The organism is Pseudomonas sp. GD03858 (assembly GCF_029840925.1).
Taxonomy (GTDB): Bacteria; Pseudomonadota; Gammaproteobacteria; order Pseudomonadales; family Pseudomonadaceae; genus Aquipseudomonas.
This window is the reverse complement of the sequence record NZ_JAOCDM010000025.1, coordinates 1-54,960: the sequence shown is the minus strand read 5'-3', so window position 1 is coordinate 54,960 and position 54,960 is coordinate 1. Positions and strand designations below refer to the sequence as shown.

The window sequence follows — 54,960 nt, the reverse complement described above, 5'->3', positions numbered from 1 at the left end:
AGGCAGCTTCGACACCAGGCGCAGCGACACGGTCAGCCCTTCGAGCTGGTAGTGCGGGCGCAGGTAGAAGCGCGAGTTGTAGTAACCCGGGTTGCCTTCGACTTCCTCGACCACCACTTCGGCGGCCGCCAGCGGGTGCTGGGCCTTGGTGGTCTCGGTGGAGTGCGCCGGGTCGCCGTCGACGTAGTTGAGGATCCAGTCCTGCAGCCAGCGCTGCATCTCGTCCTTTTCCTTGAACGAGCCGATCTTGTCGCGAACGATGCACTTGAGGTAATGGGCGAAGCGGCAGGTGGCGAACAGGTACGGCAGACGCGCGGCCAGGTTGGCGTTGGCGGTGGCGTCCGGGTCGTCGTACTCGGCCGGCTTCTGCAGCGACTGGGCGCCGATGAACGCGGCGAAGTCGGTGTTCTTCTTGTGCAGCAGCGGCATGAAACCGTTCTTGGCCAGCTCCGCCTCGCGGCGGTCGGAGATGGCGATCTCGGTCGGGCACTTCATGTCCACGCCACCGTCGTCGGTGGGGAAGGTGTGCGCCGGCAGGCCCTGCACTTCGCCGCCCGACTCCACGCCACGGATGCGCGAGCACCAGCCGTAGTGCTTGAACGAGCGGTTGATGTTCACCGCCATGGCGTAGGCGGCGTTGGCCCAGGTGTACTTGCTGCTGTCGGCGCCGTCGGTGTCTTCCTCGAAGGCGAAGGCTTCCACCGGGTCGGTCTTGGCGCCGTAGGGCAGGCGCGCCAGGAAGCGCGGCATGGTCAGGCCGATGTAGCGCGCGTCTTCCGATTCACGCAGCGAGCGCCAGCCGGCGTATTCCGGGGTGGTGAAGATCTTGGTCAGGTCGCGCGGGTTGGACAGCTCCTGCCACGAGCCCATGCCCATCACCGTCGGCGAGGCCGCCGAGATGAACGGCGCGTGCATCGAGGCGCAGACCTTCGAAACCTCGCCCAGCAGCTCGACGTCCGGTGGCGACTGGTCGAAGTAGTAGTCGCCCACCAGGCAGCCGTACGGCTCGCCGCCGAACTGGCCGTATTCCTCTTCGTAGAGCTTCTTGAAGATCGGGCTCTGGTCCCAGGCAGTGCCCTTGAACTTCTTCAGGGTCTTGTGCAAGTCGTTCTTCGAGATGTTGAGCACGCGAATCTTCAGCTGCTCGTCGCTCTCGGTGTTGTTGACCAGGTAGTGCAGGCCACGCCAGGCGCTTTCCAGCTGCTGGAAGTCATCGTGGTGGATGATCTGGTTGACCTGGGCGGTGAGCTTGGCGTCGATGGCGGCGATGATCTGCTCGATCGAGCCGATGGCATCGTTGGAGACCAGGTTGGTCTGCGCCAGGGCCTGTTCGGCGAGGGTGCGCACGGCACTTTCGACGGCTTCCTTGGCACGCTCGGTCTTGGGCTTGAACTCCTGCAGCAGGAGGCTGGCGAACTCGCTCGGGTCCTGGGTGGCCGCCTGTGGGGCCTGGCTGTCGCGCAACGGATCGTTCATGGGCTGTCTCCTCAGGCCTTCGGCTCGGTGTCGGCGGGTTTCGGCGCGCTGGCCAGGGCCTGGAGCAGGGCGGGATCCTTGATGGCCTTGAGGATGATGTCCTCGGCGCCGGTCTTGCCGTCCATGTAGGTCAGCAGGTTGGCCAGCTGGGTGCGGGCCTCGAGCAGTTGGTTCAGTGCATCGACCTTGCGTGCCACGGCGGCGGGGCTGAAGTCGTCCATGCTCTCGAAGGTGATGTCCAGGCTCAGGTTGCCTTCACCGGTCAGTTCGTTGGGCACGTTGAACGCCACACGGGGCTTCATGGCCTTCAGGCGCGAGTCGAAGTTGTCGACGTCGACCTCCAGGAACTTGCGCTCGGCTACCGCCGGCAGCGGTTCGGCGGGCTTGCCGGCGAGGTCGGAGAGCACGCCCATGACGAAGGGCAGCTGGACCTTCTTCTCGGCGCCGTACAGCTCGACGTCGTACTCGATCTGCACCCGTGGCGCACGGTTGCGCGCGATGAATTTCTGGGAGCTGTCTTTCGCCACGTTGTTCCTCCTGGTCGCCGATACGGCGGCTCTGCATGTTGCGGGCGTCGGTGGTTGAGCGGCGTCGAGGCGTCAGTCGCCTTCGGGGCCGCGCAGGTTCTCGAATTGCGACAGACCGTCGGGGATCAGGTCGCGGACGATGGTCGCGAAATCGGCGTCGACCAGGTTCTTTGCCCGGCGCAGCAGCACCGGCAGCGGACTGGAGGGCTCGTGGCGGGCGTAGTACTGCAGCAGGCGGTCGAGGCTCTGGCGCACGTCGTCGCGGCTGTTCACCTCGCCGGGTCGTGCCGTGGGGCGTGGCCCGGCGACGGGAGCGGGCTGTTGCTCCTCATGGGCGTCGTGCGCCACCGTTTCGTCCGTGGCGGTGCCGGCGGGCGCCGCGCCGTCCGGGCTGTAGTCGGCCAGCACTTGCTGAACCTGGCGCAGCGGCTGGCGCAAGGCGGACAAGTCGACGCCACTGGCCGAACCGACCTGGTCGTTGACCCGGCTTTCGATGCTGTCCAGAGCGTCACGAGCCAGCTGCAGGGCCTGGTGGCACTGCGCGAGCTGCTCGGGGTCGGCGTCGCGCAGCGCGGCGGCCAGTTCCTCGGCGCTCAGCTGTTCGCTGGCGAAGTGCTGCACGCCCGCGGCATGCAGGGCGGCGCGCAGGGTCACCGGGCCGAAGGCCCGCGAGCGAACCAGCACGGCGTCACGCAGCAGGGCGATGTTGGTGTCGCAGGTGAGGCCGGCCAGGGCGTTGACGCGCACGGTGGGGTCGTTGTCGTCGGCGGCGTCCAGCTGCGGGTGCAGATGCAGCCAGTATTCACTCAGCAGATCGCGGATCAGCTCGAGGCTGGCGGCCAGGCCCGGCAGGCCGTGAAGGGCGAGGTTGGCCTGGACCAGAAAATGGGTGATGCGCAGGTCCTTGCTGCGTTGCAGCAGGCCGGTGCAGGTCTGTTCGATGTCGCGCCACTGGGGTGGTTCGGCTGCTTGCACGGCGTCGCCCATCACGCGCTCGGGACGGCCCTGGGCATCACGTTCCAGTTGCAGGAAGTCGGGGTCGTATTCGAGGTCGTCGCCGCAGGGGAAGTCTGCGGAAACAGCGGCGAGCAGCAGCGGCGAGTTCACCAGAATTCGATCTCCATATCGGCCCTTGGCGAGGGCTTGCTATACGCAAAGTTGCAAATGTGAACTCGCGCACAAACTTGTCAAAGAATGCGAAGTTGATATCAGCGTGATATCACTGTGGCACTCTCAAGTTGCGCATTTATGGTTTATTTCCAAATTGCTGTCAAGGTAAGCTACGGGCCGCGAACAGTGACTGTGAACCAGTTGGCAAGCATTCATGGCCATTGGTCAGGTGCCATCAAAGTGCCTTGCCAATAGGGTTTAATACGACCTTCCGGATGATGATTGATGGCTTGCAGGCCTTTGAATTCAAGGCTTTCAGCGATCAGCAGGGTCGGGCTTGTCCATCCACTCATTTGAATGGATTAGCGCTTCATATATATGCAAGGAGGCATGATGGCACTTTGCCTGACTATTACCAGCTACCACAAGATCACCCCTGGGCAATGCCCGGAGAAGTTGCTGGAAACCGGTGCCATCAGTGTCGGGCGCGCGGCGGATAATGATTGGGTATTGCCTGATCCGGAGCGCCTAGTTTCCTCGAAACATTGTGTAATACAGTTCAAGGACGGACGTTACTATCTCACCGATAACAGCACCAATGGCGTGGAGTTGCTCCGCGCAGGCATTCGCCTGCGGCGTGGCAACAGCGAGCCATTGATGGATGGCGAAGTTATTCGAATCGGCGATTACGAAATCCAGGCACGGATCGATTGCGCAGTGTCGGTGCCGCTCGCCGGGCAGTCCGATGTTCACAGTTTCGAAGCGTTGATGGCCAATCAGCTGGCCGCTCCAAGCGCGCCCATCGCCGGTGCGCCCGCCGCTTTCCTGCAGGGCGCGTCGAGCCACGACACCTTGCCGGACCTGTTCGATTTTCTCGGCCCGTCCAGCGTGCCGCCCGTCAGCCAGCCTGACCATGTGCCGGCCCAGCAGCATGACTTTCGTCCACCCGCGCCGGTTGCGCCGCCGCAGGAGCCGGCGCCCGCAGCTGCCGCGCCCGGCGTGATCCCGGCCGACTGGGACCTGTTCGACCAAACACCGCCACCTGCCCCACCGGCCGCAGTGGTCGTGGCGCCGGCGGAGCCTGTCGCTGCGCGGCCCGAGCCCGTTGCGTCGGCTGTCGCGCCTGGCGCCCACGACGCGCTGCTCCAGGCGTTCCTGCGCGGCGCGGGCATCGAGCAGCTGCGCATCGACGCGAGCGACGCCGCCGCGCAGATGGAGGCCATCGGTCGCAGCTACCGCTTGATGGTCGAGGGCCTGATCGATGTGCTGCGTGCGCGCAGCAGCCTGAAGGGCGAGTTCCGCATGCAGCAGACCACCATCGCCCCGGTGCGCAACAACCCGCTGAAGTTCGCCCCCAACGCCGACGAAGCCCTGCTGTTGCTGCTGCGCGAGGGCAACCAGGCATTCATGGCCCCGGACCAGGCGGTGCGTGACAGCTTCGACGACCTGCGAGCCCACCAGTTGGCGGTCATGGCGGGTGTGGAGGCGGCCATCAAGCACCTGCTCAAGCGTTTCGAACCGTCACGCCTGGAGGAGCGCCTGGCGCCCGCCGCCGGCCTGGCCAAGCTGTTCGGCGGTTCGCGCCAGGCCCATTGCTGGCAACAGTTCACCGAACTCTACAGCCAGATTTCCCGGGAAGCCGAAGACGATTTCCAGGACCTGTTCGGGCGTGAATTCAGCCGCGCCTACGAGGCCCACGGCAGCCGATTGCAACGCACCTGAGGCCAGTGCCCAGGGCTTAGGAAGAACACAAGACGTCATGAGGACGAGCATGAGCGCAACACGACTGATCGCAGCCCTGGCCATGGTGCTGCTCAGTGCCTGCAGCAAGGACACGCCGAACGAGGCCGCCCCCGTCGAGGCCGCCGCGGGCATCACCCTGTACTTCAGCGCCGCCGCTGGCCTCAACCCAGGCGCCAGCGGCACGCCCGCGCCGGTGCGCGTGCGCATCTACGAGCTGAAGAACAGCGCGGCCTTCGCCCGGGCTGACTACTTCGCCCTCACCGAACGCGCCCAGGCCACCCTGGCCGCCGACCTGATCGACCAGGACGAAGTGCTGCTCCAGCCCGGCCAGCAACTGCGCCTGGAGCGACCGCTCGACCCGGCCACGCGCCAGGTCGGCCTGGTGGTCGGCTACCGCGAGGTCGACCAGGCCCAGTGGCGCAGCGTGCTGCCGGTGCCGCCCCATGACTATCAGATCAGCCTCGATGTGCGTGCCGTGCGCAGCGCCGTGGCCACCCCACAACCTGAGCCTGCCCGCTAGGCAATCGGAGAACCCATGTCCTGGAACAATCGCGTGGTCTGGTCGGAAGGGATGTTCATCACCACCCAGCACTTCCAGCAGCACGACCGCTACCTGGAGCATTTCGTCGATGCCCGCAGCCGGCCACTGAGCGCCGCCGCCTGGGGGTTTTCCGAGCTGCTGGTCGACCAGGGCCTGCTGGCCCAGGGCAAGCTGGCGATCCTCAGCGCCCGTGGCCTGCTGCCTGACGGCACGCCGTTCGATATCCCCCGCGACGACCTGCCACCGGCGCCGCTGGAGATTCCCGACGACCTGCGCAACGGCGTGATCTACCTCGGCCTGCCGCTCAAGCGCGCCGGTGCCCGCGATACCGTCGATGATGGCGACAGGCTCGATGGCGCGCGCTATGTCAGCCGTATCAGCGAAGTGCGCGACGACAATGCCCCGTTCGAGAACCGCGCGCCCCTGGCCCTGGGCAGCCGCGCCTTGCGCCTGCTGCGTGCCGAGGATGGCCTGAGCGACTACGCCGCGCTGGGCGTCGTGCGCGTGCGCGAGAAGCGCGCCGATCGCGCCCTGGTGCTGGACGACAGCTACATTGCGCCACTGCTCGACATCAGCGCCAGCAACCTGCTGTCGGGCTTTCGCGGCGAGCTGCTCGGCCTGCTGCACCAACGCGGCGAGGCCCTGGCCGGGCGCGTGGTGGCCTCGGCCAACGGCGGCGCCTCGGAGATCGCCGACTTCATGCTGCTGCAACTGGTCAACCGTGCCCAGCCACTGGTCGAGCACCTCAACCAATTGAGCCCGCTGCACCCCGAACGCTTGTACAGCGAACTGGTGGCCCTGGCCGGTGAGTTCGCCACCTTCACCCGCGACGGGCGCCGCCCGGAAAGCTATCCGGTGTACCAGCACGACGACCTGGCGGCGACCTTCGCTCCGGTGCTGGCGGCCCTGCGCGAGGCCCTGTCGATGTTGATCGACAGCAAGGCCGTGGCCATCCCGCTGGTGGAGAAGGCCTATGGCATCCACGTCGGCATGCTCGCCGACCGCAGCCTGCTCGACAGCGCCAGCTTCATCCTTGTGGTGCGCGCCGACGTGCCCAGCGAGACCCTGCGCAGCCGCTTCGGCCAGCAGAGCAAGATCGGTTCGGTGGAGCACATCCGCGACCTGGTCAACCTGCAGCTGCCGGGCATCGGCCTGCTGCCGCTGCCGGTGGCGCCACGGCAGATTCCGTTCCACGCCGGCTCCACCTACTTCGAGCTGGACCGGGGCAGCGAGCACTGGAAGCAGTTGCAGCATTCCGGGGGCTTCGCCTTCTACGTCGCCGGCGAGTTCCCCGGCCTGAACCTGGCCTTCTGGGCGATTCGGGGGTGATGCCGTGATGTCGGGTGCTCGACTTGATAATGCCGGGACCGCGTTGCAGTCCTTTCGCGACACAAGGCCGCTCCTACAGGGGAGCGCGAACGCCTGTAGGAGCGGCCTTGTGTCGCGAAAGGGCCGCAACGCGGCCCCCGATGCCACCCCCTATCCAAGGACCGGAGACTAAGCCGCGATGCAATCGGACGATCCGCTGGCCAACGACCGCACCCAGTTCATGCCGCGCCCCGGTGGCCGAGGCCCGCAGCCGGCCGCCTCGGCCCAGGCAGCGCCGCCGCCGTTGAACGTGCCCGCCGAGCCGCTGGCAGCGGGCCAGGCCGCGGGCCTGAACCCGCTGGAACAGGCGGCCGGCCCATTGCTCGCGCTGCTGACGCGCCTGCGCAACACCATCGCCCACCCGGCGCCGGCCAGCCTGCGCGCGCAGTTGCTGGCCTACCTGCGCCAGTTCGAGGAGCGCGCCGAGGCCGCCGGGGTACCGCGCAACGAGGTGCTGTTGGCGCGTTACGCGCTGTGCACGGCGCTCGATGAAGCCGTGCTCAGCACGCCATGGGGCAGCGCCAGCGACTGGGGCAAGCAGAGCCTGCTGATCACCGTGCACAACGAGGCCTGGGGCGGCGAGAAGGTGTTCCAGCTGATGGAGCACTGCCTGCAGAGCCCGCGTGAGCGCCTGCATCTGCTGGAGCTGTTGTACCTGTGCACCAGCCTTGGCTTCGAAGGCCGCTACCGGGTGATGAACGATGGTCGCGCCCAGCTCGAAGCCTTGCGCGAACGCACCGCCGCGACCATCCGCAGCACCCGTGGCGAGATCGAGCGCGAGCTGTCGCCGCACTGGCGCGGCGTCACCGTGACCCGCGATCGCCTGGCGCAGTTCGTGCCGCCCTGGGTCGGCCTGGCGGTGGCCCTGGCGCTGTTGCTGCTGGTGCTGTTCGGCCTGCGCCTGAAACTGGCCGCCGACGCCGAGCCGGTGTTCCGTGGCATCCACGCCCTGGGCGAGATCCCGGTGCAGGCCATGGATCGCCCGGTGGTGCAGCCCAAGCCGGTCGAGCGCCCGCGCCTGGCCGGCTTCCTGGCCGAGGACATCAAGGCCGGTCGGGTCGCCGTGCAGGACGCGGTGGACCGCTCGGTGGTGACCATCCGTGGCGACGAGCTGTTCGCCTCGGCCAGTGCCAGCATCAAGGGCGACTTCCAGCCGCTGATGCTGCGCATCGCCGAGGCGGTGGCGAAAGTGAAAGGCAATGTGAAAGTCACCGGCCACAGCGACAACCAGCGCATCGCCACGCTGCGCTTCCCCTCCAACTGGGCGCTGTCCCAGGCCCGCGCCGAGGAAGTGAAGGACATCCTCGCCGCCCGCACCGGGCAGCCCGAGCGCTTCACCGCGCAGGGCCTGAGCGACACCGAGCCGCTGGCGTCGAACGACAGCGCGCAGGGCCGGGCGAAGAATCGCCGGGTTGAAATCACCGTTCTGGCGGAGGGCGTCGAGTGAAGGCGTTTTTCAGTTTTGTCATTCGCTGGGTGGTCCCGGTGTTGGGGCTGCTCGCCCTCAGTCTGATCATCTGGTTCCTCGGCCCGCTGCTCGATGCGCTGGTGCCGGCCGCGCCGCGTCTGGTGCTGATCGTCCTGCTGTTCGCGGTGTGGATCGCCTACCGCGTGTGGCGCATCGTCCAGGCCCGGCGCCAGGCGGCCAAGGTGATGCAGAGCCTGGCCGCCGAGACGGCGCCGGACCCTGCCAGCGTGGCCACCGCCGAAGAGCTGGCGACCCTGCGCCAGCGCATGGACGAGGCCCTGGTGCTGCTGAAGAAGGCGCGCCTGGGCGGTGACGAACGGCGCAACCTGTACGAGCTGCCGTGGTACGTGATCATCGGCCCGCCTGGTTCGGGCAAGACCACCGCGCTGGTCAACTCCGGCCTGCACTTCCCGCTGGCGGCGCAGTTGGGCGAGGGCGCCATCCGCGGCGTCGGCGGCACGCGCAACTGCGACTGGTGGTTCACCGACCAGGCCGTGCTGCTGGACACCGCCGGTCGCTACACCACCCAGGACAGCCATGCCCAGGTGGACAAGGCCGCCTGGCTGGGCTTTCTCGACCTGCTCAAGACCCAGCGCTCGCGCCGCCCGATCGATGGCGCCTTCATCGCCATCAGCCTGTCCGACCTGCTGCTGGGCAGCGACGCCGAGCGCGCCGCCCACGCGGCGGCGATCCGCACCCGTATCCAGGAGCTGTACAGCCAGCTGGGCGTGCGCTTCCCGATCTACCTGATGCTGACCAAGCTCGACCTGGTACCGGGCTTCATGGAGTTCTTCGACAACCTGAGCAAGGACGAGCGTGCCCAGGTGTGGGGCATGACCTTCCCGCTGGACGACGGTCAGCAAGGCGATGGCCCGCTGGCGCAGTTCGGCGGTGAGTTCGCCCTGCTCGAGCAGCGCCTCAACCAGCGTCTGGTCGAGCGTCTGCAGCAGGAGCGCGACCCGGCGCGGCGCGACCTGGTCTATGGCTTCGTCCAGCAGTTCGCCGCCTTGCGCGGCAACCTCAAGACCTTCCTCGACGGCATCTTCAAGCCCAACGCCTTCGAGGCGCGCGCCCTGCTGCGCGGCGTGTACTTCACCAGCGGCACCCAGGAAGGCAGCCCCATCGACCGCCTGATCGGCAGCATGGCCCAGAGCATGGGCCTGGACCGTGCTCACCTGGCGCGGCAGAACGGCACCGGGCGCAGCTATTTCATCGAGAAGCTGTTCAGCGCCGTGGCCTTCGCCGAGCGCGGCCTGGTCGGCAGCAACCCCAAGGTCGAGCAGCGACGCAAGTGGATCGCCCGTGGCGCCCTGGCCCTGAGCGTGGCCCTGGTGCTGGTGGTCGGCACCTTGTGGACCCTGAGCTACCGCGCCAACCAGCAGTACATCGCCGAAGTCGACGGCCGTCTCAAGCCACTGGGCAAGAGCGTGCAGGAGCTGAGCCCGGCCCAGCGCAACGTGGTCGACGTGCTGCCGTTGCTCAACGGCGTGCGTCGCCTGGCCGAGGATCCGCCTGGCTGGGCCGAGGGCCTGGGGCTGTACCAGGGCGACATGCTCGAAGGCGAATCAGACAGCGTCTACCGCAAGCTGCTGATTGCCATCTTCGCACCGCGCCTGGTCACCCGCATCGAGGAGCAGCTGTACGCCGGCGGCCCGTCCGACTACCTCTACGAGGGGCTCAAGGCCTACCTGATGCTGGCCGACGGCGAACACTACGACGCCGAGTTCATCAAGGCCTGGGTCACGCTCGACTGGGAGCGCAGCCTGCCCCGCGACCTGGCGCCGGACCTGCGCCAGGCCCTGGAGCAGCACCTGGCGGCGCTGTTCGACAAGCGTCCGCCCAATGCCCGCCTCGACCAGCGCCTGATCGATGACACCCGTCGCCAGTTGCAGCAGCTGCCGGTGGCCCAGCGTGTCTACGACCGGGTCAAGCGCCAGAAGCTGCCGGCCGGGGTCGGCGACTTCCGGGTCAGCGACGCCGCCGGCCGCGACGCCGCGCTGGTGTTCCGCTTCAAGAACGGCAAGCCGCTGAGCGAGCCGCTGCCGGGCATCTTCACCGCCGAGGGCTACCGCAAGGCGTTCCTCGCCGCCAGCCTGGCCCACAGCGAGACCCTGGCCGAGGAGCGCTGGGTGCTGGGCCGCGAGGCCAGCGAGTCGGGCGATGCCAAGCGCCTGGCCGACGATGTGCTGCAGCTGTACTACCAGGACTACATCCGGCATTGGGATGCGTTGCTGGCGGACCTGGACTTCGTACCGATCACCAGCGTCGGTCAGGCCGCTGATGTGTTGCGGGTGCTGTCCGGCCCGACCTCGCCGATGAAGAAACTGCTGCAGGCGGTCGCCAAGGAAACCAACCTGGCGCAGCCGACCACCCTCGACAAGGTCCAGGCCAAGGCCGAGCAGGCTGGCGTCGATCAGCTGCGCCAGCGTCTTGGCGGCCTGCTCGGCGATACGCCGCTGCCCAGCGACAACCCGGCTGCCCGTGAGGTCGACCCGGTGACCGCGCACTTCGCCGAGCTGGCCGCGCTGGTGGAAACCGGCGAAGGGCAGCCGGCCGCCATCGACGGCCTGCTCACCGACCTCAACGCCCTTTATGTGCAGGTCAGCGCCATGGTTGGCGCCAGTGGTGATGCGCTGCTGGGCGAAGCCAAGAACCAGGCCCAGGCCGCCGCCCAGCGTGTCGCCCTGGGAGCCGCGCGCCAGCCCAAGGTGGTGCAGAACCTGGTGAGCTCGGTGCTCGGCTCGACCCACAACCTGGTCATGGGCGGCGTGCGCAACCAGCTCAACGCCGCCTGGACCAGCGAGGTGGTGAACGTCTACCGCCAGTCCCTGAGCGGGCGCTACCCGCTGGCGGCCGGCAGCTCGCGGGATGCCACCCTGGAAGACTTCGGCCAGTTCTTCGGCGTCGGCGGGGTGATGGACAACTACTTCCGCAAGTACCTGCAACCCTACGTCAACACCTCGAGCACGCCGTGGAGCTGGCAGCCGGGCGCGGCGCAGAAGCTGGGGATCAACAGCAACGTGCTGCATACCTTCCAGCGCGCGGCGAGCATCCGCGACGCGTTCTTCCGCAACAGCAACGGTGTGCAGCCGGGCGTGCGCTTCGAGCTCAAGCCGGTGGCGATGGACGCGACCATCACCCAGTTCCTGCTCGACCTCGATGGCCAGCAGGTCAGCTACGACCACGGCCCGAGCCGGCCGGTGGCGTTGCAGTGGCCGAATCCCAACAGCATCGGCGTGGTGCGCCTGTCGATCTCGCCACCCTCGGCCTCCGGGCGTTCCGGGCTGACCGTGGAGGGGCCGTGGGCCTGGTTCCGTTTGCTCGACCAGTCCGACCTGGTGGCCGGCAGCTCGCCGGAGCGTTTCAACCTGCGCCTGCGCGTCGATGGCGCCAGCGTGTCCTACGAGCTGCGTGCCAGCAGCGCCTTCAACCCCTTCCGCAGCCGAGTGCTCAGCGGTTTCAGCCTGCCGGAGCATCTGTGAGCGACGTGGGTTTCTACGGAAAACTGGCCAGCCGCGGCGACTTCGTCAGCCGTGGCTTGCCACAGACGTTCATCCAGCCCTGGGACCAGTGGCTGGCGGCGGGCATGCAGACCAGCCAGCAGGTGCTGGGCGAGCGCTGGCTCGAGGCCTATCTGGTGAGCCCGTTGTGGCGGTTTGCCCTGGCGCCGGGTGTGTGCGGGCCGGACGCGGTGGTTGGGGTGTTGATGCCGAGCATCGACCGGGTCGGGCGGTATTTTCCGCTGACCGTGGCCCAGGTGCTGGAGCCGGGACAGCCGCTGGCGCCGGTGGTGGCTGGGGTCGAGGAGTGGTTCGAGGCGATCGAGGAGGCATTGCTGGCGACGCTTGAGCCGGGTGCTGCCTTTGAGGGCCTTGAGGCTGCTTTGCAGCCTTTTCGCGACACAAGGCCGCTCCTACAAGGGCCGCGTGTGACGGTGGGTGGGGTGCAGCGATTGGACGCGACCACGCCGCAGGGACGGGCACTGGCCTTGGCCGAGTGCGCCTGCGAGGGCATGAGCTTGTGGTGGGGCAGAGGCTCCGAATGTATTGCCCCGGGTTTGATGCGCTGCGCGGGCCTGCCGCGCAGCGAGGATTTCGCCGGCTTTCTCCTGGGTAGCGAGGCAGCGAACGCATGACCGATCTGCAGTACAACGCGGCCAGCTACAGCCATGTCGGCATGGTGCGCAAGATCAACGAGGACGCCTGTCTGGACCTGAGCTGGGCAGGGCTGTGGGCCGTGGCCGACGGCATGGGCGGCCATGCGGCGGGCGACTATGTCAGCAGCCTGGCGGTGGACAGCCTGCGCAGCCTGCCGATGCTGGACTCGCTCGACGACTTCATCGGCGAGGTGCGCGACGGTCTGTCCTGGGTCAATGGCATCGTGCGCGAGGAAACCGTGCGTCGTGGCGTGGCGATGATGGGCAGCACCGTGGTGCTGCTGGCTGCCCGTGGCGACCAGGCCATCGGCCTGTGGGCCGGCGACAGCCGCCTGTATCGCCTGCGCGACGGGCGCATCGAGCGCCTGAGCCACGACCATAGCTACGTCCAGGAGCTGCAGGACAGCGGCCTGCTCAACGAGGCCGAGGCGCGGGTGCATCCACGCGGCAACATCGTCACCCGCGCCATCGGCGTCGAGGACGACTTGACGCTGCAGGCGGTGTCTCTGCAGGTGCGGCCCGGCGACACCTACCTGCTGTGCAGCGATGGCCTGAACAAGACCGCCGAGGACCACGAGATCGCCGAGGTGCTCGGCCACGCCGACCCCTACGAGGTGGTGCGCAGCCTGGTGCACCTGGGCCTGACCCGAGGCGCGCCGGACAACATCACCGCCGTGGTCGTGAAGGTGAGCTGAAGACATCATGGACATGCACATCCCCGGATTCGATATTGACGGCGAGCTTGGCCAGGGCGCCATGGCCAGCGTGTACCTGGCCACCCAGCGTTCCCTGGAGCGCAAGGTGGCGCTGAAGATCATGGCGGCGAGCCTGGCCGCCGATCCGACCTTCTGCGAACGCTTCCTGCGCGAGGGCCGTACCCTGGCGCGGCTGGCGCACCCGAACATCGCCACCATCCACGACATCGGCAATGTCGGCGAGCTGTACTACATGGCCATGGAATACCTGCCCAGCGGCACGCTCAAGGAGCGCATCGCCGACGGGCTGACGCCCGAGCAGGGGCTGGCCTACGTGCGCCAGATCGCCCAGGCGCTGGGTTATGCCCACGCCCAGGGCCTGGTGCACCGCGACGTCAAACCGGCCAACATCCTGTTCCGCGCCGACGGCACCGCCGTGCTGTCGGACTTTGGCATCGCCAAGTCGCTGGATGACCGCACCCAGTTCACCCAGGCCGGTTTCGCCGTCGGCACGCCGAGCTACATGAGCCCGGAGCAGGCGCGCGGCATGGAGATCGACGGCCGCGCCGACCTGTACGCGCTGGGCGTGGTGCTCTACGAGATCCTGGTCGGCAAGCTGCCGTACAACGGCACCGACGCACTGTCCACGGCGCTGGCGCACCTGACCGAGCCGCTGCCGGAACTGCCCATCGAGCATGGCCGCTACCAGGACATCCTGCGTGGCCTGCTGGCCAAGGATCCCAGCGAGCGCTTCGCCGATGCGGCGGCGTTGCTGGCCGCGCTGGACCGCCTGACGGTGCAGGCGCCGGTCGAGGACAACGACAGCACATTGGTCCGTCCGTTGCCGATCCCCGTGCCGGCCATCGCGCAACCGGTGTCCATCGATGTTCCGCAGGCCGTTGCCGAACCTGTCAGGCAGCCTGAGGCCAAGCCTGCGCCCGTGGTGAAGTCCGCCTCCAACAAGCCGGCCAAGGCCGTGCTGGCGGTGGCCATCGCGGCGGCGCTGGGGCTGGGTGGTGCATTCTTCTGGCTGCTTGGCGGCGACGACGCGCCCGCGCCTGCAGCGCCGGTGGTGCAGGAGGCGCCCGCCGAGTCCAAGGTGCCGACCGTCGCGGCCTCGGAAGAGGGTCGCCCACTGCTGATGCCCGGCAAGCAGACGCTGTTCCAGCGCGTATTGACCAAGCCCGACGCGCAACTGATGGCCCAGCCCGGCGACGCCTCCGGCGAAAAGCTGCCGGCCTTCTCCGTGCTCTACGTCTACCAGCGCCAGGATGTCGGCGGCCAGCCCTGGCTGCAGGTCGGCGCCGCCAGCGATGGGCAGCGCGACGGCTGGTTGCCGGTCGATCAGACCAGCGACTGGAAGCAGAGCCTGGTGCTCAAGTTCACCGAGCGCTCCGGGCGTTCGCCGGTGATGTTCATGCGCCAGGCCAACGATGTGCAGCAGCTGCTCGACGACACCGGCAAGGCCCGCGACAGCCTGCTCAAGGCGCAGAACCACCCCGACCAGGTGCCCCAGGTAATGGCCCTGGAGCCGGCGGCCAGCGCCGTGCCGCAGAACCAGTTCTACCTGATGCCGATCTTCGACTACCGCGAAAGCTTCGACGCGGATGGCCAGCCGGTGCAGTTGCTCAACATCGCCTCCATCGACCCCGGTGCCAGCGCCCGCGACAGCGCGCCCAAGGCGGCTGGCGTGGCGGCGGTCGGCGACAACAGCTTCCGCACCGGCATCGTCCTGGTGGTGGACACCTCGGTGTCCATGCAGCCATACATCGACCGGGTGCGCCAGGTGGTCAGCGAACTGCAGCAGCAACTGGCGGCCCGGGGCGAGCTGGACAGCGTCAGCTTCGGCCTGGTGGGCTTTCGCAACAGCGTCAAGCGCACCCCCGGGCTCGATTACCTGAGCAAGACCCTGGTCAGCCTGGAGGAGGGCCGCGATCCGGCGCGCTTCCTCAAGGCCGCCGCGCAGGTCAAGGCCACCAGCGTGTCCAGCCACTCGTTCAACGAGGACGCCTTCGCCGGGGTGATGCAGGCCGTCGAGGGCATGGACTGGTCCGGCTACGGCGGGCGCCTGATCCTGCTGGTCAGCGACGCCGGCGCCCTGCGCAAGAACGACCCGTTCAGCAGCACCCAGATGAACGAGGCCGAAGTGCGCCAGGCCGCGCTGAGCAAGCAGATCAAGATCTACGCCCTGCACCTGCGCACCCCGGCCGGGGTGAAGAACCACGGTTCAGCCGAGAGCCAGTACCGCGTGCTCACCGCCGACAGCAACCCGCAGATCGGCGACCTCTACGTCGGCGTCCCGGGGGGCGAGGTCGGTGTGTTCGGCGACCGCGTGCGCGAGATCGGCTCGACCTTCGCCGAGCTGGTGCACCAGGTGCGCAACCAGCAGCCGCAACCGGTGCCGCTGCTGACCTCGGCCTCGAGCCTGGCGGCCAAGTCCCAGGCCATTGGCTACGCCATGCACATGGACTTCCTCGGCCGCCACGGCGCCAGCCAGGCACCGCGGTTGGTCAGTGCCTGGACCGCCGACCGCGACCTGACCAACCCGGCGCTGCCGACCCTGCAGGTATGCGTGATGCTCACCAAGCTGCAGCTCAACGACCTGCAGCAGTCGCTCAAGCTGATCGTCGACGCCGCGCGCAAGACCCGCAGCTCGCCGGGCGATTTCTTCAACGAGATCGCCAGCGCCAGCGCCTACATGAGCCGCGATCCCGGCGCCCTGCGCAAGGGCGCCAACCTGGCCCAGGGCGGCGTGCTCGGCGAATACCTCGAGGGCCTGCCGTATCGCAGCAAGTCCCTGAGCATGACCCAGGACCTGTGGCTGTCGCTGTCGGTGGCCGAGCAGGAAGACTTCATCGACGAACTGGATTCGAAGATCCGCCTGTACGAAACCTTCCACAACGACATGGCCAACTGGGTGCGCTTCGGCAATGCCGAGCCGGGTGACGCCCTGTACCGTGTCCCGCTGGCGACGCTGCCGTGATGATCCGCCTGGACGGGGTGCGCAAGACGCGCGGGCAGGGCGCCCAGCGTTACAGCCTGCGGGTCGACCGGCTGCACCTGGCCGTGGGCGAGCGGGTGGCGCTGGTCGGCCCCAGCGGCTGCGGCAAGAGCACCTTGCTCGACCTGCTGGCGCTGGTGCTGGCGCCGGATGTGGCCGAGGGCTTCAGCCTGGGCGGCGAGGATATCGCCGGGCTGTGGCGCGCCCGGCAGCTCGACCGCCTGGCGAGCTGGCGCAGCCGTCACCTTGGCTATGTGCTGCAGGCGGGCGGGCTGCTGGGCTTTCTCGATGTGCGCGGCAATATCCGCTTGCCGCGTCAACTGCTCGGCCTTGGCGACGACGGCAGCGTCGAACGCCTGGCCACGGCGCTGGATGTGCAGGATCAGTTGGGCAAGAAGCCCGCGACCCTGTCCCTGGGCCAGCGCCAGCGGGTCAGCTGTGCCCGCGCCCTGGCCCATGGGCCGACGCTGTTGCTGGCCGACGAGCCAACGGCGGCATTGGACCCGGTGAACGCCGAACGGGTGATGGGCTTGCTGCTGCGCGAGGCGCAAGCGCGCCAGCTGACCTGCGTGGTCGCCACCCATGACGAGGCCCTGGCGCGCAATGCCGGGCTGAGCGTGCTGCGCATGGCCTGCCAGCGCGATGCCGACGGCGGCGTCACCGCGACCCTGGAGCGGGCCGCCTGATGCGCCCGTGGCTGATCGCCGGCCTGGCCTGGCAGGACTACCGCAACGACGCGCGGCTGTCGGCGTGCGCGGTGCTGGCGCTGGTGGCGGTGATCGCGCCGCTGCTCGTGCTGTTCGGGCTGAAATTCGGCTTGATCGGCAGTCTGACCGAGCGCCTGCAGCGCGACCCCGGCGTGCGCGAGATCATTCCGTTGGGCGGTGGGCGCTTTCGCGGCGAATTCATCCAGGAGCTGGCGCAGCGCCCGGGCGTGGCTTTCGCCATCCCGCGCACCCGGCAGATCGCCGCGACCGCCGAGCTGCTGCTGCCCGCCCAGGGGCGCGGCGTCACGGTCGAGATGCTGCCCACCGCCGAGGGCGACCCGCTGTTGCAGCAGGTCGCGCCACCCAGCGAGCTGCGACAGGTGGTATTGAGCTTCACCGCCGCGGAGAAGCTCGGCGCCGGGGCCGGTGACGAGCTATGGGCCAGCTTCAGCCGCCAGCAAGCGGGTCAGGTGCAGTGGCGCCAGACGCGCCTGCAGGTGGTCGCCGTGCTGCCGCTGGCCGCCTTCGAGCGCGATGGCCTGTTCGCGCCGCTGGCGCTGCTCGAAGCGGTGGAGGACTACCGTGATGGCCGAGCCGTGCCGGCGCTGGACTGGCAAGGCGAAGGGCAGGCCGGCGAAATCAAGCGGGTGTACCCGGCGTTTCGCCTGTACGCCCGCGAGCTGAGCGATGTCGAGCCGCTGCGTCGCTTCTTCGCCGAGCGCAAGCTGCTGGTCTCGACCCAGGCCGCGCAGATCACCCAGGTGCAGTCGCTGGGCCGCAACCTCGACCTGGTGTTCTGGATCATCGCCAGCCTGGCCGTGGCCGGCGCCGTGGCGGCCATCGCCGCGGGCGCGGTGGCGGCGGTGGAGCGCAAGCAGCGCGAGCTGGCGGTGTTGCGCCTGCTCGGTTTCGGCACCGTCGCGCTGCTGCTGTTCGTGATGCTCCAGGCGCTCTACAGCGGTGTGCTCGCCGCGATCCTGGCGGGGCTTTTGTACCTGCTGGCCGAGCACGGCCTGAATCGACTTTTCATGCAGGTGCCCGGCGAGTTCGCCAGCCATCTGCTGCCCATGCATTACCTCGTTGCGCTGTGCGCCGTGCTGCTGGCCAGCACCGTCGCCGCCGCCCTTGGCGGCTGGCGAGTGGCGCGCATCGAGGCCAGCCAAGGAATCCGTGATGTCTGACTGTCGCCTCGGGGCCGTTGCCCTGATTCTCACCGCCTTGACCCTGGGCGCCTGCTCCCAGGCCGATGGCGACGACAAGGCCAAGCCGGCTGCGCCGTCCCACTCCGGGACCGACGGCAAGTTCGACAACCCCAAGCCGTTGCCGGGCGATGTCAGCCTGCCGCTGCCCTGCGGCGGCGAGCTGGTGTTTCGCAGCGTCTACGTGCTGGCCCAGGGCAGTCTCGATGATCGCGAGGTCAATCTCGGCTATCCGTTCAGCGAGGGCGAGGCCGGCTACAAGCAGTCGTTCATCTCCGGCTACCGGCGCGACTTCATCAATGGCCAGTTCAGCCTGCAGGACCTGGCGCCGCAGTGGCAGAAAGCGGTAGGCCCGAGCCTGCCGAAGGTCGAGAAAGGCAGCCCGCTGACGCCAATGATGTACTTCATCGGCAAGTACGAAGTGACGGCCCGCCAGTACGCCCAGGTGATGGCCCAGGCTCAGTCTCTGGCCAATGGCGAGGCGGCGCCGGCCTGCGAAGCGAACAACGAGATGGCGGGGCGCCTGCCCAAGGTCAAGCTGTCGCGCTTCGAGGCCGAGCGCTTTGCCGCCGTCTACAGCGCCTGGCTGATGAAGCACCACCGCGACCTGCTGCCGGTCAGTGGCCGGGGCGGCAATGCCGAGGACGGTGGTACCGGTTTCGTGCGCCTGCCCACCGAAGTGGAGTGGGAGTTCGCCGCTCGCGGCGGTTCGGCGGTCAGCCGCCAGGAGCTCGAAGGGCGGCTGTTCCCGCGCAAGGTCGAAGGCGCCGACAGCGAAGGGCCGCTGGCCGACTTCGCGGTGTTCAACCAGGTCGCTGGCGGCACCGGGCAGGCGGCGCGGCTGATGCCGATCGGCAGCAGACAGCCCAACCCGCTGGGACTGTTCGACGTGATCGGCAACGCCGCCGAAATGGTCCAGGAGTCGTTCCAGCTGGTCAACGCCGGGCGCCTGCAGGGCGCCTACGGCGGCTTCGTGGTCAAGGGCGGCAACTACCTCGAAGGCGAGGGCACCCTGTTCACCGGCATGCGCCGCGAGTACCCGCTGTTCGGCACCGACGGCACCGAGCAGCGCAACGAAACCACCGGTTTTCGCCTGGCCATCGGCGCGCTGTCGGCGCCGCGTTCGCGTTACCAGGAGCTGTTCGAGCAGTGGCAGAAGGAGGGCCGTCTGGCCGGCCTGACCGACGATATCGATGCCGCCCAGGACCCGACCAAGCGCCTGGACAGCATCATCGCCGCCGCCACCGACCCGCGCCAGCAGGCCGAGCTCGGCCTGGTCAACGAAGAGCTCAAGCGCAACGTCTCGCTGATCGCCCGCCAGCGTGAAGAGGCCGCCGGCAACCTGATCCAGTCCGCCGCGTTGGTCGCCGAGACCATCAACAACTACAACATTCGCCTGACCAATCTGCAGAACACCCAGGCCAAGGCCGAGGCCGCGGGCGACCAGACCAGCGCGCGCATGTACGGCGCCGCCATCGCCAATGGCCGCGCCGCCCTCGACGGCGCCGTGGCGATCTACGTCGACAACCTGTCCAGCGGCACGCGCTACACCGATGCGGTGATCCAGGCGCAGTTCCAGCGGGTCAAGGAGGAACTCAATCGCAAGCCGGTCCTGGGCAACAGCCTGGTGACCCGCGCCACCCTGTTCGTCCGCCACGTCGGGGAGTACCGCCAGAACCGGCGGGCCGATCCGGCGACGATCCTCAAGGAGCTGCTGGCATCGGCCGCCGCCCCGCGACCCTAAGGACAGCTTCCGTAGCAAGGACTCCCGGGGGCACGAGGCCCCCGGACACCGAGAAACCCAAGAAGAGAAACCAGACCATGTTCACCCGCAAACCCCTGATCACCGCATCCCAGGCCCGTACCGCGCTGCTGCTGGCCGCAGGTTTCAGCACCGTGCTGCTGAGCGGTTGCGCCAGCTCGCCGGCGTCCAAGGTCGGCGCCACGACCAAGGTCGAGTACTACCCCAACTGCTACGAGCCGGTGCAGCACCTGCGTTCCACCGACGGTGACATGACCCGCTCGGTCGCCACCGGCGCGCTGCTCGGCGCGGTCGGCGGTGCCCTGACCGGTGCCCTGGTCGACAAGGAAAACCGTGGCCGCAACGCCGCCATCGGCGCCGCTGGCGGTGCCCTGGTCGGCGGCGCGGCGGGCTACTACACCGAGCGCCAGAAGCAGATCAGCGACGACAAGCAGCGCATCGCCTCGTACGCCACCGACATCGACAAGAGTGCCGCCGACATGGACCGCACCACGGCCTACGCCAAGTCGTCCCAGGCCTGCTACCAGCGCGAGTTCGCCAGCCTGATCCAGAACCGCAAGTCGGGCCGCATCAACGACGCCGAAGGCCGCAAGCGCCTGGCCGAGATCGTCGCCGGCCTGCAGGAGTCGAACAACCTGCTGAGCACCGTCAACGGTCGTCTGGGTGAGAACCTGAACAACTACACCCAGGCCTACGAGCAGGACCTCAAGCAGGTCGGCGTGGCGCGTACCGACGTGGTCGCCGTGGCCGAGCCGCCGAAAGTGGCGAGCACCGGCAAGAAGAAGGACGTGAAGAAGGTCCAGCCGGCCAAGGCCAACAGCAAGGTGCCGCAAGAGGCCGTGGCCACCGAGAAGACCCTGCAGAACGCCAACGGCAAGAAGGTCGAGGCCCAGCAGGTGGCCAAGGCGGGCGTGGACCAGGTCAACGCCATGTGCCGCAACCCGGACATGGGCGACTGGGCACCGGTGCCTTGCCCGAACGTTTGATACCGCGCCAGGGGCGCTTTGCGCCCCTTTCGCGACGCCGTCCTGTAGGAGCGGCCTTGTGTCGCGAAAGGGCTGCAAAGCAGCCCCGACAATCTTGAGTTGAAGCGGCCATGTCGCAAAAAATCGCCAAGACCTTCCAAGGTCTGCCCCCAAGGCTCTGATTCCTGTGCAAGGAAACCGATTCGTGACAGACCTGCTTTCCACCCGCCTGGGCAATACTTCGCAGTTCATGGCGCGTCAGCGCATCCAGGGGCGGATCAACCTGCCGCAGATGTTCGCCGCCATCGATGCCGATCCACGAATCGTCGGGGCGGGCGTGGTGTACATCGACGCCGACTACAACGTCATCACCTTGCGTGAGTTCCAGCCGATCTGCAGCATCCGCCCCAAGCGCGTGATCCTGCGCGAGATCAAGAAGTACCAGACACCCGACCAGTACACCCAGCAGTTGCAGCACAACCCGCGCGAGTCGCGGGTGGTCAAGGAGGCGGTCAACACCACGCTCTCCTGTGCCGGTGCCGTGATCGGCTGGTTCGTGGTGTTCAGTGGCACCATTGCCGCGCCATTTTCCGGTGGCACCAGCCTGGTGCTGACCTACGTCGGTGGCGCTGCCGCCACCGCCAGTAGCGTCCAGTGCAGTATCGGTGTCATGCGCACGGTGCGTGAAGTGACCAACCCGGCGGCCAACGATGCCCTGGATGAAAGCCAGTGGTATCAAGCCGCCTCGAAAGTACTTGATGGTGTTTCCCTGCTGGGTGTCGGCGCGTCGGGGCTTAGCACGTTGAAGTACCTCCAGGTACACAGGGCCGCAACCGGGCGTAGCTGGCTGGAACTGTCCAAGAGCCTCAGTCGCCAGCAGCGCAAGGCGCTGACCGATGAACTGCTGTCGATCAAGCATCCGAGCCTGACGGCCAAGCAGATCAAGTTGCAGCAGGCGGCCGGGACCATGACCAAGCGCTATACGCCGACCGAGATCAGCCATGCCACGCAGACCCTGATGCGCGACTCGCTAGGCGCCACCTTGGGACTGGCTGGCAGTGCAACGGTACAGAGCATCGCCGTGGGGCTCTACGAGGAAATCGAATGATGATGACGCCGGCAGACTTCCAGGCCTTCATGCGTCGTTACTTCGCGACGTTCTTGCTGGGTTTTTTCATGTGCGTGATATCGGCGGCGTTGTCATCGACCCAGTGGATAGATAGCCATTGGCGTCATCACCCGGACAACCCTTCGTACACCTTGGCGGTCAGTGCCGTATCCACCTTGTTGCTGTGTGCCGGGCACTTGGCGATGGTCCGTGGCTACACCTGGGCCATGTGGTTGGTCCTGCCCGTGCCGGTAGTGACGTTGTTGATGACGCTGAGCCTGGTCGGCAGCGGTTTGAATGCCGTGATGCTGGCGATCATGCTGGTGCTGCCTCTGCTTGCGCTGCTGGTCTTCAACAGTGGCCGCCATCGGGAAATGCGTCAGCGCCTGATCGAGCTGCGTCAGCTGAGGCGCTGACGCATGACGCGTCAGATGCAACTCAAGGATTTTCTCCAACGCTACTTCGGCGTTTTCATCGGTGCATTCTTCGCTTCGATCATCGCCGTTGCCTGGACCTTTGCCCTGGCCTGGAGTGCCTATTGTCGAAGTTGCTCCCAGGATGGCCTGTTCCCCCTGGGCCATGGTGCCGTGGTACGTGGGCGAGCCTGGGGGATGTGGCTGGTGGCCGGGATGTGCGTCGCCTGCATGCTGATCACCTTGCCTATCTACGGGCACAGACCGAACCTGTTCATCTACACCGGCAGCCTGCTGGCGGCGTTGGTGGCCCTGCTGCTACTGAACAGCCGGCGTTATCGGGAAATGCGCATGCGACTGGCGGAGTATCGGCAGCAGCGGCGCCAGGCGCGTCGCTAGGGGCGTTGGCGGGCTTTGCCGCCGGCAAGATCCCGCATCACTTCTCTGGTCCTGTCTCCGATTCCCCTCACCATACTTGCCCTCGGATCGCCCGCTCGTCGCCGCAGTGGGTATGGTGTTGATAATGCTGATTGGGTGGTTATACTAACCACCATTCGGCTAGCCCAAGGAATGGGTCCATGAACAGCCGTGAAATGATTTCGGTGATCGAGGCGGATGGTTGGTACCTGGTGCGTTCGAAAGGCAGCCACCACCACTTCAAGCACCCCGACAAACCCGGGCTGGTGACCATCCCGCACCCGAAGAAGGACCTGCTGCCGGCCACCGCCGCCAGCATCCTGCGCCAGGCGCGGATCGGTTATGTCAGCTGACGAGGAGACCCACTGCCATGTTGTTTCCCATCGCGATCCTCCCCGGTGACGACCAGCACGCCTGGGGCGTGGAAGTCCCGGACATTCCCGGTTGCTTCTCGGCCGGCGACGACCTCGACAACGCCATCGCCATGGCGCGCGAGGCGATCGAAGGCCACCTCGAACTGCTGGCGCAGGACGAGCAGGAAATCCCCAAGGCCAGCACGGTCACCGTGCATGCGGCCAACCCGGCCTACGCCGGCTGCACCTGGGCGCTGATCGATATCGACATCACCCGTTACCTGGGCAAGGCCGAAAAGCTCAACATCACCCTGCCGGCCTACCTGCTCACCCGTATCGACAGCTACGTGCAGAACCATCCGGAGCACAAGAGCCGCTCGGGCTTCCTGGCCGAAGCGGCGCTCAAGGTATTGCAGGGCCGGTAGGTCCCGTCAGAGGCCGATGCGCATTTCGACGAACAGGCTCTGTTCGCTGAGCTTGCCCTTGAGCTGTTCGTCACGGGCATTGATGCGGTTGGCGAAGGTATTGCGGCCGGTCTCGATGCTGCCCATGTCGACATAGCGATAGCCACCACCCAGGGTGATCCTGTCGCTGAGGGCGTAGTCCAGGCCCAGGCCCAGGCTCCAGGCCAGGTTGTTCTGGCCGTTGCGGGCGAACTGCCGCGACGGGTTGCCTTGATAGCCCTCGGACTGCACATGGGCCAGGCCCGCGCCTGCGCTCAGGTACCACGAGAGCACGTCGGTCAGGGCGAAATCCTTGTAGCCGTTGAGCATCAGCCGCTGGCTGTCGACTTTCATGCGGTTGACGTTGGCATCGAAGGGCGACCAGTAGGAGTCGAACTGGCTGTTCTTGCGCATGGTGTATTCGACTTCCACGCGCCATCCCCCGTCGAAATGCTGCCCCAGGGCGATGGCACCGTTGAGGTCGCGGTCGCTGCCCGGGCTCTTGATACGCTGATCGACACGAGGGCTGGTGAGCTTGGCATCGGCGAGCTTGTGCTCGGCGCCCTGCAGGCGCAGCGCCAGGTAGGTGGTGTCATCGGCCAGCGCCGGGACGGCACTGGCCAGCAGCGCTAGGGCCAGGCCGTGGAGGGCGAAAGTCTTCTTGTTCATGAATCGGTTCTCGCAGGTAGCCGTTGGACGGGCAACGGTAAGGCGCTGACACCAGCGAGAGCTGTAGGGGTATTCGCCGATGGTCAGTGAATGTTCCGGCGAATGGGTGCGATTCGGTGACGCGGTTACCCGTCACGCACCGCCGAGGTCGCCAGCGGTGCGCAGCCTATCGTCGATCGCTAGCGGATCGGCCCAGGCGCTTCTAGCTGCTTCATCAAGTCGTCGTTCCACTGCCCCTCGACCTGCACATGGGCGGCGGCACCGAGCATCACCGCCTCGATCAGGTTGTGATTGAGGTAGGTGTACAGGCCGGGCTGGCGGAAGGTGTACAGCGCCGCCCCCGCCGCGCCACCGGGGATGAACCAGGTTTCCAGGTTGCGCTGCGGCGGGTTGGCGAACTTGCCCGAGGCCCAGACGTAGTCGCCGTGGCCACCGATCAGGTGCGGGCGGGTGTCCCGGTTGGCCTGGGAGTGGACGATCAGCACGCTCTCGCCGACCTTGGCAGTCAGCGCCTGCTTGCCGGTCAGGGCACCGACGCTGCCGTTGAACACCACATGGCTCGGCACCAGCCCTTTCATCAGCTGGCTCATGTCGCCGAAGCTGGCCATGGGGTTGGCGTAGCGCTTGTACTTGCCGTCCTTATCGCGGGGGATGTAGTAGTCCTGTTCGCCGATGTACCAGACCTTGTCGTATTGCAGCGACCGGCCCTCGGCGTCCTTGAGACCGTCACGCGGCAAGACCATGATCGCCCCGTTCATGCCGCACACCACATGCCAGGGAATCATCGCCCCACCAGGCGCGCAGTGATACACGAACACCCCGGCGCGGTCGGCCTTGAAGCGCAGCTTCACCTGCTCGCCAGGCTTCACATGGGTCAGCTCGCCACCGCCGAGGGCGCCGGTGGAGGCGTGGAAATCGATGTTGTGCATCATGCTGTTGCTGGCCGGATTGACCAGGGTGAGTTCCACGTAGTCGCCCTCGTGGACCACCATCAGCGGGCCGGGCACCGAGCCGTTGAAGGTCATGGCGTGGATGTAGGCACCGGCGCTGTCGACGGCCAGTTCCTTCTCTTCGATGACCATGCGGAACTCGACGATCCGCGGCTCGTCCGGCGCACGCTGCGTGTGCGGATGGACGTGTGGCGGGGCCACCAGCTCGACGCTCACCCGTTCCAGCTTCGCCAGGTCGACGGCCGGGGCGGCGGCGGGAGTGGGGGCGCCTGCATGGGCCAGGCCCACGCCAAGCACCGAGGTACCGACGCCGAGCAGCACGCTGCCGGCGAGCATGCCACGGCGGGTCAGGGTTACACCTTCTTGCTCACTCATGGGACTTCTCCTTAAGTCGACGAAAGCCGTCGGGTGCAGGAATAGCCGCTTTGAATGTAGGGTTTATTGAGCGAGAACAAGTGTTGGAAGGTGCGGACAATCTGTCGCAGCAGGGGAGGGGCTGTCTAGTCCTGAAATAGGTTTACATCTGTTCAGGCAGGTCTCAAGACAACCGATTGCCCTCGAGGCATCGCCGAGCAAAGCTGGGGCTATCGACCAAGGCGATGCTCGACGATAAAGCAAGCATCAAGGTTTCAGGAGAGGCCTTCGCAGCCTGCCCCTAAGCCAGTAGTCTCTCGTTGCTTGTTGCATCCACCGCCGCATCCAGCTCAGCCCCAGCCAAATGCTCTGCATAGTGCTCCATCAGCTCCGAATGCCAAGAAGCGACCTCATCCAATATGCCTGCCGCCTCATCTTTCCCCAGCGCAAAATGCTTGTGCTGGCTAAGCAGGTTAGCTCGACTCAGAAGGGGGCCGTTGATACCAACATCCATCGACAGCCCTTGTGCAGGCCCCTCTCCCAGTACGGGAACAACATCATACATAGGCGAGAGGCGCCAAGCCCCTTCCTGCCAGATCACAGCGTGGTTGCGAGGATGATCGTCACTGTTCCCTACGAGAGCGTTGTAGGCCATTCGCCTGTAGAGCTCCTGCCTATCAGCGTCTGGCGCGCCCCTGCGGTACAGCTCATCGGCGAGTGCCGCGTAGATCCACCCTTTATTGCTCGGCGCATGCCATTCGGCATCGAGAAGAGTTAAGCCACTCAGCATCGGGATGCGCCGAAACCTTGCATCGTTCTCTGACCATTTTCGGTCAAATCGCTCCACTAGCAGCGTGTTGCCTTTTTCACTTTTATGGAGGGCCGTCCGGGCGACCTTCATCCCCTTGGCAGCCGCAAAAGTCATGCAGGCATGCTCAAATTTCGGCAGGTCGTAGTCATCAAATCTGTCGCGTGGCTTAGCAAGAATCAGCTTGTGATCAAAGCGGTACGTGCGCTTGGGCCTGGCACCCCCCACCGCTGAGCGCTGATCCCGTATTCTTAATGCCTCCAACTGCTCAGCGCTCAGCTGACTGTCATAGATCGCAGCGCAAACATCTATGAAGTGATCGAGCCCTTTGGCTTCAAGCATTTTCATAGGCCTTTCGCCGATACCCGGTCTCGGTGTGCGAACGTCGCCAGCCATGATATTTCCGGCGCGATCTTCGTTAGGAGATAGCAGCAGGAGCTGGATCGGAGTGAGTTCTCCCTTTTGGGTGCGGCGCAGCAGCCGTTCTCCCCAGCCATCTGGCATCGCATCATCAATGAACCCGGGAACGCCGCCATTCTTATGTACCTGAATGGGGCGAGCGGAGAGCGGATATCGTATTGGGTCAGGCACCCAACGCTTGGCATCCACGATCTCCGGCGCATAGGTGAAGGTTCCCGTGCGACCCTCAAGGATCAGCCTACCCAGCGTCACAGTCTCACCCGTTTCCGGACACTCCATGTAGATGTAGGCGCGCGACATCAGAAGTCCTCCGCGTTGCTGCGTGGCAGCTTTACCCGCCTGGTCGTGTTGGTTTCTAGAGATTTGAGATCAAGCGTAGGGTCATCGATCAACGCTTGGAAAACCCGGTCGGAGATCCCGACGGTAAACAGCGCAAGCATGAAATCGCGCAACGAAACACCTTCAGCCTTCCCCCCCTCGAGGTGACGAACAGCTCGGAGAGAAATTCCGGCCATCTCTGCAAGGTCAGCCTGCCGTATCCCCATGCGCAGACGCGCCTCCTTCATCAGAAGGCCTATACGGTAAAGCACAGAGGCACTTTGCACAGGGAAAAAGTCTTTCATAAGGTGGCACCAGGCGACATCCTAAAGACGATAAGATACCACTAAACGCACACTAATAAACATTTTAAGGATTATAAGATTTATTTTTGTGGCATCTTATGCATGGTAAGATGCCACTAAAAGATATCTTATAGATGGGGAATGGGCGAATGTATCTCTCGGGGAAAGGGGGCGCGGGGGAAAGGTGGCGTGCATGACCCGTCCCAGCTTCGCCAGGTAGCGTGCTTGCGGCGAGCATGTCCTGCGGGGGCGCTCACGCATCGGACTTCTCCTTAAGCCGACGAAATCCGTCGGGTCCAACGGGCTAAATCCAGAAACGTTTTTGCAGCCGTCTGGCGTATGCAGCTGCGCTACATTCCCTAGCTTCTGGCTTCCATGCTGTCCGCACCTTTAGTGGTTTTTTCTGGGTACTGCTGTGAGAAAGTTTGCATTCGTCAGTGCTGCAGCTGAGCGTGAGTACAAGGACCTGCCACAGGATGTGCAGGACGACTTCGGCAAGGACCTGCGGCGCATTCAGTACGGGCAGGACCCGGAGCGGTCGATCAAGTCACTGACGGACTCGGTGGGAGCGGGCGCGATTGAGCTCATCATCAACGGCAGCCCGGCATTCAGATGCGTGTACGTAGCCAAGTACGCAGATATGGTCGTTGTGCTGCATTCGTTTGTGAAAACGACCAACCGCTCCGACCGGCATGCGATGCAGGTCGCTGAGGACCGTTTGAAGGAGCTGAAGCTGGAGCTGAGAAAAATGGGCTACAGGGTTTAGCTGCCGGGCGCTTGCGAGATGACAATCCGGGGAAGGGCGCCAGTTTCGTTCGAGGGCAGGACAAGGCTGGTGCGAAAGCCGAGCTTGTCGAGCATATCCATCATGGCGTCCAGGGTGAATTTCTCGATTTTGCCATTGGCCAGTTCGGATACCCGGGATTGGGTCACGTTCAGCCTGGCTGCGGCCTCGTGCTGCTTGAGGCCCATTTTCTTGATGCAGTCTGTGATGAAGATGGACAGGTCCATCTTCAAGGCCATCTTGCTGGCCGTTTCCGCATCGTGCGTAACGTGGAAAGGGCTCTCGTGGAATTGAAGCGCCATTGGCTTGCCTCAGCAGAATTATCTAAAATTTAAGATAAATCGTAGCGGGGCTTGATTGGCGAGTCAAAGCGTTTCTGCTTGAAGGCGTGTCTGTTTTTTGAGCTGCGCTGATGTCCAGAAAATGTGTTTTCCTGGGATTGCTGGGGCCGCTGCGCAGCCCATCGCAGGCAAGCCAGCTCCTACAGCGATCGCGTCGGCTTCAAGTATTCGTGGCACCGAAAACAAAAAAGGCCCACCTTTCGGTGAGCCTTTTGAGTACTGCGTATGGTGCGGCACCAGGAGTCGAAAAAGTTTCTAACTATCTGATCTATAGAGCTTTTATTTTTATGTAATGATCCGTCTATCTCTAAAGCTATCCCGGCACTTGGGGCTAGATAAGCATTGATAAAGGCGGAAACGCCAGAATGGGATCGATTGCCCTCAGTGCATGGCTGCCTCTCATGCTTTCCTGGAGCAGGGGGCTCGTTCTCCACCTACGGTAAGCGACAGCTAACGACGAAAGGCTACCGTTGCTAGCCGGCATCTATCGGCCAAAAGCGGATTTCGGACTGCGTCCGTGGTAAAAAGCACTCGCAAGATCTAGAGCGCCAAGCCCTAAGCCATTTGGGAGTAGGCTCTCGATAGGGTTGATAGCATTAAAGGTGGTCAATTCGAAACTTAGAACAATCGGAATTAGATAGAATTGGCCTTTAAAACATCCTAGATGGATCTACTATGTCTCAGTCAACCGAATTAACCGGTGGCGCCGGGTTTGTCTATGAAAGCCATGTGGCTGCATATTTCATGTCTGCTCTTCTGGCGGAGACCGTCAGGCCACCATTACAAAGTAAAATTAAAAGCGTACGTCTTCAACAAGCCGCTCTGGGCGCTCCTCTTGATGATGTTGTCATCGAATTTGATACTTCAATTCAGATGAAAGCGCACTTTCAAGTCAAGCGACGCCTTATAATATCTGCTTCTAAAGCCAATGAAGATTTCAAGGAGGTTGTTGTTAACTCTTGGAAGACCTACATCATTTCAAAAAATGAAAACCGTAATGACACCTATGGGGCGCTAACAGACGAAATCTCCAGCTCATCTCTGAGAAATGTTCAAACTGTCTGTGAAAGTGCTCGAAGTAGCGAGAGTAGCGAATCATTCTGGGCTATAGAAGCTCAGGCTAGCGTAAAATTCAGGGAATTCATTGATGTGCTACGCAAGATTTTAGATAGCGCACAGATCCAGACGACCCCGCACGAATTATATGAATTTCTCCAAGGGCTTTATATAGAGTCTTTACGAGTCATGACTTCGGGTGCACCATTGCTCACGTCAGCAATCAATGAACTTAAGACAGTTCTTAGGGCGGAACATCGCGCTACTGATTTATGGGAGGCTCTTAAAGGAATAGCAAGAGAAGGAGCGGGCCAAGCTGCCACCTACAACAAAAGGTCACTTCAACGTAAATTGGTATTGTTTTCCTTCAAAGATATAGCTGCTCAGCAGGAAGTAAAGGCGATAGTCGAACGATCCGGCATTGGAACCTCGGGCGCCACCCCAATCACTTGCTCTCTTGCGTTCTCGCATATTGGTATAGAGCAGAGCGATGTCGCAGTTACCGCATTAATTGTAACAGACGAACCTGAAGCATTATCTAATCAAGTACAGTCTTGGAAAGAGCAAGTTGCTCGGAGCGCATTAATCCCTGATGAGAATAGATCTGAGATTGTTCGGGAGCCACTAAAAAATATAGTCGCGCAACCGGTGTTAGCGTATGTCCTCCTTCAGAACCTGGCTATGGCAGACTTTTCTGCCTATATTTATTACGCAAAAAAAACAAATATTGAAAAATGGGATGAAGCTAGATACGAACTAGAGTTTAAGACACTGCCCTTGCTTCACAGATTAAGCAGCAAGCGCGAATTGATTTGTGAGCTTTACACTGCTGAAGTAAACGCCAAACGATTTTCAGAAGCCGCCATAAGACTTGTAGCTAAAAACTATCACCGTGAAATCGAAAGCCCTATACTAAAGGCCAGCTTTGGAAAAACATCAGCAATTAAAGAACTTGCGGATGTTATCGCTAAAATAACTGCTAGCTTCATCGCGGGTGATCAAGTTGCAGTTGGCCAGATCGGCTATATAAAAACGAGAATCAGATATGGCGAGAATATTGTCACAAGGGAAAAGCACTTACGAGACCGCAATCCGCTAGCGTGACTGCCTCAAAAGCTTCCATAGTTTTTCTGCGTAATCCGGCTCGATTGAGTGTGCATAAGCTATCATGCCTTTCATCTGAGCCCAAGAGGGTGTGACCGTATCTACGTGCCTACTTCTTTCAAAATGTTCTTTTCCATACTTGCTTGCGTAGTAAACTGCAAGCCTAAGCCTGCTTTTCAATTTTTTTGGAAGTCGTGGTCTTTCTCGATCAACTACGGATAGCCCTGTGACAAACTGTCTCGAGCCTCGTCGCTGGATATAGCAGCCGCTCCCCCTAAGCTCAAATCCATTGTTTTTAACAATCGTACTAATGGCGCTAATATCTGGGATTTCCGTCCCTGATATAGTCATATTGTCCGCATAGCGACTATACATACAGTCATGGGTGGAGGCTAAATCTAGCATTGCTTGATCCAGCCCCTTGCAAACTAGATTCGAAATTATTGGACTGCAGCGAGTTCCTTGACGCAAGAATCCGTCAATGGTAGAAATCCTTGCTAGTAATTTCGAGATTTCAGGAGTCGCTCCAATTGTTAAAAAAGCTTTTGCAACTTGTAGTTCTGTGATTACGTTGAAAAAATTTCTTATATCCGCATGAAGGATTAGGCTTTTACGGAGGTGGAGTTCAGCGTTAGTTAGGGTCGAGCGCCCCTTGAGAAAACCTTGAACGTGCGTACCAAAGCTTGCACTGTTCGTAACCAACATCGAAACAGATCGGTGAAGCTGGGTGACCCACTTGTGGTTTGCCTTATAGACTTCTCTAAATTCCCCTTTACGATTTCTTCCACGCTTTGGGATTTCGAGCTTTTCGTAAAATCCTTCCTGATAATCCGAAACTGCGTACTCGAATATTTTTGACTCGCTCACACCTACGGCTTGAGCTAACTCATGGGCGGAATGAATGTCTTTTAGGCGTCTTGTAGTCATCAGAGGCTGTAGAGTATGAGGGGCGGCTGGATGGAATATGTAAGACCTCAATGGTCGAGCACGGACTCGTGCCCACGGACATAACCGCGGTCAGTCATCCAGCCGCCGCGAAAAATATACCATATGCTTGACTTGAATGTGAAGCCCGTCTTCCAGTCGCTCTCCTACTCTAGTCGAACGCCTCGTAGGACACGCTAGAGAATTGGCTAAAACGAAGCCTTGGACAGAGCCCGAAGCAACGCATGAACCTCAGCTACTAGACATTGAGCACCTAAAAGTTGAAAGTACGGTTTTCGCAATCAGAAAAATACATGATGAAAAACTTAGGTCGCCCCATGACACCGCCGAGTTGGTTTCACGATCGAGGACCATCCCCTATTGAGGACGAGTTCAGTAAAGCTGCTTCTGACCTCGCGGGCCTGATTGAAAGAGAGCATTGGTTTGGTGATGCGGATAAGCACCATCGCTATCGGGTGGATTTTATCTTAAAAGATGCGCGACTAATCATTGAGCTTGATGGTCATGCCTCACATTCAACAAGAGAACAGTTGGAGAATGATGCTGTCAGACAACGCTATCTAAGCCGAGCCGGCTACACTGTGATCCGTTTCACAGGGCGAGAGATCGCAAAAGACGCACTGGGGTGCGTTTCGGAGGTGCGTCAGATGTACGAAGAGCGCATGCAGCGGGCTCCTGCTAAGTATCGAGTTATGTACGTTGACTACTCATTTGTCAAAAAGCAGATGAATGAGGCTCTGAAGTTTTACCGCGAGATTCACCCCGAGAAGGAACTAACCCCCCAGTCGCTTGAAAAAATTATCCCTCATGCAATTGAGTGGCTGCATGAAAAATCATTTGTCACGGCTTTCGTATTCTGCCCTACAGATCTACACAATGAAATAGAACATCTGAATGCAACTATCGCGGAATATGATAAAGGTGAAATTAAGTTCAATACTTTGGCAAGTGAACTTTATTCGTTGGATTTGGGGGAACACCTAGAAAGCTTTGCGCATTTTTTTGACGAGTTCATGGTGGTTGCAGATGATCCGGTCTATAGAGCCCCTATTCGTGCTGTGCTGCCAGAAACGATCAGTGAAAATACTATCGGAGCTTACACTCACAAATACCTTGCTAATGCCAAGCTTTTACGCCTAGGCAACGATGAGACCTCCTTTGCGGGTACAGAGTTGGCTTACGTACGCTGGCAAAACATATTTTACCCAGTCGGATTTGCTCTGGGACTAAGCATATACGAACTATAGTTATTTGAACGGTACTTTTTTCGAGGTGAATGGCGCAGAGGGTGGGGTATTCATTAGCTGTTCACCTATTCCAATCTCGGCAATAGCAGGCGACCGCTTTTGGCCGTTTGCTGCCTGTTGCGAAATGCTGCGACCGATCCGGAGCGGAACTTCGCTAGATCCACAGTCTCGGGAACCCGTTAAGTAAACTCAAGCGATCAAAGCCCAAATGTCGAGTGGTAAGGCTGAGCAGGTGCGCAGGTTGCCCCCTTTGCAACCGAGGAATGCGTAAGCCCCCTCAAAGATTGATCTCACGGAGCTAAACCGCATAGAGGCAGAAGCTGCGTGACGGCAGCACCATGGAGTAACAGGCCCCTGCACTACTGACTGTAATTGGTGGTAACGTACCATATCGCATAGGGTAACTGCATAGGCGCTCCGATTGCATTTGTGATCGCAGCGATGGTGATGCTTATATTCGCTTTTGGCTTCCTGGCGACGACACCCTATGTTGAAAAAGCTGGCGTGTTTACGCTTACATGACACGCGACCTAGGTGTTTTCATGGGCACTAGCGTCGCGCTATTAGCGCTGTTGACTTACACCTGCATTCAATTTGTGGTCTATGCCTATTTACGGAACGTGTTGCAATATGTGGTCAAAGACCTAGGCGGTGCAGATGTTGCCTGGTAGGCCTATACTCAGCGACAGCCCCTGTTGTAGGTGTGCAGGGCTACAGACAATTTATCCGCATGACAGTCACAATTGATGTTGTAATTGTTAAAATACATAGCCACAGTATGACTGACTTTTTTCTTGTGCGTTTAATGTAGTTAATGTCCCGGTTAAAATCTTTGTCATTGTTAAAAATAAAGCTAATATCTTCTTTGCTAAGAAGGTCGGTGTACCGGGATTTGAATGCCTTATAGCTCTTGATATATCGAATTTTTTCTGCGTTAGTTTCTGCGAGTGCGTAGGCCAGGATCGCAAGGGAGATACCGGCTATAAGCAAAAATAGCCAGTATACGCTAGGTGTTATTATTGATGGTTCGGCAGCTGTCGGTTTGGCTAGGGTTCGAACTAAAAAGGCTGAAAAGAGAAACGATGTCAGTGAGAAAATAGATGTACGCAGATAGTTGGTGATGTTTTTGGCGATGTCGGATGCCTTTTCTGAACCTTTCTGTATTTGTTCAGAAAGTTTGTTCTTTAAATCAATGTACTGTTTTAGGTTGTCTTTTAAGTAAATTGAATGATTGGACGTGATTGATTCTAGCCACCCCTCTTTCAGCTTTAAGAGCTTTCCATCAGTTGCATGTATCGTGAGGAGGTTTCGGCAGATACCGAGTTTGTCTATTATATTTCCTTCAGTATATGCCCATTGATAAACGGCGAGGTATTGATGGATTGAGGATGTGTCCACATCTGAAAGATTGGTTATAGAAAGTTTTTCGGTGGTGTACCCTTTGACTGTATAAGCTATCTCGCCACTGGAATCAATTTTGGTGATGTCAGATAGCGCCATTAGGCAGCATATTAAAGATAGCCTGTCAAAAGTTTCAGATAGAGGATGTCCAAGGATACTTTTATCAAATACAAAGTCAGATGGTATAAAGTTAGTATCGATATTTGCGTAAACGGAACAGGCCTTTGACCTAAGCTCAATGTGTTTTGACTTGTAGCTGGGCTCAGGGTTTGTGGGGTAGTTGTCAGTCGCCAGCTTCGGACCAAAGCATAATAGCGAGCTTTTGGTCAATTGGTTAAGCTCGCTGGATTCAAGATAATATGCGGTTTTAGCGAGGTTGAATAACTTTCCTATTACCTCGGCTGGGCTGCCGTTGCATAAATATTCTGCAAAAGCGGAAAGTGAGTAGATCGACAGAGTTTTTCTTTGGGCGACCTTACCTATCCTGAGCTTCAATGATCCGCTGAGGCTTCCGAATGCGTCATTCCAAAATTTCAGGTTTTGATAAAATTCTTCAATTTTGACTGGGTCGCGACTAGAAAGCGAAAACGAAGTTTCAGATGATCGCGGTGTGAACGCTAAGGTAAAGCTGTCGCGAGAGTTGATCTCTTCAAGGACCTCCGCTAATGCTTCAAAATTTGTATTCAAAGCTGAGCAGTTATATGTCGTGGTGTAATCCTCGGTAGACTCGGTGGCCGATTTTAAAGTTGCACCAGGTGATATGGAATGAATTATGCTACCCAATGGAATCATCATCGCTTTCCTTGCGATTAAATGCGTTATAACCTTCTTCAGAGTATATTTTCAGAAACTTTCTTCCATTTTCTTCGCCTGTGGAAAAGAAGTTCTTAATGTCTTCGACTTCGCCAGTAATGCGAAGGTCCACGTTATGTGATAGTTTGATCTGTCTTTTGATTTTTGCATTGATGACTGAGGGGGTGAGATCGAAATGGGTATCAAAGCCATCAATTTTTTTACTGGGCAGCAAGTTTGCTGCCACTATGAATTCCGGCATAGAAACATCGGGATTATCAGGCTTGTACGCGCTAAATAACTCGTTCACCATGTCCGGGTAGCTGCACTGGGGGCGTGTTGTAAAATATCCCACAAGAGCGTTGCGGAGTGTCCAGTAGTCACTTTTTGATTTTGGCTTTACCTTAGCGGCTAGGAGGCCTTCTACGGCGGTGAATGCTCGAAGCGTGTTTATCTGCGGTGAAGATAATGCTGTGAGTGTTAGAAAGTCTTTCCACCAGTACTCGGTTACCGAAGGTGCACTATCAATAATAATAACCGTCTCAGCAAGCGTCCCATTAATTGTCTCGAAAATAGCACATTTCTGAGCGCGATGTTTGGCGGGTAATCCAGTGTCTTTTATGAAGGTGGTCTCGTTTATGAAGTCGGCGTGGTCAACCTTTACAATTAGTAAGCATGCTTTTTCATCAAGCTGAAAATGACAGCAAAATAGGCTGCCGCTGCGTAAGGTGGTAAATTTACCTAGCTGAGTCTGAACGGTGACTTCGAGATTAAGAAGCCGTTCACTAAGGTCTTTTGCAAATTCTTTAAATTTTTTGTTGAAAGTCCGGTTACTAGCTTTCCGACTTCGCCTGTTGTCTCGATTTTGAATGACTGATTCCTTTTGTTCTTCAAAAGCTCGTCAATCAGACCTGTTAGGTAATTTTTAATGTCAGTTTCAGCTGTCCGATAGAATGGATCTCCCAAAGTCTGATTCTGAACATCAATTTTTTGAATTGCAGCATTGAAGATTTTGAGCTGATTCGGTTGAAGAGCTGCGCCGTCTGCGGGCTGCGGACCATTCACTGCCCCGTCCATGGTTTGAATTTGGTTCACTACGGCTCCCGAGAATGATGGCTATTTGACTTCATCATAGCTCGAAAAGCTTCGTCGGACTAGAAAGCTGATCGCCGGTGTATTGATGCGCAACATGAATAGATTGTGAGCGCCAGCAGTGTCCCCATCAGGGCTTGAATACCCATGACGTTCCTAGACGTCGCGCTAGCAGCCGGACCGTCAGCACGTAGTAATACTGCGTTGCATGACTGTGATCGCTTAAGCGATTTTCAAGAAACCACACCACATGCTTCCTTTGCCAAGTCCAAGGGTTTTGCCGCTGCCAGCGCTCTGCGATTGTAGCCTGAATGATTTTTGCCTGGCGCACATGACGTCGCCGCGTCGCGTGCGAGCCTGCCAGCACTCCAGCGAGGAACAGCTCCATGTCGAAGGGCTTGCTCATGGCCGGCCTCCTACATAGGCAGCGACCACATCGATCCGACCGTGCCCCAACTCATCGCTGATTTGCCTCCGGGCCTCGCGGTCAAGGTGCTGATTTAGCTCGCAGCGTTGCCCGCCATTGATAGGCGCCCGGTGCTGAGTGATTTGCTCATAGCGCTCACATGCGTACGCCGCGCGGAGCTCATGGAAGCCTCTGAGATTGTGTGTATGCAGGATGTCCCGAGCAGGGCGGACGATTGTCTGCAAAACTTTCAGGAAGCTTTCGCTTGGCGCAATCAGATTGCGGCTACCGGCAGGCGACACCTGCCGTGCAAAATTAAGTGCACCTCGCACATGGTCGTCCACCGCAATCCAACGCGGCGCCGAGGCACCGGCGCGACCGCCTTTGGTGCCATCCTGAATGTTGATCTTGCCTAGGTCGTTAGCCTCACGGCTTAGTCTTGGCAGGTCAGCCAAGATGGCCTCACGCAAGCGCATACCGGTGGCTCGTGCCAGTTGCACGACCGCTGCAGCCCTTAGATGTTGACAGCTGCAAAGCGCCTCGACTATTCGCTGAATGTGGTCGCGATCCTGGCCCTGCGGCACCGATTGACGAACCCCGGTGCGCTGCATGCCCAGTGCCTTGCTCGGACTTGGCAATTTTACGTACTGATCACCGCGAAGCGCTGCCATGGTCCTGTTAACGCTAGATAGCCGGTTTTGTGCGGTGCTGACGGCAAGGTCACCGCGCCTAACCATGTCGCGCAGATACGCCGCATAGCCCGCCAATACCTTCCGATCAATCTGCCGCGCATCGTTGATACCCGGTCCCTGTTCGGAGCGGCACCACTTCACGAATGCCTGCCACCGATCACAGTGTGCCTTGACCGTGCCGTAGTGGCCGCCGCCGAACATGTCTTTCAACGCTTGCGGCCCTGCGTAGCTCAATTGCCTGCCATAACCGAAATTGCGACCATCGCGTCTACCCACCAATGCCATGTCGGTCACCTCATCTTCCGATCTCCGATCCTCGCCCCACGTCATCCCGCCAAGAATGTTGAGTGTTATCAGGGATCAAGGCCCCTGCGACCTGTGGGGAATGTCCTCTACGCGGGACTAGCGGCTCCTTACAACCGGGAGCAAGGGCATCTCATGATCTGGCCTCCTGAGCACCGTTACCGGTGGGCGGGTGGAGGCAGTGCTGGCTGACTAAACCAGCGCCTGAAGATCCTGAGCCGGGTGAACGCAGCAATGCGATGACCGGGGCATGCCTGACTGTCAGTCAGGTGCATTCCATTCCTTGGTCTGCGGCACCATCATCTACAGCGCTGTTGCTGGTGACATCGGCGTTTGTCACGCCGATTGTCACGAGGGGGAATGCCGCAAAGCCATGTGCGATAAGGGCTGCAGCAGTGGTAGAAGCGCCCGTCTCTTTCCACAGAAAGAGACGGGCACAGGTTGGCGCAGTATTCGGCCAAGCGGATAGGTTGCTGCAGGGCAGCGAGGTACGGTGTATCTGGCGCACGAGCGCTATGTGTGTAAGAGCATCCATCACATGGGTAGTGACCGGGCGAGCTGCCGGATGCGAATCGCCCTTGGGGAGAACCACCGCCAGAGCGGCGCGACCTTTAAGGTTCGGATCACCTGGGATGCTGTCATCGACAGCTCTTGCAACTCCCGGTCTACGCCTGTGGACAATATTCGTCAAGCAAAGCGATTTCAGGGATTTAGCGCCTATGGATAAAACTATCCCCCGGTGGACATCAGTGGTTTTCCACAGACGCACTCTGTGCCAGCAGTTTTTTTCTTAGGTATGGTCCTTTCAAACGGGGCGGCTTTGCAGCCCCGTTTGAAAGGACCCGCGCGGAGGAGCTTCATGCGGTGCTGTGGGTAACTTCACTACGAGTTGAGGTGGTGATGCGGCGGGTTACTCGGTCCTCTTGGCACTGCGCAGGCGCGTGACGTTCTCGCCCGTCTGCTTGGCAAACTCATGCGGCGTCACATGGTCCTCGCGGTTCGCCTCAAGAAACCGGCTCCACCAGGTCATGATCATCCGGCGTTCTTCGAGGAACTCGGCCTTGTGGGTATAAGCGGCGCGCACGTTGTTGCGTTCCTTGTGGCTCATCTGCCGCTCGATAGCCGTTTCCGACCACAGCCCGGACTCGACCAGCGCACTGCACGCCATGGCTCGGAACCCATGGCCGCAGATATCCACCTTGGTGTCGTAGCCCATCGTCCTGAGCGCGGCATTCACCGTGTTCTCGGACATCGGTTTCCACGGCTTGGCATCTCCCGCGAACACTAGGTCGAACTTGCCGGTGATCGCGTGAATCTGCTCAAGCAACGCCACTGCTTGCGGCGATAAGGGTACAACGTGAATATCCCCGGCCATTTTTGTACCCCTTGTGGAAAAGGGTACTCCGTCCAGCGCCGGGCGGGTGTCGGGGATCTCCCAGATGCCACGCTTGAGGTCAAACTCCTTCCAACGGGCGAAGCGCAGTTCACTGGAGCGCACGAACACGTGCAGCGATAGCATCACCGTGAGGCGCGTGAGCGGGCGACCTCTGTAATCCTCAATGCATGCCAGTAGCTCTGGCAGCCGCGATAAGAGTAGTGCGGGTCTGTGAGTTACCCGTGGGGTCTTGATCGAGCCATCGAGGTCGTGAGCCGGGTTCGCCGTAATCAGTCGCAGACGTTTGGCTTCACGCATGATGCTTTGCAGGTAGTTCTTGATCCTGAGCGCCACGTCGATGGTGCCGCGCTTCGTCACCGCCTCCAGTGGCTGCATGAGGTCGTGAGTGTCGAGCTCAACGATTGCCCTGGCACCAAGTAGAGGGAAGACGTGAGTCTTCAAGCGGCTGAGCACTGTCTTCGCGTGGCCGGGTGCCCATTTCGGCACCATGCCCGCATGCCAGTCGAGCGCAACGCTTTCGAAGGTCCGGCCGTTGATCACGGCCTGAGTCTTGGTTTGTTGCTTGTACTGGATGGGATCTATGCCGTTGGCGAGCTGCTGCTTGATCTCAAAGCGCTTGCGGCGTGCGTCGCCCAGCCCGACCACCGGATAGCTGCCGAGGGCGGTCAGGCCTTCGCGGCCATCGGGTTTCACGTACCTGAGCCGCCAGCCTTTGCGGCCGTTGGGTTGCACAAGCAGGTAAAGACCGTCGCCGTCGAAGAGCTTGTACTCGCGCTCTCTGGGCTTTGCCGTGCGACAAGCGGTGTCTGTAAGCGGGGCAGTGGTGCGGGCCATAAGGGTAGTCTCCGATATCGAAACGGACCTCTATCCTTAAAACTACCCTTATTAGCGCTGGCTACCCTCGGAATCTGACGGAACGCCAAAACGAAAAAACCCGCCAGAAGGCGGGTTTTTCGGGGGTTCCAGAGATTTTGAAAGCTTTCTATGGAACCTTGAATGGTGCCGGCACCAGGAATCGAACCCGGGACCTACTGATTACAAGTCAGTTGCTCTACCATCTGAGCTATACCGGCACAGGGGCGTCATTATAGCGATGGATTCGCGGCTGTAAACCACTTCGTTGCATCCATCGCACATTCCCCTAAGTCACCGAGCACAAAGGAGAATTTTCTTACCAGCCACGGTGCATGGTGTTGACGCTCGGCTCGGGCTGGCCGGGGTTGAAGAACAGCTTGCCATTGTCGCAGCCGCGCTTGCGGCAGCTGCCGTCGGCGTTGTGCAGCGGCAGGCCGCGGTCGCCGCCCAGCTGCATGCCGGGCATGTTCCAGTCCAGTGGGGCGGGCTTGCTGGTCGGCAGATCGTTGGCACAGCCGGTCATGGCCAGGGCGACGGTCAGCAGGGCGAAGGATTTCACGTGTTTCACGATGTTCGAGTCCGTTCCGGGATCAGTCTTTGTTCAGGATGCGCTGGATGGTGCCGCCGCAGGCCATGTAGCAGGAATCGTAATCAGCGCCGCAACTGTAGCTGTTCCCCATGTAGAACGGGTAGCTCGGGTAGTGGCAACTGTGACGTGCTTCCTTCTTGCTCTTGCCTTTCTGGCAATACTCGTAGGTCCGCATCTCGGCCTGGTACAACGCGCGTTCGCTGTTTTCCTGCAATCGCGCCATCTGTTTGCAGTGGTTGCGCTCCATCGAGCAGCTGTTGATGCAATTGATGCCATGCGCGCTGGGCGGTGGCGAGTATCTATAGGTATAACTCGGGCCGCAGCCGGCCAGCGGCAGGCAGGCCAGTACGAGGGCCGCCAGGCCCTTGTGGGAAAATGCCATGGGTGTTGCAGTCCTTGATCATTCGTCGCTGAACTCCAGCAAATCGCCGGGCTGGCAGTTCAGGGCGCGACACAGCTTCTCCAGGGTCTCGATCTTGAAACCCTTGATCTTGCCGTTCTTCAGCAGCGACAGGTTCGCTTCCGTGATACCGATGATTTCCGCCAGGTCCTTGGAACGCATTTTGTTCCGGGCCATGACGACGTCGAGGCGGATGATTATCGGCATAGGAGGCGGCTAGACATAACAGTTGTGTTCATCGCTGATGGTCTTGGCGTCACGCATGAGCAGCGAGAAGGCACACAGCAGGATGCCTTTCATGATCTCGTAGACAGCCTGCGATGATACACCGATCGAGAAGCTGAAGCTCCTTTCACCGGCCGGCAGGTCGATGGCCAGGGCCAGGCCCTGCAGGGTGTAGGTAATCGGCCACAGCAAGGGCGTGCCGATACACAGAAGACCGACCCACCACAGCAGCTTGATATTGTCCGAGGTCCAGGTCTGGCCGCGGGACAGTCGGTGGAAGAACAGGCCGGTCAGGCCCAGGGCAAGGACGGAAACCAGTGTCGGGATCATGTCGATAGCCAGCACCAGGCCGATGGCCAGGGGTGACGCCAGGTAGCCCGGTTCGAGCAGCAGGGGCATCTGGTCGCCGTAGGCCTGCAGGTAGCCGTTGTGCATCTCGGGGAAATCGAAGATGAAGAGCAGGGGTGTGATGACCAGTTCCACCGCCGCGGTGGTCCAGGCCAGCCAGGCGGCGAAAATACCGATGGTGCGCAGACGCGAACGCGCATAGGCCACGGATCTACTGTTCATGGGGTGCCTCCGTACAGTGATGAACGGGGCGGATTATTCTTGATAAATTATCGTAAAACAATAATTAATTTTATATTTATTTAGTCTGCGACGGTTTGCCGCAGACGCTCTCATCATGCATCGCGGGGCAAGCCCGCTCCCACGTTGGGGCTCGCGACGTTGTTTCCTGTGCGATGGCGAAGCGCGAAGGGCTTGGAAGATGGGGAATATAATTTACGAAGCTTTCAGCAGGCTTTAAGGGACTTTTTCTGAAATACGCGATTCAAGCGCGACAAATTATTAGTCTCTGTCTATCGTTTTGACTTAATTGATCGCCTGAGCTAATCTTCTGTTCATTATGTTGAACAGTAAAGCTTTCAAGCTCCTCTCTTCCTCTCGCCCGGTTTCCCGTGAACGTCACTGGACCGGCGATCTCTAGCGCCACCCTCCCTTCGCAGTCGTAATCGTCTTTTTCCGGCGCCGATGCCTGTGCGCTCGGCTGCCGTCGCCCATGGGAGGGCACCATGCGTTCCTGGATCTATCTGATCGTCGCCATCACCTTCGAGGTGATCGGCACGGCGTCGATGAAACTCGCCGCCACTCATTTCCCCGTGATCGGGCATGCCGTCATGTACGTCATGATCTGCCTGTCGTATTTCTTTCTGGCCCTGGCGGTCAAGCGGGTGCCGGTGGGTGTGGCCTACGCCCTGTGGGAAGGTTTCGGCATCGTGCTGATCACCTTGATCAGCGTGCTCTGGCTCGGCGAGAGCCTGGGCTGGACCAAGGCTTTGGGCCTGGCGGTGATGATCGCCGGCATCTTGCTGGTCAAGGCCGGCACCCGTGGCAAGGCCGTCGAACGTGAAGGGGAGGCGCTGCCATGCTGATTCCATTCGCCTGGTTGGGCCTGGCCATCGTGCTGGAGGTGCTGGCCAACCTGTTGCTCAAGTATTCCGACGGTTTCCGCCGCAAGGGCCTGGGCGTGGCCTCGATCCTCTGCGTGCTGGCGGCGTTCACCGCCCTGGCGCAGGCGGTGAAGGACATCGATCTGTCGCTGGCCTATGCCATCTGGGGTGGCTTCGGCATCCTGGCCACCGTGGCCATGGGCTGGGCGCTGTTCGGCCAGCGTCTGGCCGGGCGTGGTTGGCTCGGACTGGCGCTGCTGCTGGTGGGCATGGGCCTGCTGAAACTGGCCTGAGCCAGGCCTGGTCGAAATGTTTATGCACAATGGGCATGTGCTGCTTGCGCGAAAGGCATGCCGACCGGCATGACCATCGGTCTTTGCGCAAAGGCCTGTTTTTGCTGGTTTTCGCGCAACGGACGGAATAAGCAAAGCGCCGCAAATAGCAGTCGGTCGCAAGATTTCGTGATTTTCATCACAAGCTTGTTCACAGACTTATCCACAGGCTGTCAAGCGTGCGGCGGTGCTTCGTCACGCTCGCCCAGCACCAGTAGGTTGCGAGGTGTCAGGGGGTAGTCGCAGAACGTTCCGACACTGACTACGTACCCCTGTTCCTGAAGGAACAGGGCGCGGTCGAGCACCAGCCATATTTCCAGCGGGCGGCGGAACAGGTTGCGCACCAATTCCAGGTTGCGCACCTGGGCCAGGCGTTGCCAGCCCGCCGCCTCCAGCGCGGCCCAGTCGGGCTCGCCATGCAGTTCGACCTGCCGTAGTCCGGCGAGGTCGCGGCAGTACTGCGGGTAGGGTTTCTCCAGCCAGTCGACTGCCAGCGAGGGGGTCGGCAGGTACTCGTCCACGCCCCGTTGCTGGCGTTGCAGCAGGTCGAAGCCCAGGCGCCGGGCCATGGAGGCGTCGCGCTGGCGGCGCACGCGGGCGCTGGAGGTGACCGCTTCGTTCAGCGGCAGGCCGAGGTCCGCCTGCGACAACTGCAAGGACGATTGCCGGGCGGCTGTGGATAACGGCTGGTACGTCTCGCCCTGGATGCGGTTGTAGCAGCACGGCGCGACCGCGATCTGCCGGCAGCCTCGCGCGCTGGCCGCTTGCAGCAGGCGCACGTGCAAGTCGCCGCAGGCGTGCAGGGCGACGGCGCTCTTGTCGCTGCCCAGGTGCGTGGCGCTGTCCTGGGCCATGACATCCTGGCGCAGGTGGCTGGCTGGCAGGTGATGGTGGTCGCTCAGGGCCTGGCCGGCGGCGACCAGTTCGGCGTCGTATTCGAGGCAGGTCAGCTGTTGGCCGGGTTGCAGCAGGCGGCGGCCCAGATGGCCTTTGCCGGAGCACCAGTCCAGCCAGTGTCGGGTCGGTTGGCGGAAGGCCAGGCGGCGGGTGAAGGCTTCGATCTGCTGCCACTTGCGGCCAGGCACGTTGACGTCCAGGCGATGGCCGGCCGGGTGCAGGCCGGCGTCGGGCAGTTCGCCGATGGCGGACAGCTGCCGGGCCTCGGCGGCCAGTTGCGCGAAGGGTGCCGGGGCGGGGAGGTGTTCGGGGTGTTGCTGGGCCGCTTCGGCTTGCTCCAGGGTGCGTTGGCGTAGCCAGGCGGCGAGCTCGGGGTGCTGGGCTTCCCAATCCAGCCGCAGCTGGGTGAAGGGGCGTGGGCGCCACAGGTGCTGGTGCTGGAGCAGGAAGTGGTCGAGGGCCTGGAAGCGCTCGAGCAAGTCTTGGGCATGAAGCTGGGTGGGCGTTGGCATTCGAGCACCGTGGCGCTATCGAGGGGGCCGCCTTGCGGCCCTTCGCGGGCAAGCCCGCTCCCACAGGTCGAGTGGGGCGGGCTGGTCCTGGTTGTTACGGTCTTATCGCCCCTGGCAGGCGTCCACGCGCAGCCAGCGCTCCAGCAGCTTGAAGCCCTGCACCAGGACGAACGAGATCAGCAGGTAGAACACCCCGGCGGCGAAGAAGATCTCCACCGGCAGGTAGGTCCGCGCGATGATGGTCCGTGCCATGCCGGTCAGCTCCAGCAGCGTCACGGTGCTGGCCAGGGCGCTGGCCTTGAGCATCAGGATCACTTCGTTGCTGTAGGCCGGCAGGCCGATACGCGCGGCGCGCGGCAGCATGATGTAGAACAGCGTCTTGCCGCGCGACATGCCCAGTGCCCGGGCTGCCTCGATCTCGCCCTTGGGGATCGCCTGCAGCGCGCCGCGCAGGATCTCGGCGATGTAGGCGGCGGTGTGCAGGGTCATGGTCAGCACCGTGCACCAGAACGGATCGCGCAGGTACGGCCACAGCGAGCTGCTGCGTACCAGGTCGAACTGGGCCAGCCCGTAGTAGACCAGGAACAGTTGCACCAGCAGCGGCGTGCCGCGGAAGAAGAAGATGTAGCCGTAGGGCAGAGCGCGCACGTACCAGCGGCGCGAGGAGCGGGCGATGCCCAGCGGGATGGCCAGGATCAGCCCGGCGATCACGGCGATGGCCACCAGCTCCAGGGTCAGGGTGGCACCCTGGGCCAGGCGTGGCAGCCACTTGATGATGACTTCCCAGTTCATTTATTCGGCCCTCATGAAGCCGCGAGCGGCGCGCTTTTCCAGGAAGTGCATGCCGATCATCGCGATGATGGTCAGGCCCAGGTAGATGCAGGCGGCGACCGCATAGAAGGTGAACGGCTCCTTGGTCACGGTCACGCCGATCTGCGCGTGGCGCATGATTTCTTCCAGGCCGATCACCGACACCAGCGCGGTGTCCTTCATCAGGATCATGAACAGGTTGCCCAGGCCCGGCAGGGCGATGCGCCACATCTGCGGCAGGATGATCCGCGACAGGATGCGGCCCTTGGACAGGCCCAGGGCCAGGCCCGCCTCACGGTGGCCCTTGGGGATGGCCAGGATCGCGCCGCGGAACACTTCCGTGGCGTAGGCGCCGAAGCACAGGCCCAGGGCGATCACCCCGGCGGTGAAGGCGCTGAGTTCCAGGCCCGGCATGTTCAGCAGCTCGCCCAGGCTGTTCATCAGCCCGACGGTGCCGAAGTAGATGAGCAGCACCCAGAGCAGTTCGGGTACGCCGCGCACCAATGTCGAATAGGTGCCGCCAAGCCATTGCAATGGCTTGATCGAGGACGTCTTGGCCAGGGCGCCGAGCAGGCCCAGGACCAGCCCCAGCAGCAGGGCGCAGAGCGCCAGTTTTACGGTCATCAGGGTGCCGGCCATCATGGCCGGACCGAATCCGTGCAGGTCGATTATCATGGGCAGGTTTGGTCAAGGGACAGGCACCGCCTTGGCGGCGATGCCCGTCGGGGCGAATCAATAGATGCTGAACGGGAAGTACTTGTCGTTGATCTTCTTGTAGGTGCCGTCGGCGATGATTTCCTTCAGCGCGGCATTGAGCTTGTTGCGCAGCTCGTTGTCGCCCTTGCGCACGGCGATGCCGACCTTGTCGTCCTCGTTGACCGGGTCGCCTTTGAACTCGTAGTTCTTGCCGGCTTCGGACTTCAGCCAGTCGTAGTTGGCGTACTTGTCGGCGAGGATCGCGTCGAGGCGACCGGAGGTCAGGTCCAGGTAGGCGTTTTCCTGGCCATCGTAGAGGTTGACCTTGAACTCACCGTCCATGCCGCCGTTGTCGTCCAGCCAGGTCGCGGCCTGGGTGGCGCGCTGGGTGCCGATGGTCTTGCCCTTGAGCGAGGCGCGGTCGGTCTTGAAGTCGACGTTCTTCGGCGCGATGAACTGCTGCTTGTTCGAGTAGTACGGGTCGGTGAAGTCGACGGCCTGCTTGCGCTCGTCGGTGATCGACAGCGAGGAGATCAGGAAGTCGAACTTCTTGGCGTTCAGCGCCGGGATGATGCCGTCCCAGTCGGAGGTGACCACCGAGCACTCGACCTTCATCTTGGCGCACAGGGCGTCGCCGATGTCCTTGTCGAAGCCGACGACCTGGCCGCTGGCATCCTTGTTGTTGAACGGTGGGTAGGCGGCTTCGATACCCATGCGCAGTTTTTCCGCGGCCATGGCGTTGGCCGACATCACCAGCGTGGCAGCAGCTGCCAGGAGGAACTTCTTGTAGGTCTGCATGTAGTGCTCCGTTAGCGGTGGCTGGACATGAATTGCTTGCAACGCGCCGAGGTCGGGTTCTCGAAGACCTGCTGCGGCGATCCCTGCTCTTCGACCAGGCCCTGGTGCAGGAAGACCACTTCACTGGACACCTGGCGGGCAAAGTTCATCTCGTGCGTCACCAGCAGCATGGTACGGCCTTCTTCGGCCAATGCGCGGATGACGTTAAGCACTTCCTGGACCATTTCCGGATCGAGCGCCGAGGTCGGCTCGTCGAACAGGATGACCTTGGGCTTCATGGCCAGGGTACGGGCGATGGCGGCGCGCTGTTGCTGGCCACCGGAAAGCTGGGCGGGATAGCTGTGGCGCTTGTCGAAGATGCCGACCTTGTTCAGCAGCGCCTCGGCATGCTCGATGGCCTCGGCCTTGCTCTGGCCGAGCACGCGGCGCGGCGCCTCGATGATGTTGTCGAGGATCGACATGTGCGGCCACAGGTTGAAATTCTGGAAGACGAAGCCGATTTCGCTGCGCAGGCGATTGATCTGGCGGTTGTCGGCGGCGATCAGGTCGCCGTTTTTCTGCGCCTTGAGCTTGAGCGCTTCGCCGGCGACGAGGATTTCGCCCTGGTGCGGGTTTTCCAGCAGGTTGATGCAGCGCAGCAGGGTGGACTTGCCGGAGCCGGATGAGCCGAGGATGGAGATCACGTCACCGTCGCGCGCGGTCAGCGAAATGCCCTTGAGAATTTCCTGCTCGCCATAGCGTTTGTGCAGGTTGCGGATTTCCAGCGCGGGCGTGGCCTGGGCCATGTGCGGTCCTCATGTATTCGGGTGCGTTCCCAGCTGTTGGCGGCCTTCCTGGCGAGCGCCACGCTAGCATAGCGGCGCAACGCCGGCCAACCGGGTCGCGGGGGGCTCAGGTCGCTGGTGGGACAGTTTGTCGCATCGCTGCAGTGGACTGTCGCCAGGATGTCCGCAATGGCGTTTTGCCCAGCGGCGGAGCCTTGATGAAAAAAGGCGCGATGGTGCCAGCTTTGGCCCGGTCTGGGAAGCCGTTTTTGGCCGGGTGGCACTTGATCGGTAGTTGTGTCGTGGCCGGGTTGCGCCTTTGGGTTGCTCTTTTGTTCGCACAAAAATCGTGCGCAGGTGTTACCGAGAAGCACCTTTGGTGCGTTTGTAAGTGAGTATTTCAGTAATCCCGACTTGGCATGGGGTTTTGATGGCCTTTCGGTCAAAGCTTGGCAGAATGCCCTGCAGACCGCGTCATCATTGGCGGGTGAAACATTTCAGACGAAAGCCATTCTCACCTGGCCCGCTTATTGCCATTTCGAAACCACTGAATGCGGCAGCGCCTACCTAACCCTGGCCTGCTGGCCAGTCATTCGTGTAGTCCACCTCCTTACAAAGGTAGTTTTATGAGCGGTAACAATTCCAATGACCTCGCTCAGGGGCTCAAGCAACGGCATGTGACCATGCTGTCCATCGCCGGCGTGATCGGCGCCGGCCTGTTCGTCGGCTCGGGCCACGCCATCGCGGCGGCCGGCCCGGCCGTGCTGCTGGCCTATGCCGCCGCCGGTACCCTGGTGGTGCTGGTCATGCGCATGCTCGGCGAAATGGCGGTGGCATCGCCGGACACGGGGTCGTTCTCTACCTATGCCGACCGCGCCATCGGGCGCTGGGCCGGTTTCACCATCGGCTGGCTGTACTGGTGGTTCTGGGTCCTGGTGATCCCGCTGGAGGCCAACGCCGCCGCCGCCATCCTGCATGCCTGGTTCCCGTCGGTGGACCTGTGGGCGTTCTCCCTGATCATCACCCTGGCGCTGACCATCACCAACCTGTTCAGCGTGAAGAACTACGGTGAGTTCGAGTTCTGGTTCGCCCTGCTCAAGGTGCTGGCGATCATCGGCTTCATCGTCGTCGGTTGCGCGGCCATGTTCGGCATGGTGCCGAACAGCCAGGTCAGTGGTGTCAGCCACCTGTTCGATACCCAGGGCTTCATGCCCAATGGTCTGGGCGCCGTGCTGGCGGCCATGCTGACCACCATGTTCTCGTTCATGGGCACCGAAATCGTCACCATCGCCGCCGCCGAATCGAAGGACCCGGGCAAGCAGATCAGCCGCGCCACCAACTCGGTGATCTGGCGTATCTGCCTGTTCTACCTGGTGTCGATCTTCCTGGTCGTGGCCATGGTGCCGTGGAACGACCCGGCCCTGGCCGAGAAAGGCTCGTACCAGACCGTGCTCAGCCTGATCGGCGTGCCGAACGCCAAGCTGATCGTCGACATCGTCGTGCTGATCGCTGTGACCAGCTGCCTGAACTCGGCGCTGTACACCTCCTCGCGCATGCTGTTCTCCCTGAGCAAGCGTGGCGATGCCCCGGCTGTCGCACAGCGCACCACCAAGGCCGGCACCCCGCACTGGGCCGTGCTGCTGTCCACCGCCGCGGCCTTCCTGTGCGTGTTCGCCAACTTCCTGGCTCCGGCCGCGGTGTTCGAGTTCCTGCTGGCAAGCTCCGGCGCCATCGCCTTGCTGGTGTACCTGGTGATCGCCGTGTCGCAGCTGCGCATGCGTGCCCAGCGTGAAGCCAAGGGCGAGAAAATCTCGTTCAAGATGTGGATGTTCCCGGGCCTGACCTGGGCGACCATCGCCTTCATCATCGCCATCCTGGTGGTGATGGCGCTGCGTGAAGACCACCGTGCCGAGATCATCGCCACGGCCATCCTGAGCATTGGCGTGGTGGCGGCCGGTCTGCTGGTGCACCGCAAGCGTGGCGCTGCCGCGCGGGTGGCGCTGGATAGCTGATCCGCTGGTGTGAAATGAAAAGGCCGCGTCCTGTGAGGGGCGCGGCCTTTTTGTTTGCCGGTGCCGGCCCTTTCGCGGGCAAGCCCGCGAAGAGGCGGGTGCATGTTGAGCGGCACTGTCAGCCGAACTGCTTCTGCTGTTGTTGCTGCTTGGCCACCAGTTCCGAGGCGGCAACATAGGCATCCTGGAACTCGTCGCTCTCCAGCCAGGCCATGGTCGCGTCTTCGTCGGTGCCGTCGAGCCACGCGCGGTAAGCGGTGAACACCATGACGATGTAGTCGGTGGCGTGTTCTTCCTTGTGGCCCTTGAGCACCAGTGCCAGCAGCGGATCGACCAGGAACACCGAAATCATCGGCACCAGGCCGTTTTCCTGGGCTTCTTTCATCTTGTCGAACAGGCTGTTGTAGCTGCCCGATTCCATGGCCTTGTTGAACACCTGCTCGACGCTGGCGCTGTCGCCGGCGCTGGCCTTGACCGCCTGGCCGCTGCGTACCATGCGGTTCTGCTTGGCCTTGGTGGCGGCGCGCTTGGCGCGTTTCTGTTGTTTGGTGTTGGTGGCCATGAGGGGGCAGGTCCTTGGGTGTCGGTAAAGGCGCGTATTGAAGCGTAGTTGCCAGGGAAACCCAAGCAGGTATTCGAGATCGCCGGGGGCGCCTTGCGCCCCTTTCGCGACACAAGGCCGCTCCTACAGGGAGCGCGTAACCTCTGTGGGTCGCGAAAGGGCTGCGCAGCAGCCCCAGAGGCTTAACTGGCCAGCACCGCCGGCTCATCCTCCTCGAACCCTCGCGAAGCCCGCCCGACCAGCAACGCGTCCGGCGCATGCGCTACGCTGTGATCCTTGCCCGGATAATCCAGCGAATGCAGGAAATGCCGAATGCAGTTGATCCGCGCCCGCTTCTTGTCGTCCGACTTGATCACCGTCCACGGCGCGTCGGCGGTGTCGGTATGGAAGAACATCGCTTCCTTGGCCGTGGTGTAGTCCTCCCACTTGTCCAGCGACTTGATGTCGATGGGCGACAGCTTCCAGTGCTTGAGCGGGTCGTCGCGGCGGGAGATGAAGCGGCGCAACTGCTCCTCGCGGTTCACCGAGAACCAGAACTTGAACAGCAGGATGCCGCTGTTGCACAGCATGCGCTCCAGCTCCGGGGCCTGGCGCATGAATTCCAGGTATTGCAGCGGGGAGCAGAAGTCCATGACCTTCTCGACCCCGGCGCGGTTGTACCAGGAGCGGTCGAAGAACACCATTTCACCGGCCGTGGGCAGGTGCTGCACGTAGCGCTGGAAATACCACTGTCCCTTCTCCTGCTCGGAAGGCTTCTCCAGCGCGACGATGCGCGCGCCACGCGGATTCAGGTGTTCCATGAAGCGCTTGATGGTGCCGCCCTTGCCCGCGGCGTCGCGGCCCTCGAACAGCACGACGATGCGCTGGCCGGTTTCCTTCACCCAGTTCTGCACCTTGAGCAGCTCGATCTGCAGGTCGTGCTTGGCCTTCTCGTAGTCCTGGCGGCGCATGCGCGTGCGGTACGGGTAGTTGGCCGGCAGGCGTGCCGAGGTGCTGTCTTCGTTGCTGCCCTTGCGGGCGTTGGCCACTTCCAGGGCGGCGGGCTGCTGGCTGACCTGGGTGATCGCTTCCTGCGCGGCGGCGCTGGCGGTCGGTTTGCGCTGGCGTGGGCGCCGGGTGCGGGTGGCGGGTTTGACGCTGGCGCCGGTATCGGCAGGCGCTGGCAAGAGGAGGGCGGCGGATTCTTCGCTCATGGAGGTCCTTGCGGGGTCGGTCGAATGTCCACCTTCCATCCTACGAGCGGGCAGGGGATGGCTTCTTGATGTCGATCAACCGGGCATGCAGGATCCCGAGGCAGAAATCGCAGGCAACAAAAAACCCGCACTAGGCGGGTTTTCTGTTTTGCTTCGACTGGCTTTGCAACCACCCGATGCTTAATGGTGGTGCCCAGAGACGGAGTCGAACCGCCGACACGAGGATTTTCAATCCTCTGCTCTACCGACTGAGCTATCTGGGCGACGAGGTGCATTAAATAGATTTCCGAACCGACCGTCAACGATTTTTTTGAAAAAATTTAAATTAATTCCGTCGCTTACGGTTTTCGGGGTCAGTTCGAGGGTGGCACGTAGCCTTCGGCCTGGGCGTAGTCCTCGCCAGCGAAGAACTTGTCCATCTCGGCCTGGATGAATTTGCGGTCCTCGGCATTCATCATGTTCAGGCGCTTCTCGTTGATCAGCATGGTCTGGTGGTCCTGCCACTCCTTCCAGGCCTTCTGCGAGATGTGCTCGAAGATGTCCTGGCCCTTGGCGCCTGGGTAGGGCGGGCGGTCCAGGCCGGGGAGTTCTTCGTTGTACTTGCGGCACTTCACGGTGCGGGTCATGGCTTGTCTCCTGCAATCAGTTCGTCGGCCGCGCGTTGCAGCAGCTTCTTGACCGGGGCGGCGAGGCCCAGGCGCGGCGGGGTGGCGAGGTTATACCAGAGCCAGTCGGGCTCGGCCACGTGCGTGCCGACGGGGTCGACACGCACCAGCCAGGGCTCGATGGCCAGCTGGAAATGGCTGAAGGTGTGGGTCAGCCCCTCTAGCGCCTGGCTACCGGTCAGGCGCAGGCCGTGCTGGTAGGCGAGGTCGTCGAGCTGTTCGAGGCTGTCCAGCTCCGGCAGGCTCCACAGGCCGCCCCACAGGCCGGTGGAGGGCCGGCGATAGAGCAGGATCGCGCCTTCGTGGTTGGTCAGCAGCGGCATCAGGGTCTTGCGCTGGGGCAGGGCCTTGCGCGGCTTGGGCTCTGGGTAGCGAGTCTCTTCGCCGTGCAGGTGCGCTTCGCAGCCGCGCTGCAGCGGGCAGATCAGGCAGCTGGGCTTGCTGCGCGTACACAGCGTGGCGCCCATGTCCATCATCGCCTGGGTGTAGTGGTTGACCCGGGTCATCGGTGTGTAGCGTTCGGCGGTGGCCCAGAGCTGGTTGGCCACTTTCGGCTCGCCGGGGTAGCCGGCCTGCGCACTGAACCGGGCCAGCACGCGCTTGACGTTGCCGTCGAGGATCGGCGCGCGAATGCCCATGCTGATGCTGGCGATGGCCCCGGCGGTGGAGCGGCCGATGCCGGGCAGCTCGGTGAGCTGCTCGACACTGCGCGGGAATTCGCCGCCGTGCTGCTCGACGACGATCTTCGCGGCCTTTTGCAGATTGCGCGCGCGGGTGTAGTAGCCCAGGCCCGTCCACAGGTGCAGCACCTCGTCCTCCGGCGCCTCGGCCAGGGCCTGCACGGTCGGCAGCGCCTGCATGAAGCGGTCGAAGTAGTTGAGCACGGTGCTCACCTGGGTCTGCTGCAGCATGATTTCGGAGACCCACACCCGATACGGGGTGATGCCCTGTTGCCAGGGCAGGTCATGCCGTCCGTGCTGGTCGTACCAGTCCAGCACGGCGCTGGAGAACTGCTGGGGGCTCATCGCTTGAACAGCCCCTTCAGCGCGTCTTTGAGTTCCGGGCTCACCTTGTCTCCGAGTTTCTCTTCGAGCTTTTCATCGATCTTGTCTTTCAGGCGGTTGCCGGCCAGTTTCGCCGCCACCTTGCCCAGGCCGTCCTGATCCAGGCGGCAGGCCTTGGCGCCCAGCTCCAGCGGGCCACGGCAGCGCAGCGGCACTTCGACGCCGACATAGCGTTCGTTGACCTGGCAGGCCGGGTCGGGCATGGCGCGCTGGTCGCCCTCGACGATCACGCCGACGTTGTAGTCCATGCCCAGCACGCGCAGGTCGAGGTCGCCGTGGCCATTGACGGTCAGGCCGGGGATACGCGCCTTGAGGTCGGGGTTGCTGGCCACGCCGTTGCGCAACACCAGGCTGCCGCGCAGTTCCTGGAAGGGCGTGTCCTTGCCTCGCGGCTCGCCGCTGAGCTGCTTGCGGTTGAGGGTGGCGATGGCCTGGCACAGCTGCTGCTCGAGGTTGGCGTTGACCAGCACACCGTCGGTGATGGTGAAGCTGGCGTTGCCGTTGAGCGTGTCGACCAGTGCTTTCTGGCTGTTGCCGGTGGCGGTGAGGTCGCTGCTCAGGGTCAGCAGGCCCTTGACCGGCGGTGGCTGGTCGGGGCTTTCGCGCTTGATGAAGTGCTCCACCGGCACGCGATTGATCTTGGTGTTCACGCCAACCTGCGGCACGGCAGGGCGCACGTCGACGCTGCCCTTGGCTTCGAAGGTGCCGTTGTACAGGCCGCCGCGCAGGGTCTGCAGGGTGATCAGGCCACCCTGGCCGGTGGCGGTGAGCTGGGCGTCGCTGATGGGCAGCTTGTCCAGCGTCAGGGCGCCAAACGACAGGTCGGCCTGCAGGTCGAGGGCGCGCAGGCGATCCACCGGCAGCAGCTTGTCGCTGCTCCAGGCCACCTGGGTCGGGGCGTTGGGCAGTGGCGTGGAGCCTGCGCCCGAGACGGCGGCGGCCTCTTGCTGCTTGACCTCGGCCTGGCGCGCGGCGGTGGCGCCCTTGGCCTGCTCGCTCTTGGCTGGGAAGTAGCGATCGGCGTCGAACGTGTCGCCTTTGAGGCGAACGCGCAGGGCCTGCTTGGCGAAGTCTTCGACTGCCACGCGGCCGCTGAAGGTGCTGTCGTCCAGTTTCACCGCCAGGTCTTCCAGCGCCAGGCTGTTCTGCGTGCCCTGCAAGCGGGTGACCAGCTCCAGTTTCTTGAACGCCGCCGGGTCGGCGGTGGCCGGCAATGGATGGCCGATGCCGTCGAGGAAGGTGCGCAGGTCGAACTGGGCGATGGACAGGCCGCCGCTGACCTGCGGCGCCTTGTCGAGGTCGCGCACGTTCAGCTCGCCCAGGGCGCGCAGCTGGTTGGCCGAGACTTTCAGGCCGCTCCAGGAGGCGACGTTGGCGGCCAGGTCGACCAGTACCTGGCCCTGTGCGGCGAAGGTCATGGTCTTGCCGGCCAGCGGCTCGCCCGAAGTTTCGCCGGACAGGCGCATGTCCTCGAGGTTGTAGCGCTTGAGTTTGCGATCGAAGCGCAGTTCGCCGGTGAGTTCGGTGCGCGCCTTCATGTTCGGCTGGCTGGCGCTGAGGAACGCGCTGGCCTTGAGCGGGATGTTCGCGCCTTCGTGCACCGGGCCGGTGCTCAGCTGGATGCTTTCGGCACCGTAGGTCTGGCCGGCCTGCTCGTCGGTGTAGAGCACGCGGGCGTTGTTCACGGTCAGGCTGTCGATGTCGAGCTTGACCGAGCGCTCGCTGCTTTGCGGCTTGGTCGGCTCGTCAGCAGGCGTTTGCGCCGGTGTGGCGGCGGGCGCGGTGGCGACGGTCGGGTCCGGCAGCGGCTTGCCGATGTCTTCCCAGTTGCCGTGGCCGTTGGCGTCACGGGTCAACGTGAGGTTCAGGCCCTCGACCCGCACGTCGCTCATCTGCACTTCGCGGCGCAGCAGCGGCAGTACGCGCACCGACAGGCCGAGCATCTGCAGGTCGGCGAAAGGCACCTTGGGGTTGTTCAGGGTGGCGATGCTCGCCTCGTGCAGCTCCAGGCCAAGCCAGGGGAACAGGCTCCAGCCAATGTCGCCGTTGAGCGTCAGCTCGACGTGGGCCTTGTCGCGGGCCAGCTGGCGGATCTCGTCTTTGTAGTCGTTGGGATCGAAGAGGTGGGTCAGGGCGAAGCCCAGCGCCACGATGATCAGCAGCAACCCGAGAAGTCCCAGCCCCAGGATTTTGCCGAACGCTTTCATGGGCGAGTCCTTGTAGTCCGATTATGAAATTCAGCGGCGAGTATAACGCCGTGATCGTTTGCTCGGCGTATCCGACGTTTCGACAGTGGCAAT

The 54,960-nt window shown here is 62.0% G+C and carries 51 protein-coding genes, 2 tRNA genes and 1 pseudogene; 23 read left to right on the top strand and 31 right to left on the bottom strand.

All coding sequences use genetic code 11. The annotated features are described in order from the left end of the window. The 3 genes from tssC to tssA all read right to left on the bottom strand — a co-directional run. A partial coding sequence (tssC, locus tag N5D48_RS09765; RefSeq protein WP_279883565.1) for a type VI secretion system contractile sheath large subunit occupies nt 1-1,476 on the bottom strand: 1,476 nt, incomplete at its 3' end. A gap of 11 nt (nt 1,477-1,487) precedes the next feature. Beyond that, nucleotides 1,488-2,003 (bottom strand): type VI secretion system contractile sheath small subunit, encoded by a 516-nt coding sequence (tssB, locus tag N5D48_RS09760; protein ID WP_217851092.1) that lies wholly within the window; start codon nt 2,001-2,003, stop codon nt 1,488-1,490. A gap of 72 nt (nt 2,004-2,075) precedes the next feature. After that, nucleotides 2,076-3,110: a type VI secretion system protein TssA gene (tssA, locus tag N5D48_RS09755; protein WP_279883561.1), complete on the bottom strand. Its 1,035-nt coding sequence runs from the start codon at nt 3,108-3,110 to the stop codon at nt 2,076-2,078. A 396-nt stretch (nt 3,111-3,506) separates the two neighbouring features. Between tssA and tagH the strand changes: the two genes are divergently transcribed. From tagH to N5D48_RS09670, 17 genes are all read left to right on the top strand, one after another. Beyond that, nucleotides 3,507-4,835 (top strand): type VI secretion system-associated FHA domain protein TagH, encoded by a 1,329-nt coding sequence (tagH, locus tag N5D48_RS09750; RefSeq protein ID WP_279883559.1) that lies wholly within the window; start codon nt 3,507-3,509, stop codon nt 4,833-4,835. Between the two features lie 49 nt (nt 4,836-4,884). Further along, on the top strand, nt 4,885-5,376 hold the full coding sequence (gene tssJ / locus N5D48_RS09745) for a type VI secretion system lipoprotein TssJ (RefSeq protein ID WP_279883557.1): 492 nt from the start codon (nt 4,885-4,887) through the stop codon (nt 5,374-5,376). Between the two features lie 15 nt (nt 5,377-5,391). Continuing rightward, nucleotides 5,392-6,726: a type VI secretion system baseplate subunit TssK gene (gene tssK / locus N5D48_RS09740; RefSeq protein WP_279883554.1), complete on the top strand. Its 1,335-nt coding sequence runs from the start codon at nt 5,392-5,394 to the stop codon at nt 6,724-6,726. A gap of 178 nt (nt 6,727-6,904) precedes the next feature. Continuing rightward, complete coding sequence (locus N5D48_RS09735; RefSeq protein WP_279883552.1) at nt 6,905-8,212, top strand: DotU family type VI secretion system protein; 1,308 nt, start codon at nt 6,905-6,907, stop codon at nt 8,210-8,212. Next, nucleotides 8,209-11,715, top strand: coding sequence for a type VI secretion system membrane subunit TssM (gene tssM / locus N5D48_RS09730; protein WP_279883551.1), 3,507 nt, complete (start codon nt 8,209-8,211; stop codon nt 11,713-11,715). The genes N5D48_RS09735 and tssM overlap by 4 nt, the downstream gene beginning before the upstream one ends. Beyond that, nucleotides 11,712-12,368, top strand: coding sequence for a type VI secretion system-associated protein TagF (gene tagF / locus N5D48_RS09725; RefSeq protein WP_279883549.1), 657 nt, complete (start codon nt 11,712-11,714; stop codon nt 12,366-12,368). The genes tssM and tagF overlap by 4 nt, the downstream gene beginning before the upstream one ends. Next, nucleotides 12,365-13,084: a protein phosphatase 2C domain-containing protein gene (locus tag N5D48_RS09720; RefSeq protein ID WP_279883547.1), complete on the top strand. Its 720-nt coding sequence runs from the start codon at nt 12,365-12,367 to the stop codon at nt 13,082-13,084. The genes tagF and N5D48_RS09720 overlap by 4 nt, the downstream gene beginning before the upstream one ends. A gap of 7 nt (nt 13,085-13,091) precedes the next feature. Next, nucleotides 13,092-16,067: a serine/threonine-protein kinase gene (locus N5D48_RS09715; protein ID WP_279883545.1), complete on the top strand. Its 2,976-nt coding sequence runs from the start codon at nt 13,092-13,094 to the stop codon at nt 16,065-16,067. Then, nucleotides 16,067-16,771: an ATP-binding cassette domain-containing protein gene (locus N5D48_RS09710; protein WP_279883573.1), complete on the top strand. Its 705-nt coding sequence runs from the start codon at nt 16,067-16,069 to the stop codon at nt 16,769-16,771. Before N5D48_RS09715 ends, N5D48_RS09710 begins: the two co-directional genes overlap by 1 nt. Further along, nucleotides 16,771-17,973, top strand: a complete 1,203-nt coding sequence (locus N5D48_RS09705; RefSeq protein WP_279883543.1) for an FtsX-like permease family protein — start codon at nt 16,771-16,773, stop codon at nt 17,971-17,973. Before N5D48_RS09710 ends, N5D48_RS09705 begins: the two co-directional genes overlap by 1 nt. Next, entirely contained in the window at nt 17,966-19,735 is a 1,770-nt protein-coding gene (locus tag N5D48_RS09700) for an SUMF1/EgtB/PvdO family nonheme iron enzyme (RefSeq protein ID WP_279883541.1), read from the top strand. Before N5D48_RS09705 ends, N5D48_RS09700 begins: the two co-directional genes overlap by 8 nt. Before the next feature lie 77 nt (nt 19,736-19,812). Then, nucleotides 19,813-20,739: a type VI secretion system-associated lipoprotein TagQ gene (gene tagQ / locus N5D48_RS09695; protein WP_279883540.1), complete on the top strand. Its 927-nt coding sequence runs from the start codon at nt 19,813-19,815 to the stop codon at nt 20,737-20,739. Nucleotides 20,740-20,968: 229 nt separating this feature from the next. Beyond that, complete coding sequence (locus N5D48_RS09690; RefSeq protein WP_279883571.1) at nt 20,969-21,826, top strand: NAD synthetase; 858 nt, start codon at nt 20,969-20,971, stop codon at nt 21,824-21,826. After that, nucleotides 21,826-22,242 (top strand): hypothetical protein, encoded by a 417-nt coding sequence (locus tag N5D48_RS09685; protein ID WP_279883538.1) that lies wholly within the window; start codon nt 21,826-21,828, stop codon nt 22,240-22,242. Before N5D48_RS09690 ends, N5D48_RS09685 begins: the two co-directional genes overlap by 1 nt. Nucleotides 22,243-22,245: 3 nt before the next feature. Beyond that, entirely contained in the window at nt 22,246-22,638 is a 393-nt protein-coding gene (locus N5D48_RS09680; RefSeq protein ID WP_279883536.1) for a hypothetical protein, read from the top strand. A gap of 179 nt (nt 22,639-22,817) precedes the next feature. Further along, nucleotides 22,818-23,009 (top strand): type II toxin-antitoxin system HicA family toxin, encoded by a 192-nt coding sequence (locus tag N5D48_RS09675; RefSeq protein ID WP_279883534.1) that lies wholly within the window; start codon nt 22,818-22,820, stop codon nt 23,007-23,009. A 17-nt stretch (nt 23,010-23,026) separates the two neighbouring features. Continuing rightward, the gene (locus N5D48_RS09670) at nt 23,027-23,434 is read left to right on the top strand and encodes a type II toxin-antitoxin system HicB family antitoxin (RefSeq protein ID WP_279883532.1); all 408 of its coding nucleotides are present in this window, start codon (nt 23,027-23,029) and stop codon (nt 23,432-23,434) included. Nucleotides 23,435-23,440: 6 nt separating this feature from the next. On the opposite strand, the gene N5D48_RS09665 is transcribed toward N5D48_RS09670, so the two are convergent. The 4 genes from N5D48_RS09665 to N5D48_RS09650 form a co-directional block, all read right to left on the bottom strand. Beyond that, nucleotides 23,441-24,121, bottom strand: coding sequence for an outer membrane beta-barrel protein (locus N5D48_RS09665; protein WP_279883530.1), 681 nt, complete (start codon nt 24,119-24,121; stop codon nt 23,441-23,443). A gap of 179 nt (nt 24,122-24,300) precedes the next feature. After that, the gene (gene nirK, locus N5D48_RS09660; RefSeq protein ID WP_279883528.1) at nt 24,301-25,446 is read right to left on the bottom strand and encodes a copper-containing nitrite reductase; all 1,146 of its coding nucleotides are present in this window, start codon (nt 25,444-25,446) and stop codon (nt 24,301-24,303) included. Between the two features lie 280 nt (nt 25,447-25,726). Beyond that, the gene (locus N5D48_RS09655) at nt 25,727-26,953 is read right to left on the bottom strand and encodes a type II toxin-antitoxin system HipA family toxin (RefSeq protein ID WP_279883524.1); all 1,227 of its coding nucleotides are present in this window, start codon (nt 26,951-26,953) and stop codon (nt 25,727-25,729) included. Further along, nucleotides 26,953-27,276, bottom strand: coding sequence for a helix-turn-helix domain-containing protein (locus N5D48_RS09650; protein ID WP_279883522.1), 324 nt, complete (start codon nt 27,274-27,276; stop codon nt 26,953-26,955). The genes N5D48_RS09655 and N5D48_RS09650 overlap by 1 nt, the downstream gene beginning before the upstream one ends. Nucleotides 27,277-27,691: 415 nt before the next feature. Between N5D48_RS09650 and N5D48_RS09645 the strand changes: the two genes are divergently transcribed. Further along, nucleotides 27,692-28,042 carry a type II toxin-antitoxin system RelE/ParE family toxin gene (locus N5D48_RS09645; RefSeq protein ID WP_279883519.1) on the top strand — a complete coding sequence of 117 codons (351 nt, stop codon included), beginning with the start codon at nt 27,692-27,694 and terminating at the stop codon, nt 28,040-28,042. Here N5D48_RS09645 and N5D48_RS09640 read toward each other — a convergent pair. Next, nucleotides 28,039-28,362 carry a helix-turn-helix transcriptional regulator gene (locus tag N5D48_RS09640; RefSeq protein WP_279883516.1) on the bottom strand — a complete coding sequence of 108 codons (324 nt, stop codon included), beginning with the start codon at nt 28,360-28,362 and terminating at the stop codon, nt 28,039-28,041. The genes N5D48_RS09645 and N5D48_RS09640 overlap by 4 nt on opposite strands. 714 nt (nt 28,363-29,076) lie before the next feature. Here N5D48_RS09640 and N5D48_RS09635 point away from each other — a divergent pair. Next, complete coding sequence (locus tag N5D48_RS09635; RefSeq protein WP_279883513.1) at nt 29,077-30,561, top strand: hypothetical protein; 1,485 nt, start codon at nt 29,077-29,079, stop codon at nt 30,559-30,561. Here the strand turns inward: N5D48_RS09635 and N5D48_RS09630 are convergent. Continuing rightward, the gene (locus N5D48_RS09630; protein ID WP_279883510.1) at nt 30,553-31,488 is read right to left on the bottom strand and encodes a reverse transcriptase family protein; all 936 of its coding nucleotides are present in this window, start codon (nt 31,486-31,488) and stop codon (nt 30,553-30,555) included. The genes N5D48_RS09635 and N5D48_RS09630 overlap by 9 nt on opposite strands. A gap of 311 nt (nt 31,489-31,799) precedes the next feature. Here N5D48_RS09630 and N5D48_RS09625 point away from each other — a divergent pair, with 311 nt between their 5' ends. Beyond that, on the top strand, nt 31,800-32,753 hold the full coding sequence (locus tag N5D48_RS09625) for a DUF559 domain-containing protein (RefSeq protein WP_279883507.1): 954 nt from the start codon (nt 31,800-31,802) through the stop codon (nt 32,751-32,753). A gap of 711 nt (nt 32,754-33,464) precedes the next feature. Here the strand turns inward: N5D48_RS09625 and N5D48_RS09620 are convergent. From N5D48_RS09620 to N5D48_RS09575, 11 genes and pseudogenes are all read right to left on the bottom strand, one after another. Beyond that, nucleotides 33,465-34,949: a hypothetical protein gene (locus tag N5D48_RS09620; protein WP_279883504.1), complete on the bottom strand. Its 1,485-nt coding sequence runs from the start codon at nt 34,947-34,949 to the stop codon at nt 33,465-33,467. Beyond that, nucleotides 34,930-35,640, bottom strand: a pseudogene (locus N5D48_RS09615) (hypothetical protein); the annotation flags it as partial. The gene N5D48_RS09620 and the pseudogene N5D48_RS09615, both read right to left, overlap by 20 nt. A gap of 47 nt (nt 35,641-35,687) precedes the next feature. Continuing rightward, entirely contained in the window at nt 35,688-36,041 is a 354-nt protein-coding gene (locus tag N5D48_RS26195; RefSeq protein WP_347881613.1) for a hypothetical protein, read from the bottom strand. A 127-nt stretch (nt 36,042-36,168) separates the two neighbouring features. Further along, a complete protein-coding gene (locus N5D48_RS09610; RefSeq protein ID WP_198694540.1) occupies nt 36,169-36,444 on the bottom strand; it encodes a hypothetical protein in 276 nt (91 codons plus the stop codon). Then, on the bottom strand, nt 36,441-37,421 hold the full coding sequence (locus N5D48_RS09605) for an integrase domain-containing protein (protein ID WP_279883497.1): 981 nt from the start codon (nt 37,419-37,421) through the stop codon (nt 36,441-36,443). The genes N5D48_RS09610 and N5D48_RS09605 overlap by 4 nt, the downstream gene beginning before the upstream one ends. Nucleotides 37,422-38,349: 928 nt before the next feature. Next, complete coding sequence (locus tag N5D48_RS09600) at nt 38,350-39,669, bottom strand: integrase arm-type DNA-binding domain-containing protein (RefSeq protein WP_279883495.1); 1,320 nt, start codon at nt 39,667-39,669, stop codon at nt 38,350-38,352. 163 nt (nt 39,670-39,832) lie between these two features. Next, nucleotides 39,833-39,908 (bottom strand) — tRNA-Thr (locus tag N5D48_RS09595). Nucleotides 39,909-40,006: 98 nt separating this feature from the next. Then, on the bottom strand, nt 40,007-40,213 hold the full coding sequence (locus tag N5D48_RS09590) for a hypothetical protein (protein ID WP_279883567.1): 207 nt from the start codon (nt 40,211-40,213) through the stop codon (nt 40,007-40,009). A gap of 67 nt (nt 40,214-40,280) precedes the next feature. Further along, nucleotides 40,281-40,661, bottom strand: a complete 381-nt coding sequence (locus N5D48_RS09585; RefSeq protein WP_279883493.1) for a hypothetical protein — start codon at nt 40,659-40,661, stop codon at nt 40,281-40,283. 18 nt (nt 40,662-40,679) lie between these two features. Then, on the bottom strand, nt 40,680-40,886 hold the full coding sequence (locus N5D48_RS09580; RefSeq protein WP_023629980.1) for a helix-turn-helix transcriptional regulator: 207 nt from the start codon (nt 40,884-40,886) through the stop codon (nt 40,680-40,682). A 9-nt stretch (nt 40,887-40,895) separates the two neighbouring features. After that, entirely contained in the window at nt 40,896-41,474 is a 579-nt protein-coding gene (locus N5D48_RS09575) for a hypothetical protein (RefSeq protein WP_279883491.1), read from the bottom strand. 503 nt (nt 41,475-41,977) lie between these two features. Between N5D48_RS09575 and N5D48_RS09570 the strand changes: the two genes are divergently transcribed. Both N5D48_RS09570 and mdtI read left to right on the top strand, forming a co-directional pair. Further along, on the top strand, nt 41,978-42,337 hold the full coding sequence (locus N5D48_RS09570; protein WP_279883489.1) for an SMR family transporter: 360 nt from the start codon (nt 41,978-41,980) through the stop codon (nt 42,335-42,337). Further along, the gene (gene mdtI / locus N5D48_RS09565) at nt 42,331-42,648 is read left to right on the top strand and encodes a multidrug/spermidine efflux SMR transporter subunit MdtI (protein ID WP_279805541.1); all 318 of its coding nucleotides are present in this window, start codon (nt 42,331-42,333) and stop codon (nt 42,646-42,648) included. Before N5D48_RS09570 ends, mdtI begins: the two co-directional genes overlap by 7 nt. A 212-nt stretch (nt 42,649-42,860) precedes the next feature. Here mdtI and N5D48_RS09560 read toward each other — a convergent pair whose 3' ends face one another. The 5 genes from N5D48_RS09560 to N5D48_RS09540 all read right to left on the bottom strand — a co-directional run bounded on the left by N5D48_RS09560 (nt 42,861) and on the right by N5D48_RS09540 (nt 47,185). Beyond that, a complete protein-coding gene (locus tag N5D48_RS09560) occupies nt 42,861-44,096 on the bottom strand; it encodes a methyltransferase (protein WP_279883487.1) in 1,236 nt (411 codons plus the stop codon). A gap of 102 nt (nt 44,097-44,198) precedes the next feature. Further along, on the bottom strand, nt 44,199-44,888 hold the full coding sequence (locus N5D48_RS09555; protein ID WP_279883485.1) for an ABC transporter permease: 690 nt from the start codon (nt 44,886-44,888) through the stop codon (nt 44,199-44,201). Beyond that, on the bottom strand, nt 44,889-45,581 hold the full coding sequence (locus tag N5D48_RS09550; RefSeq protein ID WP_279883483.1) for an ABC transporter permease: 693 nt from the start codon (nt 45,579-45,581) through the stop codon (nt 44,889-44,891). A gap of 57 nt (nt 45,582-45,638) precedes the next feature. After that, the gene (locus N5D48_RS09545) at nt 45,639-46,400 is read right to left on the bottom strand and encodes an ABC transporter substrate-binding protein (protein ID WP_279883481.1); all 762 of its coding nucleotides are present in this window, start codon (nt 46,398-46,400) and stop codon (nt 45,639-45,641) included. Nucleotides 46,401-46,411: 11 nt separating this feature from the next. Then, complete coding sequence (locus tag N5D48_RS09540; RefSeq protein WP_046853793.1) at nt 46,412-47,185, bottom strand: ABC transporter ATP-binding protein; 774 nt, start codon at nt 47,183-47,185, stop codon at nt 46,412-46,414. A gap of 605 nt (nt 47,186-47,790) precedes the next feature. On the opposite strand from N5D48_RS09540, the gene gabP reads away from it, so the two are divergent. Next, nucleotides 47,791-49,176, top strand: coding sequence for a GABA permease (gene gabP / locus N5D48_RS09535; protein WP_279883479.1), 1,386 nt, complete (start codon nt 47,791-47,793; stop codon nt 49,174-49,176). A gap of 118 nt (nt 49,177-49,294) precedes the next feature. On the opposite strand, the gene N5D48_RS09530 is transcribed toward gabP, so the two are convergent. The 6 genes from N5D48_RS09530 to N5D48_RS09505 all read right to left on the bottom strand — a co-directional run bounded on the left by N5D48_RS09530 (nt 49,295) and on the right by N5D48_RS09505 (nt 54,867). Beyond that, entirely contained in the window at nt 49,295-49,738 is a 444-nt protein-coding gene (locus N5D48_RS09530) for a hypothetical protein (RefSeq protein WP_279883477.1), read from the bottom strand. A gap of 182 nt (nt 49,739-49,920) precedes the next feature. Further along, on the bottom strand, nt 49,921-50,931 hold the full coding sequence (gene ppk2 / locus N5D48_RS09525) for a polyphosphate kinase 2 (protein WP_279883475.1): 1,011 nt from the start codon (nt 50,929-50,931) through the stop codon (nt 49,921-49,923). A 187-nt stretch (nt 50,932-51,118) separates the two neighbouring features. Next, nucleotides 51,119-51,194, bottom strand: a tRNA-Phe gene (locus N5D48_RS09520). Nucleotides 51,195-51,284: 90 nt separating this feature from the next. Continuing rightward, the gene (locus N5D48_RS09515; protein ID WP_011536185.1) at nt 51,285-51,557 is read right to left on the bottom strand and encodes an oxidative damage protection protein; all 273 of its coding nucleotides are present in this window, start codon (nt 51,555-51,557) and stop codon (nt 51,285-51,287) included. After that, nucleotides 51,554-52,621 carry an A/G-specific adenine glycosylase gene (gene mutY, locus N5D48_RS09510; RefSeq protein ID WP_279883472.1) on the bottom strand — a complete coding sequence of 356 codons (1,068 nt, stop codon included), beginning with the start codon at nt 52,619-52,621 and terminating at the stop codon, nt 51,554-51,556. Before mutY ends, N5D48_RS09515 begins: the two co-directional genes overlap by 4 nt. Further along, nucleotides 52,618-54,867 (bottom strand): AsmA family protein, encoded by a 2,250-nt coding sequence (locus N5D48_RS09505; RefSeq protein ID WP_279883471.1) that lies wholly within the window; start codon nt 54,865-54,867, stop codon nt 52,618-52,620. The genes mutY and N5D48_RS09505 overlap by 4 nt, the downstream gene beginning before the upstream one ends. Nucleotides 54,868-54,960 lie beyond the last annotated feature (93 nt).

Coding starts and splice junctions, on each gene's coding strand:
- N5D48_RS09670 (WP_279883532.1), top strand. CDS start 23,027: ATGTTGTTTCCCATCGCGATCCTCCCCGGTGACGACCAGCACGCCTGG.
- N5D48_RS09545 (WP_279883481.1), bottom strand. CDS start 46,400: ATGCAGACCTACAAGAAGTTCCTCCTGGCAGCTGCTGCCACGCTGGTG.
- N5D48_RS09735 (WP_279883552.1), top strand. CDS start 6,905: ATGCAATCGGACGATCCGCTGGCCAACGACCGCACCCAGTTCATGCCG.
- N5D48_RS09590 (WP_279883567.1), bottom strand. CDS start 40,213: ATGACCGGCTGTGCCAACGATCTGCCGACCAGCAAGCCCGCCCCACTG.
- ppk2 (WP_279883475.1), bottom strand. CDS start 50,931: ATGAGCGAAGAATCCGCCGCCCTCCTCTTGCCAGCGCCTGCCGATACC.
- N5D48_RS09685 (WP_279883538.1), top strand. CDS start 21,826: ATGATGACGCCGGCAGACTTCCAGGCCTTCATGCGTCGTTACTTCGCG.
- nirK (WP_279883528.1), bottom strand. CDS start 25,446: ATGAGTGAGCAAGAAGGTGTAACCCTGACCCGCCGTGGCATGCTCGCC.
- tssK (WP_279883554.1), top strand. CDS start 5,392: ATGTCCTGGAACAATCGCGTGGTCTGGTCGGAAGGGATGTTCATCACC.
- N5D48_RS09515 (WP_011536185.1), bottom strand. CDS start 51,557: ATGACCCGCACCGTGAAGTGCCGCAAGTACAACGAAGAACTCCCCGGC.
- N5D48_RS09715 (WP_279883545.1), top strand. CDS start 13,092: ATGGACATGCACATCCCCGGATTCGATATTGACGGCGAGCTTGGCCAG.
- N5D48_RS09700 (WP_279883541.1), top strand. CDS start 17,966: ATGTCTGACTGTCGCCTCGGGGCCGTTGCCCTGATTCTCACCGCCTTG.
- gabP (WP_279883479.1), top strand. CDS start 47,791: ATGAGCGGTAACAATTCCAATGACCTCGCTCAGGGGCTCAAGCAACGG.
- N5D48_RS09635 (WP_279883513.1), top strand. CDS start 29,077: ATGTCTCAGTCAACCGAATTAACCGGTGGCGCCGGGTTTGTCTATGAA.
- tagH (WP_279883559.1), top strand. CDS start 3,507: ATGGCACTTTGCCTGACTATTACCAGCTACCACAAGATCACCCCTGGG.
- N5D48_RS09560 (WP_279883487.1), bottom strand. CDS start 44,096: ATGCCAACGCCCACCCAGCTTCATGCCCAAGACTTGCTCGAGCGCTTC.
- N5D48_RS09575 (WP_279883491.1), bottom strand. CDS start 41,474: ATGAACAGTAGATCCGTGGCCTATGCGCGTTCGCGTCTGCGCACCATC.
- N5D48_RS09690 (WP_279883571.1), top strand. CDS start 20,969: ATGGCGCGTCAGCGCATCCAGGGGCGGATCAACCTGCCGCAGATGTTC.
- N5D48_RS09620 (WP_279883504.1), bottom strand. CDS start 34,949: ATGATGATTCCATTGGGTAGCATAATTCATTCCATATCACCTGGTGCA.
- mutY (WP_279883472.1), bottom strand. CDS start 52,621: ATGAGCCCCCAGCAGTTCTCCAGCGCCGTGCTGGACTGGTACGACCAG.
- N5D48_RS09705 (WP_279883543.1), top strand. CDS start 16,771: ATGCGCCCGTGGCTGATCGCCGGCCTGGCCTGGCAGGACTACCGCAAC.
- N5D48_RS09680 (WP_279883536.1), top strand. CDS start 22,246: ATGACGCGTCAGATGCAACTCAAGGATTTTCTCCAACGCTACTTCGGC.
- N5D48_RS09610 (WP_198694540.1), bottom strand. CDS start 36,444: ATGAGCAAGCCCTTCGACATGGAGCTGTTCCTCGCTGGAGTGCTGGCA.
- mdtI (WP_279805541.1), top strand. CDS start 42,331: ATGCTGATTCCATTCGCCTGGTTGGGCCTGGCCATCGTGCTGGAGGTG.
- N5D48_RS09530 (WP_279883477.1), bottom strand. CDS start 49,738: ATGGCCACCAACACCAAACAACAGAAACGCGCCAAGCGCGCCGCCACC.
- N5D48_RS09585 (WP_279883493.1), bottom strand. CDS start 40,661: ATGGCATTTTCCCACAAGGGCCTGGCGGCCCTCGTACTGGCCTGCCTG.
- N5D48_RS09720 (WP_279883547.1), top strand. CDS start 12,365: ATGACCGATCTGCAGTACAACGCGGCCAGCTACAGCCATGTCGGCATG.
- N5D48_RS09550 (WP_279883483.1), bottom strand. CDS start 45,581: ATGATAATCGACCTGCACGGATTCGGTCCGGCCATGATGGCCGGCACC.
- N5D48_RS09650 (WP_279883522.1), bottom strand. CDS start 27,276: ATGAAAGACTTTTTCCCTGTGCAAAGTGCCTCTGTGCTTTACCGTATA.
- N5D48_RS09540 (WP_046853793.1), bottom strand. CDS start 47,185: ATGGCCCAGGCCACGCCCGCGCTGGAAATCCGCAACCTGCACAAACGC.
- N5D48_RS09570 (WP_279883489.1), top strand. CDS start 41,978: ATGCGTTCCTGGATCTATCTGATCGTCGCCATCACCTTCGAGGTGATC.
- N5D48_RS09625 (WP_279883507.1), top strand. CDS start 31,800: ATGATGAAAAACTTAGGTCGCCCCATGACACCGCCGAGTTGGTTTCAC.
- tssJ (WP_279883557.1), top strand. CDS start 4,885: ATGAGCGCAACACGACTGATCGCAGCCCTGGCCATGGTGCTGCTCAGT.
- N5D48_RS09605 (WP_279883497.1), bottom strand. CDS start 37,421: ATGGCATTGGTGGGTAGACGCGATGGTCGCAATTTCGGTTATGGCAGG.
- N5D48_RS09600 (WP_279883495.1), bottom strand. CDS start 39,669: ATGGCCCGCACCACTGCCCCGCTTACAGACACCGCTTGTCGCACGGCA.
- tagQ (WP_279883540.1), top strand. CDS start 19,813: ATGTTCACCCGCAAACCCCTGATCACCGCATCCCAGGCCCGTACCGCG.
- N5D48_RS09675 (WP_279883534.1), top strand. CDS start 22,818: ATGAACAGCCGTGAAATGATTTCGGTGATCGAGGCGGATGGTTGGTAC.
- N5D48_RS09555 (WP_279883485.1), bottom strand. CDS start 44,888: ATGAACTGGGAAGTCATCATCAAGTGGCTGCCACGCCTGGCCCAGGGT.
- N5D48_RS09710 (WP_279883573.1), top strand. CDS start 16,067: ATGATCCGCCTGGACGGGGTGCGCAAGACGCGCGGGCAGGGCGCCCAG.
- N5D48_RS09630 (WP_279883510.1), bottom strand. CDS start 31,488: ATGACTACAAGACGCCTAAAAGACATTCATTCCGCCCATGAGTTAGCT.
- N5D48_RS09505 (WP_279883471.1), bottom strand. CDS start 54,867: ATGAAAGCGTTCGGCAAAATCCTGGGGCTGGGACTTCTCGGGTTGCTG.
- N5D48_RS09655 (WP_279883524.1), bottom strand. CDS start 26,953: ATGTCGCGCGCCTACATCTACATGGAGTGTCCGGAAACGGGTGAGACT.
- N5D48_RS09665 (WP_279883530.1), bottom strand. CDS start 24,121: ATGAACAAGAAGACTTTCGCCCTCCACGGCCTGGCCCTAGCGCTGCTG.
- N5D48_RS09580 (WP_023629980.1), bottom strand. CDS start 40,886: ATGCCGATAATCATCCGCCTCGACGTCGTCATGGCCCGGAACAAAATG.
- N5D48_RS09640 (WP_279883516.1), bottom strand. CDS start 28,362: ATGGCGCTTCAATTCCACGAGAGCCCTTTCCACGTTACGCACGATGCG.